The sequence below is a fragment of the Psychrobacillus sp. OK028 genome (assembly GCF_900103605.1).
Lineage (GTDB): Bacteria > Bacillota > Bacilli > Bacillales_A > Planococcaceae > Psychrobacillus.
On sequence record NZ_FNHY01000003.1, the window covers coordinates 173015 to 229979 of the forward strand.

At 35.0% G+C, this 56965-nt stretch carries 64 protein-coding genes (2 of these 64 cut by a window edge); 48 read left to right on the forward strand and 16 right to left on the reverse strand.

Annotated features, from left to right (window positions below):
• From coaW to BLR36_RS06725, 4 genes are all read left to right on the forward strand, one after another.
• Nucleotides 1-220, forward strand: the end of a protein-coding gene (gene coaW, locus BLR36_RS06710) for a type II pantothenate kinase (protein WP_093060963.1). 611 nt of this gene lie to the left of the window's left edge; only the last 220 of its 831 coding nucleotides appear in the window; the start codon falls outside the window, past its left edge; it ends in the stop codon at nt 218-220.
• 154 nt (nt 221-374) lie between these two features.
• The gene (locus tag BLR36_RS06715) at nt 375-575 is read left to right on the forward strand and encodes a cold-shock protein (protein WP_053589685.1); all 201 of its coding nucleotides are present in this window, start codon (nt 375-377) and stop codon (nt 573-575) included.
• Nucleotides 576-869: 294 nt separating this feature from the next.
• The gene (locus BLR36_RS06720) at nt 870-1511 is read left to right on the forward strand and encodes an MOSC domain-containing protein (RefSeq protein ID WP_254771356.1); all 642 of its coding nucleotides are present in this window, start codon (nt 870-872) and stop codon (nt 1509-1511) included.
• Nucleotides 1512-1522: 11 nt separating this feature from the next.
• Nucleotides 1523-1999: an SRPBCC family protein gene (locus tag BLR36_RS06725; RefSeq protein ID WP_093060965.1), complete on the forward strand. Its 477-nt coding sequence runs from the start codon at nt 1523-1525 to the stop codon at nt 1997-1999.
• Between the two features lie 35 nt (nt 2000-2034).
• Here the strand turns inward: BLR36_RS06725 and BLR36_RS06730 are convergent, their stop codons facing one another.
• Nucleotides 2035-2433, reverse strand: coding sequence for a reverse transcriptase-like protein (locus BLR36_RS06730; RefSeq protein ID WP_093060966.1), 399 nt, complete (start codon nt 2431-2433; stop codon nt 2035-2037).
• Between the two features lie 114 nt (nt 2434-2547).
• On the opposite strand from BLR36_RS06730, the gene BLR36_RS06735 reads away from it, so the two are divergent.
• On the forward strand, nt 2548-2733 hold the full coding sequence (locus BLR36_RS06735) for a zinc-finger domain-containing protein (RefSeq protein ID WP_093060967.1): 186 nt from the start codon (nt 2548-2550) through the stop codon (nt 2731-2733).
• 39 nt (nt 2734-2772) lie between these two features.
• Here the strand turns inward: BLR36_RS06735 and BLR36_RS06740 are convergent, their stop codons facing one another.
• From BLR36_RS06740 to BLR36_RS06755, 4 genes are all read right to left on the reverse strand, one after another.
• Entirely contained in the window at nt 2773-2976 is a 204-nt protein-coding gene (locus tag BLR36_RS06740; protein WP_093060968.1) for a cold-shock protein, read from the reverse strand.
• A 396-nt stretch (nt 2977-3372) separates the two neighbouring features.
• Nucleotides 3373-3579, reverse strand: a complete 207-nt coding sequence (locus BLR36_RS06745) for a spore coat protein (protein ID WP_093060969.1) — start codon at nt 3577-3579, stop codon at nt 3373-3375.
• A 197-nt stretch (nt 3580-3776) separates the two neighbouring features.
• On the reverse strand, nt 3777-4205 hold the full coding sequence (locus tag BLR36_RS06750; RefSeq protein ID WP_093060970.1) for a spore coat protein: 429 nt from the start codon (nt 4203-4205) through the stop codon (nt 3777-3779).
• Nucleotides 4206-4233: 28 nt separating this feature from the next.
• Nucleotides 4234-4740 carry a spore coat protein gene (locus tag BLR36_RS06755; RefSeq protein WP_093060971.1) on the reverse strand — a complete coding sequence of 169 codons (507 nt, stop codon included), beginning with the start codon at nt 4738-4740 and terminating at the stop codon, nt 4234-4236.
• Nucleotides 4741-5001: 261 nt separating this feature from the next.
• Between BLR36_RS06755 and BLR36_RS06760 the strand changes: the two genes are divergently transcribed.
• From BLR36_RS06760 to BLR36_RS06775, 4 genes are all read left to right on the forward strand, one after another.
• Complete coding sequence (locus BLR36_RS06760; RefSeq protein WP_093060972.1) at nt 5002-5634, forward strand: HD domain-containing protein; 633 nt, start codon at nt 5002-5004, stop codon at nt 5632-5634.
• Complete coding sequence (locus BLR36_RS06765) at nt 5631-7511, forward strand: ABC-F family ATP-binding cassette domain-containing protein (RefSeq protein ID WP_093060973.1); 1881 nt, start codon at nt 5631-5633, stop codon at nt 7509-7511. The genes BLR36_RS06760 and BLR36_RS06765 overlap by 4 nt, the downstream gene beginning before the upstream one ends.
• Nucleotides 7512-7531: 20 nt before the next feature.
• Nucleotides 7532-8647, forward strand: a complete 1116-nt coding sequence (locus BLR36_RS06770; RefSeq protein WP_093060974.1) for a conserved virulence factor C family protein — start codon at nt 7532-7534, stop codon at nt 8645-8647.
• A 141-nt stretch (nt 8648-8788) separates the two neighbouring features.
• A complete protein-coding gene (locus tag BLR36_RS06775) occupies nt 8789-9205 on the forward strand; it encodes a GNAT family N-acetyltransferase (protein WP_093060975.1) in 417 nt (138 codons plus the stop codon).
• Between the two features lie 14 nt (nt 9206-9219).
• Here the strand turns inward: BLR36_RS06775 and BLR36_RS06780 are convergent, their stop codons facing one another.
• On the reverse strand, nt 9220-10095 hold the full coding sequence (locus BLR36_RS06780) for a LysR family transcriptional regulator (protein WP_093060976.1): 876 nt from the start codon (nt 10093-10095) through the stop codon (nt 9220-9222).
• A 137-nt stretch (nt 10096-10232) separates the two neighbouring features.
• Here BLR36_RS06780 and BLR36_RS06785 point away from each other — a divergent pair, with 137 nt between their 5' ends.
• The 13 genes from BLR36_RS06785 to msrB all read left to right on the forward strand — a co-directional run bounded on the left by BLR36_RS06785 (nt 10233) and on the right by msrB (nt 19915).
• Complete coding sequence (locus BLR36_RS06785; RefSeq protein WP_093060977.1) at nt 10233-10982, forward strand: alpha/beta hydrolase; 750 nt, start codon at nt 10233-10235, stop codon at nt 10980-10982.
• Nucleotides 10983-11097: 115 nt separating this feature from the next.
• Nucleotides 11098-11523, forward strand: coding sequence for a hypothetical protein (locus BLR36_RS06790; RefSeq protein WP_093060978.1), 426 nt, complete (start codon nt 11098-11100; stop codon nt 11521-11523).
• 25 nt (nt 11524-11548) lie between these two features.
• On the forward strand, nt 11549-12040 hold the full coding sequence (locus tag BLR36_RS06795) for a GNAT family N-acetyltransferase (RefSeq protein ID WP_093060979.1): 492 nt from the start codon (nt 11549-11551) through the stop codon (nt 12038-12040).
• Between the two features lie 928 nt (nt 12041-12968).
• Nucleotides 12969-13406 carry a BrxA/BrxB family bacilliredoxin gene (locus BLR36_RS06805; protein WP_093060981.1) on the forward strand — a complete coding sequence of 146 codons (438 nt, stop codon included), beginning with the start codon at nt 12969-12971 and terminating at the stop codon, nt 13404-13406.
• On the forward strand, nt 13403-14185 hold the full coding sequence (locus BLR36_RS06810) for a class I SAM-dependent methyltransferase (RefSeq protein WP_093060982.1): 783 nt from the start codon (nt 13403-13405) through the stop codon (nt 14183-14185). Before BLR36_RS06805 ends, BLR36_RS06810 begins: the two co-directional genes overlap by 4 nt.
• 296 nt (nt 14186-14481) lie before the next feature.
• Nucleotides 14482-15051, forward strand: a complete 570-nt coding sequence (locus tag BLR36_RS06815) for a YpjP family protein (protein ID WP_093060983.1) — start codon at nt 14482-14484, stop codon at nt 15049-15051.
• A gap of 41 nt (nt 15052-15092) precedes the next feature.
• Entirely contained in the window at nt 15093-16037 is a 945-nt protein-coding gene (locus BLR36_RS06820; RefSeq protein WP_093060984.1) for a thymidylate synthase, read from the forward strand.
• A gap of 19 nt (nt 16038-16056) precedes the next feature.
• Nucleotides 16057-16545: a dihydrofolate reductase gene (locus tag BLR36_RS06825; protein ID WP_093060985.1), complete on the forward strand. Its 489-nt coding sequence runs from the start codon at nt 16057-16059 to the stop codon at nt 16543-16545.
• Nucleotides 16546-16681: 136 nt separating this feature from the next.
• Nucleotides 16682-17521 carry a DegV family protein gene (locus BLR36_RS06830; RefSeq protein WP_093060986.1) on the forward strand — a complete coding sequence of 280 codons (840 nt, stop codon included), beginning with the start codon at nt 16682-16684 and terminating at the stop codon, nt 17519-17521.
• Between the two features lie 58 nt (nt 17522-17579).
• Nucleotides 17580-18386 (forward strand): GDSL-type esterase/lipase family protein, encoded by an 807-nt coding sequence (locus tag BLR36_RS06835; protein ID WP_093060987.1) that lies wholly within the window; start codon nt 17580-17582, stop codon nt 18384-18386.
• Nucleotides 18387-18398: 12 nt separating this feature from the next.
• A complete protein-coding gene (locus BLR36_RS06840; RefSeq protein ID WP_093060988.1) occupies nt 18399-18971 on the forward strand; it encodes a YpmS family protein in 573 nt (190 codons plus the stop codon).
• An 11-nt stretch (nt 18972-18982) separates the two neighbouring features.
• Nucleotides 18983-19504: a peptide-methionine (S)-S-oxide reductase MsrA gene (gene msrA / locus BLR36_RS06845; RefSeq protein WP_093060989.1), complete on the forward strand. Its 522-nt coding sequence runs from the start codon at nt 18983-18985 to the stop codon at nt 19502-19504.
• A complete protein-coding gene (gene msrB, locus BLR36_RS06850; protein ID WP_093060990.1) occupies nt 19505-19915 on the forward strand; it encodes a peptide-methionine (R)-S-oxide reductase MsrB in 411 nt (136 codons plus the stop codon).
• A 762-nt stretch (nt 19916-20677) separates the two neighbouring features.
• Here the strand turns inward: msrB and BLR36_RS06855 are convergent.
• Nucleotides 20678-22543, reverse strand: a complete 1866-nt coding sequence (locus BLR36_RS06855) for a methyl-accepting chemotaxis protein (protein WP_254771345.1) — start codon at nt 22541-22543, stop codon at nt 20678-20680.
• Nucleotides 22544-22663: 120 nt separating this feature from the next.
• Between BLR36_RS06855 and BLR36_RS06860 the strand changes: the two genes are divergently transcribed.
• The 6 genes from BLR36_RS06860 to BLR36_RS18910 all read left to right on the forward strand — a co-directional run bounded on the left by BLR36_RS06860 (nt 22664) and on the right by BLR36_RS18910 (nt 27512).
• Nucleotides 22664-22888, forward strand: coding sequence for a YozE family protein (locus tag BLR36_RS06860; RefSeq protein WP_093060991.1), 225 nt, complete (start codon nt 22664-22666; stop codon nt 22886-22888).
• A 68-nt stretch (nt 22889-22956) separates the two neighbouring features.
• On the forward strand, nt 22957-23661 hold the full coding sequence (gene deoD / locus BLR36_RS06865) for a purine-nucleoside phosphorylase (protein WP_093060992.1): 705 nt from the start codon (nt 22957-22959) through the stop codon (nt 23659-23661).
• Between the two features lie 146 nt (nt 23662-23807).
• On the forward strand, nt 23808-25289 hold the full coding sequence (locus BLR36_RS06870; protein WP_371326704.1) for a lmo1851 family serine protease: 1482 nt from the start codon (nt 23808-23810) through the stop codon (nt 25287-25289).
• A 65-nt stretch (nt 25290-25354) separates the two neighbouring features.
• Nucleotides 25355-26260, forward strand: coding sequence for a CobW family GTP-binding protein (locus BLR36_RS06875; RefSeq protein WP_093060993.1), 906 nt, complete (start codon nt 25355-25357; stop codon nt 26258-26260).
• Nucleotides 26253-26513, forward strand: a complete 261-nt coding sequence (locus BLR36_RS06880) for a hypothetical protein (protein WP_093060994.1) — start codon at nt 26253-26255, stop codon at nt 26511-26513. The genes BLR36_RS06875 and BLR36_RS06880 overlap by 8 nt, the downstream gene beginning before the upstream one ends.
• Before the next feature lie 159 nt (nt 26514-26672).
• Nucleotides 26673-27512: a CAP domain-containing protein gene (locus BLR36_RS18910; RefSeq protein ID WP_093060995.1), complete on the forward strand. Its 840-nt coding sequence runs from the start codon at nt 26673-26675 to the stop codon at nt 27510-27512.
• 242 nt (nt 27513-27754) lie between these two features.
• Here BLR36_RS18910 and BLR36_RS06890 read toward each other — a convergent pair whose 3' ends face one another.
• Nucleotides 27755-29101 (reverse strand): MATE family efflux transporter, encoded by a 1347-nt coding sequence (locus BLR36_RS06890; RefSeq protein WP_093060996.1) that lies wholly within the window; start codon nt 29099-29101, stop codon nt 27755-27757.
• Nucleotides 29102-29148: 47 nt separating this feature from the next.
• On the opposite strand from BLR36_RS06890, the gene BLR36_RS06895 reads away from it, so the two are divergent.
• Nucleotides 29149-30225: an undecaprenyldiphospho-muramoylpentapeptide beta-N-acetylglucosaminyltransferase gene (locus BLR36_RS06895; RefSeq protein WP_093060997.1), complete on the forward strand. Its 1077-nt coding sequence runs from the start codon at nt 29149-29151 to the stop codon at nt 30223-30225.
• A gap of 39 nt (nt 30226-30264) precedes the next feature.
• Here the strand turns inward: BLR36_RS06895 and BLR36_RS06900 are convergent, their stop codons facing one another.
• Complete coding sequence (locus tag BLR36_RS06900) at nt 30265-30810, reverse strand: GNAT family N-acetyltransferase (protein ID WP_093060998.1); 546 nt, start codon at nt 30808-30810, stop codon at nt 30265-30267.
• Between the two features lie 357 nt (nt 30811-31167).
• Here BLR36_RS06900 and BLR36_RS06905 point away from each other — a divergent pair, with 357 nt between their 5' ends.
• From BLR36_RS06905 to BLR36_RS06930, 6 genes are all read left to right on the forward strand, one after another.
• Nucleotides 31168-32820, forward strand: a complete 1653-nt coding sequence (locus BLR36_RS06905; RefSeq protein ID WP_093060999.1) for a sensor domain-containing protein — start codon at nt 31168-31170, stop codon at nt 32818-32820.
• Between the two features lie 53 nt (nt 32821-32873).
• Nucleotides 32874-33548: a response regulator transcription factor gene (locus BLR36_RS06910; RefSeq protein WP_093061000.1), complete on the forward strand. Its 675-nt coding sequence runs from the start codon at nt 32874-32876 to the stop codon at nt 33546-33548.
• The gene (locus BLR36_RS06915) at nt 33545-34921 is read left to right on the forward strand and encodes a HAMP domain-containing sensor histidine kinase (protein WP_093061001.1); all 1377 of its coding nucleotides are present in this window, start codon (nt 33545-33547) and stop codon (nt 34919-34921) included. Before BLR36_RS06910 ends, BLR36_RS06915 begins: the two co-directional genes overlap by 4 nt.
• A gap of 264 nt (nt 34922-35185) precedes the next feature.
• Complete coding sequence (locus BLR36_RS06920) at nt 35186-37987, forward strand: 2-oxoglutarate dehydrogenase E1 component (RefSeq protein ID WP_093061002.1); 2802 nt, start codon at nt 35186-35188, stop codon at nt 37985-37987.
• A 31-nt stretch (nt 37988-38018) separates the two neighbouring features.
• Nucleotides 38019-39248 carry a 2-oxoglutarate dehydrogenase complex dihydrolipoyllysine-residue succinyltransferase gene (gene odhB / locus BLR36_RS06925; protein ID WP_093061003.1) on the forward strand — a complete coding sequence of 410 codons (1230 nt, stop codon included), beginning with the start codon at nt 38019-38021 and terminating at the stop codon, nt 39246-39248.
• A gap of 235 nt (nt 39249-39483) precedes the next feature.
• Entirely contained in the window at nt 39484-39897 is a 414-nt protein-coding gene (locus tag BLR36_RS06930) for a DUF4181 domain-containing protein (protein ID WP_093061004.1), read from the forward strand.
• On the opposite strand, the gene BLR36_RS06935 is transcribed toward BLR36_RS06930, so the two are convergent.
• Complete coding sequence (locus tag BLR36_RS06935; protein WP_093061005.1) at nt 39894-40340, reverse strand: hypothetical protein; 447 nt, start codon at nt 40338-40340, stop codon at nt 39894-39896. The genes BLR36_RS06930 and BLR36_RS06935 overlap by 4 nt on opposite strands.
• Nucleotides 40341-40657: 317 nt before the next feature.
• The gene (locus BLR36_RS06940; RefSeq protein WP_093061006.1) at nt 40658-41485 is read right to left on the reverse strand and encodes a non-homologous end joining protein Ku; all 828 of its coding nucleotides are present in this window, start codon (nt 41483-41485) and stop codon (nt 40658-40660) included.
• A 112-nt stretch (nt 41486-41597) separates the two neighbouring features.
• Between BLR36_RS06940 and BLR36_RS06945 the strand changes: the two genes are divergently transcribed.
• From BLR36_RS06945 to BLR36_RS06965, 5 genes are all read left to right on the forward strand, one after another.
• Nucleotides 41598-43433, forward strand: coding sequence for a DNA ligase D (locus BLR36_RS06945; protein ID WP_093061007.1), 1836 nt, complete (start codon nt 41598-41600; stop codon nt 43431-43433).
• A gap of 54 nt (nt 43434-43487) precedes the next feature.
• Nucleotides 43488-43685: a DUF6501 family protein gene (locus tag BLR36_RS06950; RefSeq protein WP_093061008.1), complete on the forward strand. Its 198-nt coding sequence runs from the start codon at nt 43488-43490 to the stop codon at nt 43683-43685.
• 51 nt (nt 43686-43736) lie between these two features.
• A complete protein-coding gene (locus BLR36_RS06955; protein WP_093061009.1) occupies nt 43737-44600 on the forward strand; it encodes an AAA family ATPase in 864 nt (287 codons plus the stop codon).
• Nucleotides 44601-44609: 9 nt separating this feature from the next.
• Complete coding sequence (locus tag BLR36_RS06960) at nt 44610-46493, forward strand: vWA domain-containing protein (protein WP_093061010.1); 1884 nt, start codon at nt 44610-44612, stop codon at nt 46491-46493.
• 152 nt (nt 46494-46645) lie between these two features.
• Nucleotides 46646-47218 carry a GNAT family N-acetyltransferase gene (locus BLR36_RS06965; RefSeq protein WP_093061011.1) on the forward strand — a complete coding sequence of 191 codons (573 nt, stop codon included), beginning with the start codon at nt 46646-46648 and terminating at the stop codon, nt 47216-47218.
• 107 nt (nt 47219-47325) lie between these two features.
• Here BLR36_RS06965 and BLR36_RS06970 read toward each other — a convergent pair whose 3' ends face one another.
• From BLR36_RS06970 to BLR36_RS06980, 3 genes are all read right to left on the reverse strand, one after another.
• The gene (locus tag BLR36_RS06970; RefSeq protein ID WP_093061012.1) at nt 47326-48513 is read right to left on the reverse strand and encodes a toxic anion resistance protein; all 1188 of its coding nucleotides are present in this window, start codon (nt 48511-48513) and stop codon (nt 47326-47328) included.
• On the reverse strand, nt 48485-49162 hold the full coding sequence (locus BLR36_RS06975) for a 5-bromo-4-chloroindolyl phosphate hydrolysis family protein (RefSeq protein ID WP_093061013.1): 678 nt from the start codon (nt 49160-49162) through the stop codon (nt 48485-48487). The genes BLR36_RS06970 and BLR36_RS06975 overlap by 29 nt, the downstream gene beginning before the upstream one ends.
• 68 nt (nt 49163-49230) lie before the next feature.
• Nucleotides 49231-49512 carry an acylphosphatase gene (locus BLR36_RS06980; RefSeq protein ID WP_093061014.1) on the reverse strand — a complete coding sequence of 94 codons (282 nt, stop codon included), beginning with the start codon at nt 49510-49512 and terminating at the stop codon, nt 49231-49233.
• Between the two features lie 154 nt (nt 49513-49666).
• Here BLR36_RS06980 and BLR36_RS06985 point away from each other — a divergent pair, with 154 nt between their 5' ends.
• From BLR36_RS06985 to BLR36_RS06995, 3 genes are all read left to right on the forward strand, one after another.
• A complete protein-coding gene (locus BLR36_RS06985) occupies nt 49667-49942 on the forward strand; it encodes a DUF1033 family protein (RefSeq protein WP_093061015.1) in 276 nt (91 codons plus the stop codon).
• 187 nt (nt 49943-50129) lie between these two features.
• Nucleotides 50130-50330 (forward strand): cold-shock protein, encoded by a 201-nt coding sequence (locus BLR36_RS06990; RefSeq protein ID WP_093061016.1) that lies wholly within the window; start codon nt 50130-50132, stop codon nt 50328-50330.
• 108 nt (nt 50331-50438) lie between these two features.
• A complete protein-coding gene (locus BLR36_RS06995; RefSeq protein ID WP_093061017.1) occupies nt 50439-51266 on the forward strand; it encodes an STAS domain-containing protein in 828 nt (275 codons plus the stop codon).
• A 56-nt stretch (nt 51267-51322) separates the two neighbouring features.
• On the opposite strand, the gene BLR36_RS07000 is transcribed toward BLR36_RS06995, so the two are convergent.
• Nucleotides 51323-51964, reverse strand: coding sequence for a hypothetical protein (locus tag BLR36_RS07000; protein WP_093061018.1), 642 nt, complete (start codon nt 51962-51964; stop codon nt 51323-51325).
• Nucleotides 51965-52060: 96 nt separating this feature from the next.
• Between BLR36_RS07000 and BLR36_RS07005 the strand changes: the two genes are divergently transcribed.
• From BLR36_RS07005 to BLR36_RS07030, 5 genes are all read left to right on the forward strand, one after another.
• Entirely contained in the window at nt 52061-52570 is a 510-nt protein-coding gene (locus tag BLR36_RS07005; RefSeq protein ID WP_093061019.1) for a YkvA family protein, read from the forward strand.
• 687 nt (nt 52571-53257) lie between these two features.
• Nucleotides 53258-55093, forward strand: coding sequence for a M3 family oligoendopeptidase (locus BLR36_RS07015; protein WP_093061021.1), 1836 nt, complete (start codon nt 53258-53260; stop codon nt 55091-55093).
• Between the two features lie 308 nt (nt 55094-55401).
• Complete coding sequence (locus BLR36_RS07020; RefSeq protein ID WP_093061022.1) at nt 55402-55848, forward strand: hypothetical protein; 447 nt, start codon at nt 55402-55404, stop codon at nt 55846-55848.
• Nucleotide 55849: 1 nt separating this feature from the next.
• Nucleotides 55850-56095: a helix-turn-helix transcriptional regulator gene (locus tag BLR36_RS07025; RefSeq protein WP_093061023.1), complete on the forward strand. Its 246-nt coding sequence runs from the start codon at nt 55850-55852 to the stop codon at nt 56093-56095.
• 11 nt (nt 56096-56106) lie between these two features.
• Complete coding sequence (locus BLR36_RS07030) at nt 56107-56802, forward strand: DUF4386 domain-containing protein (RefSeq protein WP_093061024.1); 696 nt, start codon at nt 56107-56109, stop codon at nt 56800-56802.
• Nucleotides 56803-56848: 46 nt separating this feature from the next.
• On the opposite strand, the gene BLR36_RS07035 is transcribed toward BLR36_RS07030, so the two are convergent.
• Nucleotides 56849-56965 carry the 3' portion of an ABC-F family ATP-binding cassette domain-containing protein gene (locus BLR36_RS07035; protein ID WP_093061025.1) on the reverse strand. Its footprint extends 1485 nt past the window's final position, so only the last 117 of its 1602 coding nucleotides appear in the window; the start codon falls outside the window, past its right edge — the gene reads right to left on this strand; its stop codon occupies nt 56849-56851.

Below are 56965 nucleotides of genomic sequence, written 5' to 3' on the forward strand. Positions count from 1 at the left end.
AATAATTGGCGAAGTAGTTGCATCACTTTGTATTCAAGTGGCGGATGCACATCATGTAGAAGATATTATATACATAGGTACAACACTGGAGGACAATGAATTACTCCAGCAAATTATTGAATCGTATACGATTTTAAAACAGAAAAATCCAATCTTTTTAGACTATCATGGCTATAGTGGCGCTATAGGTGCATTATTAGAAAACACTAAAAAATATTAAGTATAATTGTTGCATTATTAGTAAACGCGTGTTATATTTAAAGAGGATTATTTTTGTTCGGTTAGTTAGTAGGTGGCAACACTTTTACTTAACAGTGTTGAGCAAGGATAGTAACACAATGTGTGCAACTGCTGCATACGAGGAGGATATTCACATGGAACAAGGTAAAGTAAAATGGTTTAACTCAGAAAAAGGATTCGGATTTATCGAACGCGAAGGCGGAGACGATGTATTCGTACATTTCTCAGCTATTCAAAGCGAAGGTTTCAAATCTCTTGACGAAGGTCAAGAAGTAACTTTTGAAATCGAGCAAGGTCAACGTGGCCTTCAAGCTACTAACGTAGTTAAAGCTTAATTTTAAACTTAAAACTAAACTTTAACAGACTCTCATCAGAGAGTCTGTTTTTTTGTTGATTGAGAAATTATATAATTCTGGACGACGCGATGCTGGTCAGTCAGTCGTTGCGACAGTTGTCTTGAAATTCAGACTGACCCCCACTAGGCTAAGGACGCCTCACTTGCAATTCTTCCAGCGATTTTCAGGGCTAACATAGACACTTGCGCATTTGTTCAGTAGAAAACAACCGAATAATTCAAAAAATATGCTATGATAATAGTAATATTTGGGGGTGTTTGAAAATTGGAAGAAATGAAACTAATGGCAATTTCAGTAGGTAAACCTAAAACTGTAAAGAACGAAATAGGAGAAGAGCTTCGATCTGGAATATTCAAAAGCCAGGTGACAGAAGCTTATTTGACAAAGGATGGCTTTGAAAACGACGGAGTTGCGGATTTAAAGCATCATGGCGGTTTAGATAGAGCTGTTTGTATATATAGTGTGGAGCATTACAGAAGCTGGTCTAAGGAATTTCATATGAATTTTCCGGTAAGTGCCATAGGAGAAAACTTACTAGTGGAAAATATGTTAGAGGAAAACATACATATAGGAGATCGCTTTTCAATAGGAGAGGCGATTATTGAAGTAACGCAAGGTAGAATTCCGTGTAATACAATAAATAAAAGAACTGGATTAAAACCGCTTATGAAACGAATGATTGAAACGGGACATACTGGTTATTTATGTCGTGTAATTAAAGAAGGACGAATAACAAATACGGATCGCATCACACGAATTCTTGAACACCCAGAAAGAGTTACGGTTTCCTATGCTCATTCTATTTATTTTTATCAGAAAGACTCAAAAGAAGGAATTGAAAATATATTGAAAGTAAATGAGCTGGCAGAGGAATGGAAAGTAAAGCTTCAAAAAATGTTGTTGAAGGCAGAATAGGGTGAATACTAATGAAAAAATGGAAAAAGGAAATTTTACTGGATGTTCCAATAGAATTTGCATGGTGCTACTTTTATGGTGATATCACAAAAAAGAAAAGAATATTTCCTAAAGTAGTAGATGAGGAATTCATTAAACAAACCGAACCTATTGTAGGTAGTATTATTAAACAAAGCTATCAAAATGGATCTGTGACAATGCAATATGAAACTACGATAAAAAAGTATACGAACGAACCAAACTATAAAGCGATTCAAGAAAACTTTTTACTAAATAATCGTTTTAATATGACAACAGAGTATGAGTTAGAAAGTCAAAATGATAATAAGACAAAATTCACCTATACTTCAATAAACAAACCGAAAAACCCACTGCTGTCTATATTTCAATTGTTTGGTAGCGATGAGATCATTGTTAACTTTTTGAACAAAGCAAAAATAGCAATCGAAAAGGATTATGAGCAAGAGCAAGAAAATACGATAATTTAGCAAGTCCAGCTTAATATAGATAAAAACAACTGCCTTTATTTTTTAGGCAGTTGTTTTGCTACAGCCTCTCGTGCAAGTGCGTGAGCTGCTTTGTTTTGATCATCTGGAATCCATTTGATAAAAAATAAATCAAAGGTATCTACAATGGCTAAAATATTTTCTAGTATAGCCGCAAATTCAGCGTTCTTTGCATATCTTTTTTCTACAGCTGCAAATACAATTTGTGAATCGGTGCGAGCAGAGACAATGGTCGGTGAAAGTTTTTTTGCTTCCTCTAAACCCCTTTGTAACGCAATGAATTCGGTCGTATGATTGGAATATTCTCCGATGAACTCACTTACCCTTACTTGATGTCCTTCTCCTTTTATAAATACACCAATCCCACTTGGTCCAGGATTCCCAGTAGTCGACCCGTCAATATATACTTCTAACATATGATCACCTTTTTGAAAAATTAATGGATATATCTAGTTTGAATGATTAGATGGATAGTTGCAAACAAAAGAAACATAATAGTACAATTATGAAACAGTAAGGAGAAGAGATGCATGAAGAATATAAAGCTCATAAATGAAATTGATTATTTATCAGATACTTATTGTGATGGCTGCTTCGTTCGTAAACAATTGCGTAAAGAAAGTGGCAAAACGATTGCGTACAGATTTTGTATAGAAAAATGTACGGTTGGAGAAAGTATTAAACAAATTGGCAGTAGGCTAAAGGGCTCCAAATAAAAAAGTCCCACGACTTATATGCCGCAGGAAGAAGCGTTTCTATTCGTTTTTTATAACGTTTGCAGCTTGAGGTCCACGGTTTCCTTCAACAATCTCGAACGTAACTTGTTGTCCTTCATCCAATGCTCGAAATCCTTCACCCTGAATTCCTGTAAAATGGACAAAAACATCTTCGCCATCGTTGTATTCGATGAAACCATAGCCTTTTTCATTATTAAACCATTTTACTTTCCCCTGTTGCATGAACGTTCCTCCCTTAAATCCACTGAAATTTCTATAAATGGATACATAAACTATACTTGAATTGTCAGTCTTCGTCAATAATATGTCGAATTTTAGCTTTCTTTACAGAAATTATTCATGTTGCTAGTGTAACATCTGCAAGAAGTTAACTATATAAATATGGAGAAAAAAAGTCCAGTATAAAATATCCCTTTTTAATCCTTTAAACTAGTTTTTAGTTGTAAGTGAAACTAATTTGGTTATTTAACTTTGCATTATCCTGCAACTACTTTGGGTGTCAGGGCTAGTGTAAAAGAAATTTCATATCCATACAGCCAAATATAAAAGACTAGGAATGAGATTAATCTTTTATCCTAGCCTTTCATCTTTGACTTGTATCTATCATTTATTTGAATTCTACTTATCTGTAGAAGATTGGTTATTAAATTTGTTTACTTGCGTTGTCAAATCCTCAACTAATTCTTTTAATTGTTTCTTTTGTTGATCTGATAATTTTTTTTTAATGTTGTCCGGATCAATACCATTTCTTCTAAGTGTATCATCCACTAGTAGATCAATTACTTTGTTTGAAATAGCATTTGGTTTTTCTGGTAAATTGCTCAAATTATTCACTCCTTCACTTAGTTTCCGCTCAATAGTAACATATGCAACTTTTAGGAAAATGAGCAGTATAAATGAATATCTATTTCATTAAAGTAACGGATTAGTATCTCTGTTTTTTGGTCAAAGTAACCTTTCCTCTGATACACAGAAATAATCCCTTTAAATGTTCAACTGTTTTGTATTTATTGCCGTTAAAACTATAGGATATCTAATTTTGCGACGATTGCTACTAGGATTTGTAGCATAGCTTGAATATTAACAGCCAAATCGGTATCCGTAGTTGTCACTGAAATATTTCTAGATCCCTCGACTATAGTTGTTTGTACGTTTCTCTGTTTTGTTTTAATAAATTGGTTTAGTTCTTGAGTTACTGCTTTACCTTGTTCAGAATCACCAATAGTAATACTTATTACAGCTGCAATAGCTGCTTGTATTCCTAGTTGTAGCGATATAGCAGCTTGTGTATCAGTAGAATGTATCTCTACACCTTCTGAATCCTTTACGATAATTCGTTCAAAGGATTGTTGTTTAGTAGACACGGATTGTTTTCCGTCCTGAAGCACGTCGCTGTCATTTCCACAAGGATCATCACAATGATCTAAAGCTCTCCATTTTCTTTTTTCCATTATATTTATTCACCTCTCTTATTTTTGATTAAAGGATGTCTAACTTTGCAACTAATGCTACTAATACTTGTAACATTGCTTCGATATTTACAGATAAGTCCGTATCTGTAGTAACAATATTGACGTCTTTTGAATTATCTACATAAATTTTCTGTTTGTTCGTTTGCTCATCATTAAACTGTTGGAATAACTCTTGTGATACAGCTTGACCTTGAACAGTATCGCCAATCGCTATGCTAATAACTAGCGCTATAGCAAGTTGTAAGCCTACTTGCAGGGAGACAGCAGCTTGTGTATCTGTAGATTGAACCGTTACGTTACAAGAGTCTTTAATCCAGATTAATTCGTCAGACTCTTGGTCGACAGATGAAAACTGGCCACCACCTTGAAAAACTGTTTCATCCCCGCTATTTCCAGTGAAAGACCAACTGTTATTTTCTTCCTCCTGCTCCCAACGATGATTATTGCATCGTTTGCATTTTTTTGGAGGATCTTCACATGTATACCTACAATGTGTGCATTTCCAATGACTCATTATATAATCTCCTTTCTCATATTTTTCCGGTCGCAATAGTTTTACGACCGGTTTTATATAACATATGAGCTTATAAAAGAAGGATATAGTTTATTTGACTAGATTAAAAAACTATTATAAATAATGGTTAGAATGTCTTGGTTCCGGAAAAATATTTTCAATATGGGTTTTCAATTCACTTAAAATAAATGCAAATATTACAGTCATTGTGCTTTATTGTATATAATAGAGAGAATGAACCTAAGTTAGGAGAATTAAAGGATGAATCCGATTGAGAAATGTGAGAATTTAGTCAAGGAAGTGTATATGCATTTCGATGCTAGTCACGACTTTCAACATATAGAAAGAGTTCGAAAAAATGCATTTGAAATTGCAGATACAGTGCCTACTGCTAACAGAGAGATTATCGAACTTGCGGTATTACTTCATGATGTCAGTGATCCAAAATACTCAACTGAAGAAAAGCAAGAAGAGGATAGAATAATTCAACAATTAAACTTATCAGAAGAAAAAATAGTACGTGTAAAAGCAGTGATTAAAGCAATTTCCTTCAATGGAGGTCATGAAGTAGAGGCGGATACGATTGAAGCAAAAATTGTTCGAGATGCAGATCGATTAGATGCAATTGGTGCGGTTGGTATCGCAAGAACATTCGCATATGGTGGGGCTAAAGGAAGACGCCTATACAATGCAGAAGAAACACCAAGAGAAAATATGACGGTGGAAGAATATCGCTCGAAGGAAACAGCCTCCGTTACACACTTCTATGAAAAATTGTTGAAATTATCTGATGGAATGCAAACAAAAAAGGGTGAAGAACTTGCAGTAGAGCGACATGCCTTCATGGAATTATTTTTAGAAAACTTACGTAAAGAAACAGGTGAACAGCTATGAGTCATTTAATCATTTCGAACTTAACAAAGACAGTTGGTGAAAAAACTTTATTTGAAAATATATCTTTTACAATAAATAACCAAAATAGAGCAGGCTTAATTGGTATAAATGGAACAGGTAAATCTACCTTTCTATCCATTATTGCAGGTGAATTAGAAGCAGATTCAATTGATCGTGATCATCCAAACAAATATCGCATTGCGTATTTAGAGCAGCAACCAGCTTTTGAAAAAGACGAAACAGTTATTCAAACTGTCTTCGCTGGAGATTCTCCTATATTAAAGATTAACCGAGAATACGAGGAAGCTTTACTAGCGTTAATGGAAAACTCAGATTCAACGGAACTTCAAAATAGATTGATGGACCTGCAGCAGAAAATGGATGATTTACAAGCGTGGGACGTAAATTCATTGGCTAAAACTGCTTTAACTAAATTGGGTATCACTCAATTCGAGGAATCTATTCTTCATCTTTCTGGTGGACAGCAAAAAAGAGTGGCACTAGCGAAAGTGCTTATCGAACCAGCAGACCTTTTACTATTAGATGAGCCGACTAACCATTTAGACAAAGAATCAACGGATTGGCTACAGGATATGCTTCAAAGAGTAGAAGGTTCTATCATTTTTGTAACACATGATCGATACTTTTTAGATACAGTTGCGACACATATTTATGAGCTTGCGGATAAGACACTATATACGCATACTGGAAATTATGCAGATTATTTAGAGTCAAAAGCATTGCGTGAAGAAATGAATGCTGCCTCACAACAAAAGTTGCAAAATTTATATCGCAATGAATTAAAGTGGATTCGTAGAGGAGCAAAAGCAAGGTCGACCAAACAAAAAGCGAGAAAAGACCGATTTGAAGAAATAGATGCAAGTATAGACCGTGACAACTCTTCCTTAAATCTTGAGTTGGAAATGGTTACAACGAGACTTGGAAAACAAGTGTTAGAAGGAAAAGGAATCTCCAAAAGATTTGGCACTAAAAACATTGTGGAGGATTTTTCGTTCTTATTACAAGCTGGAGACCGGATTGGCATAGTAGGTCCAAATGGCGTGGGGAAAAGTACGCTTCTTAAAATGCTTGCAGGGGAAATCACGATGGATTCTGGTGAAATAATAAAAGGATCTACCGTTAAGTTAATGCACTTTACTCAACAGTTACCTGAGTTGAACCCTCAAACAAGAATGATTGAATATGTTCGTGAGTCCTCCGATTTAATAGAAACAGGTTCAGGAGAAAAATTCTCCGCTGCACAAATGTTAGAGAGGTTTTTGTTCCCATTAAATACACATGGTACACAAATTGGAAAACTTTCAGGTGGGGAAAAGAAACGCCTAGTGCTTTTAAAAATGTTAATGGAGCAGCCCAATGTTCTTTTCTTAGATGAGCCTACAAATGATTTAGATATTCAAACATTATCCGTTCTAGAAGATTTCATGGAATCGTTTCCTGGTGTAATTATTACCATTTCGCATGATCGTTTCTTCTTGGACCGAATTGCCAAAAAGCTATGGCTATTAAATGGTGATGGTACAGTAACTGAATGGCTTGGTGTATATTCCGATATGCTTGAAGCACCAAAAGATACTCCAAAAGAAGTACTGGAGCAAAAAAAAGTCGAGACACCTGAAAAAGTAGTAAAAGAAAAGAAAAAGTTTTCATACAAAGAACAAAGAGAATGGGAAACTATAGGTCAAGAAATTGAACAAACAGAACAGTTAATAGAGCAATTAGAGGAAAAAATGCAAACAGCTGGATCTGATTTTACTTTATTGCAAGATATAACGAATAAGTTAGCAGATGCTAACGACAAATATGAACAACTTATTGAAAGATGGTCCTATTTGGAAGAAATAGCATCTTCTTAATTTACAGGAGGTATTAATGCATGAAAATTATAACGATTGAGCCAACCCCTAGTCCAAACACGATGAAAGTGGTAATTGACCAAGAGCTTCCTTTTGGCAAAAGCCATAACTATAAAAAAGACAATATTGCAGATGCTCCAAAGGAAATCCAAGCTATCTTTGCAATTGAAGGTGTTAAAGGCATTTACCATGTGGCAGATTTCCTGGCAATCGAGCGTATCGCAAAGTTTACATGGGAAACAATTTTAGCAAATGTGGAAAATGTGTTTGGAGCTAATAATTCGGAAGTAAGCGAAGAGGAAAAACCATTAGAACATTATGGAGAAGTATACGTACATGTTCAGCAATATAAAGGAATCCCTCTTCAAGTGAAGGTATTCGATAGCGAGTCTGAGTCGAGATATGGGCTATCTTCACGCTTTTTAAATGCATTAGATGAAGCGATGGAAGGCGATCAAGAAAACTATCTACTGCTGCGTAAATGGGTAGATTATGGCGTTCGTTACGGCGATCAGAAGGAAATAGGGGAACAGTTAGTAAAAGAGTTAGAAGCAACTTTTCCAGAAAGCAAACTCGCACAGCTTATTGCAGATAAGGATATAAAGGAAGAAGATAAAAAGCCGATTAGAGCACCATTTACATTAGACCAATTTGAAGTTAGTGAATGGGAGGTGCGTTTTCAATTACTAAATAACTTGATTAATCCAGAGTTAGAAGATCTACCGATTCTGGAAAGAGCAGTGCAAGATGAGCAAGTATCCATTAGAAGATTGGCTACTGTTTACCTTGGATTAATAGAAGATGAAGCAGTTGTACCTTATTTAGAAATGGCTCTTAAGGACAAGAGTTCAGCAGTTAGAAGAACAGCTGGTGATGCAATGAGTGACTTAGGCTTTGAACAATTTGCAGACGCGATGAAAATTTCTCTATTTGATAAAAACAAACTAGTTCGCTGGAGAGCAGCAATGTATTTTTATGAAGTAGGTAATACCGATGCGCTTCCAGCACTTAAAGAAGCAATGAATGATAAAGAATACGAAGTTAAGCTTCAAGTGCTAATGGCTATTGCTCGTATTGAAGGTGGCGAGGAAGCTAAAGGGTCTGTATGGAAACAAATGAGTGAAGCAAGAAAATAGAGGTTATTTGAGACGCAAGAAAGTTGTTCGCTATTTTGAATAACATTCTTGCGTTTTTGTGTTGTTCCGCAAGTAACTGATATTCAAGTAATATATATCTTTTGAACAGTGGTATATTAATAGGAATCGGAGGTAGGAAGAATGAGATTGATTGATTCAAATATGATCTCACCTCAAATAGAGGAATTGTTGAGTTTTGCCACATCCAAAGAGAAGGTGGAAATGGAGTATCTTTCTTACTTATCAGCAACTAATAAATTGTTATATGGAATGATTATTGAAAATGAAATTGTTGGTTGTATCGGTATAGAGTTTATATCTTCGAGTAAATGTGAAATAAGGCATATCGCTGTAAGCCCCAAAAGTAGAAAACAGCAAATTGGTAGCGATATGATTTATTATATTATCGAGAAATTCCAAATAGATACTCTCTTTGCTGAAACAGATAAAGAAGCGGTGGATTTCTATTCATCTATCGGATTTTCTATAACAAGTATAGGAGAAAAATATTCAGGGGTAGAGAGGTTTCATTGTATACTAGAATTTGCGAATATATAAAAATAATCTTACTACTACCTTGCCAAAAAATAATCCAAAACGAATTGATGAAATAATTTAGCGGCGGGGGAAAGGTATCGATCTCTTACTACTGCCATCCCTATCACCCGTTCGTATGTAGCATCTTCAATTCTCAATTTGGTCATCCTATCCATTTCTCCGACGTAAGGTAAAATGGAATATCCTAGCCCGGAAGCTATAAAACCGGCAACAGTTGCGACTTCATCCCCTTCAAAAGAAATTATGGGCTCTAAACCTTCAGCTTTGAAAATTTCATCTGTTGTTTTTCGAAGTGCATACCCTTTTTTCAGACCTATAAATGATTCTTTGACTATTTCCTTTAGCTGAATGCTCTGACGTGATGCTAGAGGATGGTTTGCTTCCACTATGACAAATAATTCATCTCTCCAAAGTTCTGTCCACTCAATTGGTTTTTCGTTTTCCATAGATGCAAGTAGACATAAATCTAAGTTGCCATGTTTTAGTTCTTTCAGCTGCGTATGTGTATGATTTTGTTGAAATTTAAATGTGATATGGGGATACTCTTTATGAAAAGCGCGGATAATATTAGGAACAGTACTAGTACCTAATGTATGTAAAAATCCAAGAGATACTTCGCCATACTCAGGGTTCACAATATGCTGGATTTCCTCTAAACCTTGCTCCATTTCTTTCATAATATTATTGACTCTTAATAAAAATAGCTGCCCGTATTTGTTCAAGAGGATAGAGCGTCCTTGTCGATCAAATAAAGGAACGCCAATTTCTTGCTCCAAACTTGCGATTGATCTACTTAAAGCAGGTTGAGAAATAGATAGAATTTCTGCGGCTTTCGTCATATGTTGAATCTTTGCGAGAGTTTGAAAATATTCTAATCGTTGCCATTCCATAAAATCATCCCTCTTCAGTTTTATCATACCTAAAAGGTATCGTATTAATAAGAATAATAAATTATACATTATGAATAGTCAATGCTACTATTAATTCAACAGATTAATACTTTAATGAAATAAAGGGGATATTCAAGATGAAAGTTGTAGCACCTAAAGCTTTTACATTAGAAGGCGGGAAACGAGCAGTATTATTGCTTCATGGATTTACAGGGAGTACGAAGGATGTAAAAAAATTAGGGCAATATTTACATAAAAGAGGCTATACTTGCCATGCACCAATGTACAGAGGTCATGGTGTTACACCAGAAGAATTATTATTAACTAGTCCAAATGAGTGGTGGCAAGATGTGGTTGATGGATACAACCATTTAAAAAAACTGGGCTATGAAGAAATTGCAGTAGCTGGAATTTCCCTAGGAGGAGTATTCTCTCTGAAAGTGGCTGAAGAGTTCCCTGTAAAAGCTGTTGTATCAATGTGTGCTCCTATAAAACGAAATAACACAGATGGGTTATTTGATCGACTTTACAATTATGCTAAAATCTATAAGTCATTTGAAGGAAAAACAAAAGAAGAAATAGTAGAGGAATTAGAGATATTAAAAAATACTAACAGTGAATCCTTTAATGGTGTTCATGAAATAACAGAGATGACTTGTGATGGATTACAACTTATCAATTCACCAACTCTTGTATTACAAGGCTCATTAGATGATGATATTTATCAAAAAAGTGCTTCCTTTATTCACGAATCAGTAGTGACCGATGAAAAAGATATTATTTGGTATAAAGAATCTGGTCATATAATTACCGTTGGAAAAGAGAAGGACAAAGTATGTGAAGATGTATATGAATTTCTTAATCAAGTGGATTGGATTGCTTCCTAGGATTATTTATAAACCTTTTACTTTAGAGCGCATATAAGTGCTTCATTGGTAAAAGGTTTTTTCTTAGTGTATTTGTAGTATGATATGTAGTAATTATAGTCTGGGAGGAATACTAGTGAAGTTAATCAAAGTACTTTTTAGCATTATCATTGTTTTAGGTATTATCGTAGTAGCCGCTTATTATTTCGTACCAACGCTAGTTGCCGATCAAGTGATGGAAAAGGTATCTAGAGAATTGCAGGACAGTGGGCACTTGGAAACGGTAAAAAATGAAATCGAAAACGACCCAGAGCTACAAGCATTCATAGCAGAGGGTAAGAATGTAGATAGCAGTAAACTACCTTTTCAAACGAAAGAAGAAGCCACAAGAGCACTGGTAACAAAGTTTGGCATAAGCGAAATTCAAGAAATCCAATCAAAAGCCCAAAATGGATTGACAGCAGAAGAAAAACAGGAAATTTTTAATAAACTAGAAAGCAACTTGACTGAAGAAGAAATGCTTGCTTTAAAAGTCTTAGCATATAAGGAATTATCAAAGTAAATCATTAAAGAGGAGCGAGATAAAAATGTCACTTATTCTGCGGGAAGTATTAGAAGAAGAAAAAATTATTTTAAAAAACCTCTTTTCTTTGTATCTACACGACCTTTCAAAATATACTGCTGAAATAGAAATTGGGGAAGATGGTAGCTTTGAATATGATGGTTTAGATGTATTTTGGGAAACAGAAGGTCTTTCCCCATTTTTCATCATGTTAGATAAAAGCATAATTGGTTTTATCCTACTTGTAGAACGGCCATTCTTAAAGAATGAGTATGACTTTGGGTTAAATGACCTATTTATACTCAATAAATACAAAGGTAAGGGGTTAGGAATACAAGCGGTAAAGAAATTATTCCAAGATAAAAAAGGTAAATATTTTGTCATTGAATTAGTTGAAAATAGCCCTGCTGTTTCTTTTTGGAAAAAAGTCTATAGTAAATTGACTATTAACTTTGAAGAAAGGCAAGATGTAGTGGACGGTGAACAATGTTTGATTCAGACATTTACCATTAAGTAGAATTTGAATGTGTATCCATTTGAGTGGAAATTTAAAAAAATGATCCGTTATTGCTATGTTCAGTAATAGAAAAAGCAAATGGGGATTACCCACTTGCTCAATGGTTTACTAATTGTTTAGAAACATTCCAATGCATGGATGGAATTATATTTTGATTTAACCGTTTCGCAAACTTTAATGCGGTATCTATATCTGAAAAAATTTTATCCACTTGGCTGTTTGATGACTTTAAAACCTCTGTTGTTCCGTCAATGTTTCGTGTAATTACGAACATATACAACTCCTGGTTGTGACTTCAGCAAATAAATTGCTGTAAGCTTATTATCTCATGAGAAAGTAAGGGCGTATACATTAATTGGAAATGGTAATCTAAATGAAATTATTCAACCATATTTTAGGAGGAATAATTCGACTAAATTGGCCATCAAATAAAAAAGACCTTTTCAAGGTCTAATTGATTTTATTTCACTGTTAACATATTCTTTTAGGATTAATAATTCCAAAACGTCTTGCATTGAATATTTATTAGTATCATGCCCAGAGATAAGTTCGTTGTATTGGTTAACTAAATCATTAAGCGTCTCAAAGTAAAAATTATTTAGTGTTATTTCAAATCTAGTAATCGTATTCACCTTCTTCTTTTCTAGAAGCATGAACCATTACTGTTTTTTTTATTCAAATACTCGGGATTATTAGATATTTTCGTAGAAAAAATATTCTTTAGTGAAATTATAATCCAACAATCTGTTCGAATACTGATTTATTTGTAGTCCTATTCCAGAATCATTACTGATATTTTCTAAATAACATGAATGAAAAATGAAAGTTTAAAGTTAAAAAAGGTGAATAAATAGAATAACTTGAGTAGAATGAGATTAGAAATCCCTTTGTATAAAGGGAAATAGAACCTAAGAAAGTGGGCGAAATCATGAATGCATACGATGAGTATATGAAAGGCATTGTAGGGCCGATGCGAAGTGAATTAACGGAGGCTGGATTTAAAGAGCTTACTACACCTGAGGAAGTACAAGAACATATGTCTACAGCAAATGGAGTTTCCTTAATAGTCATAAATTCGGTGTGTGGCTGTGCTGCTGGACTCGCAAGACCTGCAGTTGTTCATGCATTAAATGAGTTAGAAATTAAACCGGAAAACTTAGTTACAGTATTTGCTGGACAAGACCAGGAAGCTACCGCGACAATGCGTGGTTATTTTGAGGAGATTCCTCCAAGTTCACCTTCTATTGCTATATGGAAAGATAATCAGTTAGCATATTTCATCCCTCGTGAGCAAATAGAAAGTAATTCAATGGAGACGATTAAAGATCATTTATCTGGTGTTCTTTCACAAGTTGTTTCTTCATGAACACCGTAGTAACAACAGCTGGTAGAACGAATAAAGAATTTATATTAAAAGCAAAAGAGATTTCTATAAATTTAAACCTTCCGTACTATGAACGTAAAAAGAAATCCGTTTCTACGATACAAAATGAGCAGCAGGCAAATGTGCTCGTTGTGAATAAAGAGAGATTGGAACTGTATACATACGGTTCCACTTCTCCTTTTTTCTTTCATCCAAATTCAGCAGCTTTTCGAATAAAGAGACTATTACAAGGAGAGCAGGATTCATTTTTAGAATCTGTACGATTAGAAAAGGGAGATTGCTTTTTAGATACTACTGCTGGTCTATGCTCCGATAGTATAATCGCTTCATATGCGGTTGGAGATTTAGGGGTTGTACATGCATGTGAAAAAGAACGCATGATTGCATATATGGTAGATGAGGGGTTAAGAAATTACGAAACGAGAAATGAAGCATTATTAAAAAGTATGCGACATATTGATCTAATCCATCAAAATGCAGTTGACTATATGAAAACAGTAGCTTCCAATTTCTATGATGTTGTTTATCTAGATCCAATGTTTGAAGAAGTAATTGAGGAATCATCCAACTTTCAAGTATTAAGAGCAGTTGGAGCTCATGATTCTTTGACTGATGAATGGGTGGAAGAGGCAAAGCGACTTGCAAGAAAGAGAGTGGTCTTAAAAGCGCATTTTCGTTCAAATCTATTTGATAAATTCGGTTTTGAACGAGAAATAAGGTTATCCTCTAAATTTCATTATGGCATTATTGAATTATTGTAAAACACTCTATAAAACAAATAGAAAAGAGAGCCACGGCGGCAGCCAAGACTCTCCTGGAAACTTCATATCAATCCGTAAAGTTAAGTGATGTCAAATATGCTAATAAAAATAAAAATCCGATACCAATTACTAATCCTGCGTCCATCGTGATTTTCCTCCTTTGTTCAAAAAGCTCTGTGGTATGTTTACACATTTTATTGTACAATGAATAGTGAGAAGATGAAACCTTTAGTTCGTCAAAACGTTTAATAGAATGAAGAGTTTACTAAAATTGTTCAATATTGAAGGTGAATAGCATGAAAAAATGGTTCCAGAAGTCAATAATTATAACTGTTGCATTGCTAACATTTGGTCTAATATCTCCTAGTCATTTCATATGGGAGCAAATATTAGATAGTAAAAGTCCTTCAAGGACTATAGCTTCTAATGCAAATGATTATGAACAAGTAACAATAACAGATGAATCCTATGTTTACAAAAACATGGCACATGCTGCCAGGGAACAAGCATACATAAAGTTTGGTAATCGAATAGGGCCAGTTATTCAACATGAGTTTGACGATGTAATATTTCCTAAGATGCAGGAAGCAATTGATATGACTATTGCCAAAGCTTCCGCTCAAGAGATAACTCGTTTATCTATCTCTGAGCAGCCATCTGGAGATCATCACGAAAAGATCTTTAATATTTATAATGATTCAACTAAAAAAGACCTAATCCGTTTTCATGTCAGAACGGATAAGAAACCTCAAGAGGGTTATTATTTCAATTTCCATTATCACTTGGCGGAAGATAAGTATTCTAAACATTATGTGCTGGGTGACATATATTGGTCAAAAAACACACCACCAAAATGGCTCTCTTAGTGAGAGCTTTTTTTGCATGAAAATGAAAAGAGGGATAAGTTATGGAGCAGTACCTTACTTTGTGTAAACATATTATGAATAGTGGAGTTGAAAAAGGTGATCGTACAGGAACTGGTACGAAAAGTGTCTTTGGCTATCAAATGCGATTTGACCTATCAGAAGGCTTCCCACTTCTTACAACCAAAAAGACGGCATTTCGACTAGTGGCAACCGAGCTACTTTGGTTTTTAAAGGGTGATACAAATGTGAAAACACTAATTCAGGCGAATAATCATATTTGGGATGAGTGGGCATTTGAAAAGTGGGTGAGCAGTGATAATTATACTGGGCCTGACATGACAAACTTTGGCGTTCGAGCAGCAAAAGACCCTGAATTTAACGCTATTTTGCAACAGCAAATGGATTTATTTTGTGAAAAAATCTTAAGTGATGATGCTTTTTCGGAAGAATTTGGTGATTTAGGTCCCGTATATGGTCGTCAATGGAGATCGTGGCCTTCTAAGGATGGACAAACGATAGATCAATTGCGAAATGTCATTGAGCAAATTAAGAAAAATCCAGACTCAAGAAGACATATTATTACTGCATGGAATCCAGCAGAGGTAGATGATATGGCTTTACCTCCATGTCACGCCTTCATGCAATTTTATGTGGCAAATGGTAAATTATCTTGTCAACTTTATCAGCGTAGTGCTGATGTGTTTTTAGGAGTGCCCTTTAATATTGCATCTTATGCATTATTAACCCATCTAATAGCAAAAGAATGCAAGTTAGAAGTCGGCGAATTTGTCCATACTTTAGGTGACGCTCATTTATATTTAAATCACATGGAGCAGGTCACTACGCAATTGGAAAGAGAGCCACGAGCATTACCAAAGCTTTTATTGAACGACGAAAAAGAATCTGTATTTGATTTTGAAATAGAAGATATTAAATTAGAGGGGTATGACCCGCACCCACGGATTAAAGCACCAATCGCCGTATAAAATTTGAAGGGGGAAGCTAATGATTTCACTAATAGTTGCACATGACCCTAATAGAGTAATTGGATTTGAAAACAAAATGCCTTGGCATATCCCGGGCGACCTTGCTTACTTTAAAAAAGTGACGATGGATAAAGCGATGGTAATGGGAAGAAAGACGTTTGAATCCATAGGGCGAGTACTACCAGGACGTAAAAATATAATTGTCACAAGAAATCCCGATTATCGCGTTGAAGGTGCTGAGGTAGTAACTGACTTGGTTAAAGCTATTGAACTGGCTTCAGTTCATCATGAAGAAGTAATGGTTATTGGTGGAGAACAAATTTTTCGAGCAATTTTACCTAAAGCAGATAGGCTTTATATTACATTAATACAACAAACTTTCGAAGGAGATACTTATTTCCCAACATACGGTGATGAATGGATGTTGGTAGAAACAACAGAAGATATGACAACTCCTGAGGGAATTGTGTATGTTTACCTCGTTTATGAAAGAAGAGTTAGTGAATAAGTTGTAGTTACTATTAATGCTACATACACTATAGTGGGAGTATGTAGCTTTAATATTATATATGGGGTAAGTAAAAGTTTACAGAACACCGATATTCTTCTTATAATAGTACTAGGTAGGAAGGAAGGGATAGCATATGCCGAAAGTTCACATAGTAACTGATTCCACAGCGGATTTAACAACAGAATTAGTTAAGCAATACAATATACATATTGTGCCTTTGACAATTCAAATTGATGGTGAATCATATATTGATGGAGTAGATATAAATTCAGAAGAATTTTTAGAAAAAATGGCGAAATCTAAACAATTACCGAAATCATCACAACCATCATCAGGCATCTTTAAAGAATTATACGATGAACTTGGTAAAGATGGTGATCACGTTATCTCTATACATATGACTGGCGGCATGAGTGGTACTGTAAAATCGGCACAGGCAGCTGCGGAAATGACAGAATCAGATATTACAGTAATTGATTCGAAATTCATTTCCTTTGCATTATCATTTCAAGTCGTAGAAGCCGCAAAAATGGCATTAAATGGTGAAACAAAACAAGCAATCATTCAAAAAGTGGAAGAAATTCGTAGCAAGTCTGATTTGTTTGTAGTTGTAGATACGTTGGATAACCTTGTTAAAGGTGGTAGAATTGGTAAGGGTAGGGCAATGCTTGGCTCTTTACTGTCTATAAAGCCAATCGCAAGTTTAGCAGGAGGAGAGTATACACCAATTGCTAAGGTTAGAAGCCATAAACAAGTTGTCAATTATTTATTTGACCGATTTCTTTCCGATACGAAAGGAAAAGTCGTTAAAGCAGTGGGTATTTCACATGCAAATGGGTTTTCGATGGCTACACCTTTGATCAAACTCATAAAAGAATCCGGCTTCCAAGATATCCAGGTTTCCATTACTTCACCTGTTATTAGTACGCATACCGGACCTGGTGCTATTGGATTTATGTATATGACTGAATAGCAAAAAGGCAGGGAGGAACACTTTTCCCTGCTTTTGTTTTAGAAAAAAGGAGTTTTTAATGAAATATTTAATAATAATTTTTAGTGTTATTTTTCTAATAGGATGCAATTCCAATGAAATGGTAGAGGTTAGTTTTTCAGAAAAGCAGGATGTTCTTTTTGAGGAATATGTTATCCCCTTTCAATTTTTCCCTAGAACGATAGAAGTAGTTGGGCTTGGTGATTCCCTTACACAGGGTGTAGGGGATGAATTAAAGCAAGAAGGATATTTAGGGCGTCTACAACAACATTTTTCACAATATAAAGGAATAGAAGACGTTTCATTAACCAATACTGCAAAAAGGGGTCGTCGTAGCGATCAACTTTTAAAGATATTAAAGGATGGAGAAATTGACCACCAAATCCGAAAAGCCAATTTAATCACAATAACTATTGGTGGCAATGACATTATGAAGGTTGTTAAGAAAGACTTGTTTAATCTTAAGGTAGAGGCATTTGAAAAGGAACTAGGAAAGTTTGAACGGAATTATAAAAAAATTATTCAGGAAATTCGAGAGGTTAATAGTACAGCTCCGATTATTGTGGTAGGTTTATATAATCCTATAACGATAGTCACAGATGAAAAAAGTGAATTTGATCACATTTTAAACGATTGGAATACTGTCATAGAAGAGACCGCTTCCAATGATCGGAATGCTTGTTTTGTACCAATCGATCAGCTTTTCATGACAAACAGTAATTTAGTTTATCATACGGATTTCTTTCATCCCAATAGTAAAGGCTATAAACTCGTAATTGAAGAAATAGTCGAGTCGATGCAAGATTGTGGTTTAATAGATGCAGATAAGAGGGAATTGTTGTTTTAAGGAGTTGATGGGATGAATAAATGGAAAATAGCATTTATACTGTTAGTAATCATTATTATTGGTAGTATTGGCACGTTGTTTTATTGGATAACAACTCCTGCTGAACCTATTGTAATTGAGGAAACTAGTCCTTCAGCTGAAGGGAATGTGTTAACTGTTAATGCGACAAAAGAGGATTTTCAAGCTATTGCTAATACGTATTTGAAAAAAGCAATCGGAGGAAAACCTCTTCCGCTGCAGTTGTCTGTTGAGGATCAAATAATTCTTTCAACAGAATTTCAAGCTTTTTCAATTAATTTACCAGTCAGAATGATTTTTGAACCTTATGTTGAAGAGAACGGTAATATTCGTCTAGAACAATCATCTGTTGAAATTGGTAAATTACCACTAGATCCTGAACAAATTTTGAAGCTATTGAGAGATTCAGTCGAGCTTCCGGAGTGGATGGTAGTGAATCCTGCAGAAGAAGAGGTACTTATCCAATTGACCGATATACCGATGACCTCAGGTGTTCATGTCCGAGCAAAAGAGTTTAATTTGGCTGAGGATATTATTACGCTTGAGATTGTAATACCAGCAGAATAGGGGGCGAAACAATGGAAAAAGCAACTTTTGCAGGCGGCTGTTTTTGGTGTATGGTAAAGCCTTTTGACTCGTACGATGGAATAGAGCAAGTGGTATCTGGATATACGGGTGGTCATGTACCTAACCCAACATACGAACAAGTTTGTTCCAACGCAACTGGACATTATGAAGCAGTGCAAATCACTTTTGACCCGGCTTTATTTTCATATGATCGTTTATTAGAAATTTTTTGGCTCAACATTGATCCTACGGATGATAATGGTCAATTTTTCGACCGTGGCTCGTCCTATCAAACAGCGATTTTTTATCATTCAGAAGAGCAAAAAGAAAAAGCAATTGCTTCCAAGGATGCATTGGATGCTAGTGGTAAATTTAATAAGAAAATTGCTGTGAAGATAATTCCAGCTTCTGAGTTTTACCCAGCTGAAGAATATCATCAAGATTATTATAAGAAAAATCCTGCTCACTATAATCGATACTTTACAGGATCAGGACGAGCAGCTTTTGTGGAAAAATTGAAGGAGGGATATTAGATGAAAGACAACTTAACTGAAATGCAATATTATGTAACCCAACAAAATGGTACAGAGCCTCCGTTCCAAGGGGAGTATGATAAGCATTTTGATGAGGGTATTTATGTAGATATAGTATCTGGTAAACCTTTATTCCATTCAAAGGATAAATATGATGCAGGTTGTGGTTGGCCGAGCTTTACTCGTCCAATTGAAGAGCATGAGGTTGTAGAGAAATTTGATGATAGCCATGGTATGAGACGTGTAGAAGTTCGAAGCAAAACAGCTGACTCTCACCTAGGACATGTATTCCCGGATGGTCCTAAAGAGGAAACAGGCTTACGCTATTGTATCAATTCAGCGGCACTTCGTTTTGTACCAAAAGATAAGTTGGCTGAAGAAGGCTATGAAGAATATAGTAAGTTATTTTAATTAGTTTAAGTGAACGATAAAAAATGGTTGTTTATGACGAGAGTCTAAAACAACCATTTTTTTATTTTAAGAGTTAGTAAATAATATAGTCTGTGAACACTGGGTTTATGAGACTTGTAAGAATGAATGAACGTGAATGAACCTATGATTTCCGTTTCAGGTGGACGCTTTCCGCGGGCACGGCTTCAGCCTCCTCGTCGTCTCACTCCTGCGGGGTCTTCAGCTCGCGCTTTCTCGCTGGAGTCGCCACCTTGCACTTCAATCAATGAAGGTGTGGTACTACACAAAGAGATTAGGTATAGCGTATCGCCTGAGATAATTAAATTAGTTAAAGTATATGTAAGGATAAAAACATATTTGGAGTAGTTGCATTATTCTTCCGAAGGTGAAAAGTGTAGATTGCATTTCTACTAGTGGAAATAAAAAGAAATAGTAAGTATGCATTAAATAAAGAAGTGAAAGAACGAACGAAATTGCATCTTCGTGAGCTTCCTTTATGTATCAGAAAAGTATCATTTCTTTCGTTAAACAAAAAGCCCTAACCTGTTTCTCAGAGTTGTGGAACGGCGACGGATAGACAAACACCATAAGATTACCGGAAAAAAGAGATTCTAGTTGGTTGTGACGGACGTCACAACCAACTAGAATCTCTATATAAAATTATTCGGTAATCATATAGTGAAATGTCTGTCCAAAGCAATTCAGAAACGATAGAAACATGTTTTTTTCTTAAAGGATCGGTCATCTTTTGCTCAATCTGTCTTATAACTTGAATTCATTAACGACTTTACTCAATTCGTCAGCTTGGTGTGATAATTCTACAGCGGAAGCATTGATCTCTTGCATCGCAGCAGAACCTTGTTCAGCAGCAGCAGCGGAAGTCTCCGTGTTAGATGCCGTATTCTCAGCAATTTGCGTTACTTCTATAAACGATGCTGCCACCTCTTGACTGAAGTTAAGCGTTTCTTCGATTTGTTTCACCATTTTATCAATAATAGAAATTGTTTCATTTGTTTGTTTTATAATTTCGTCTAGTGAAGTATTAGTTTCATTTGCAACTTCAACGCCTCGAATGACACTTTCTACACCTTCATGATTTTGTTTAACAATAGATGTAACTTCCGATTGAATAGAAGTGACGATACCAGTAACTTCTTTAGCAGCTTTTTGGGATTGCTCTGCAAGCTTTCTTACCTCATCGGCTACTACGGCAAATCCTCTACCATGTTCACCAGCGCGAGCAGCTTCAATTGCAGCATTTAAAGCTAGTAAATTCGTTTGCTCTGCAATAGTCGTAATCGTTTTGATAATGGATGTAATTTCATTGGATTTAGTACCAAGTGATTCTACTGTTTGTGTAGTATTGGCCATTGTTTCTTCGATACTCATCATTACATTGGACGAATGCTGAACGGATTCTCCGCCTTTTTGAGCAGCCTGAATCATTTGGTCAGTTGCTGCTTTGACTGATTGTGCATCATTATTTAAATATCTCGTTGCTTCCTCTAATGAATTCATTTTTTGAATTGCTTCTGTCATGCTTCTTAATGTTTGATCACTACCAGCAGCGATTTCATTTGTAGAATCAGCGATAGATTGAATAGTTAAAGCAGTTTCATCGGAAGAGGCCATCAATTCCTGTCCACTAGCCGAAACATTCACTGTAAGCTCTCTAACTCTTCTAACAAGGTCGGCTATTGATGCTATTAACACATTTGTACTATTTGCTATCTCAGAAAATTCATCTTTGGATCTAACTTTAACTCTCCTTGTTAAGTCTCCTCCAGCTTGTGCGATATCCAAAATAGAGCGGTTAATAGCATTTGTATTGCGTTTAATAGAATAGAAAAGCAAAATACCAAAAGATAAAGTAAGGATAACAGAGAAAATAGTTAATGCGATAAATATAATTAGTGAAGTCGTGTTTTCTTTTTTCAGCAAGGCAATCTGATCAGTATTATTTTTTTCAAGTAGTTCGTTCATAGCTGCGATATGTACATCTACATAACTCATAGCGGTTTTACCATTTCCGGTATTGACTAGTTTTTGAGCAGATTCTAACCCTTTTTCATCACGAATTTTGATAACACGATCGGAGTATTGTAAGTATGTTGTAAAAAACTGATCGATTGACTGGATTTTTTGTAATTCATCTGGTCGATTTTCGTACGTTTTATAAAGTGCTTTGATATTTGTAGTAGTTGAATCTTTATATTTTCTATAGCTTGCCATATAATTATTCTTACCAGTAATGATGTAGCTTTGCTCAGCATTCGCGAGTTGGGCGATATCCGTTGCAATTTGGTTTACCATCATCTGTTCTTTTACATCGACATTTGTAAATTTCTCTAACGCCTGTTGAGCGGAAAACATTTTGGTAGATGTAAGGACAAGCATTGATATTAAGACTAAAATAAGCACTGTGAAAATTATAAGTACTCGACCTCGGATGGAATGAAGAAAGCTAGCCTTAGTTGAATGGTTTAATTTGAGTTGTTTATCTTTGTTCTTAGATTTTTTGAATAACGATGTAACTTTATTCCTCTGAGGATTTCCAAGATTCTTTTTAGGAGTCTTTATTTTAGGGAATTTCATTGATTTTAACTTGTTAGAAATGCTATTTCTCAATCATATCAATCCTTTCAATCTGTCGAACTATTAACATTTTTAAGTTTACTTGTTTTAGTTGGAATTATCTACATTTTTTTTGCGTTTATAAGACTTCATGACTAAAGGAGGAAAAATATTATGCGACAATCGTTTTATTTATTTGCATTAAAATATCGCGGGGGTCAAAAGGATGATAAAAAGGCAAAATTTGCTAATAGCATGTTTGACCAACATGATTTTCCTAAAGCTGAAACTTCATTTCATAAACTTTCGTTATATATTGAAGAGCTTGCTGATGCGAGTATGCCTGCAGCCGTCTTTGATGAATTATGGGAATATTATGTCGAAGATTCAAAGTTGTAAGTTCATTGCAATTGAAGGGAAAAAACGGTATCATTAAGCCGAAACGTATTAGAAATGAGGTTATATAATTGAGTATTCATATTAGTGCTAAAAAAGGTGAAATTGCAGACACAATCTTACTTCCAGGCGACCCACTACGCGCAAAGTATATTGCCGAAACATTCTTAGAGGATGTTGTTCAATATAACGAAGTTCGTAATATGTTCGGATATACTGGAACATACAAAGGAAAAAGAATTTCTGTGCAAGGTACAGGAATGGGAGTACCATCGATCTCTATTTATATTAATGAATTGATGAATGAATATGATGTTCAAAAGCTTATCCGAGTTGGAACATGTGGAGCTATCCAAAAAGATGTGAAAGTACGTGACGTAATTCTTGCACAAAGTGCTTCTACAGATTCAACTTTGAACAAAGTTCTACTTGATGATATCAGCTTTGCACCTACAGCTGACTTTGACTTGTTATACAAAGCGTATAATGCAGGGAAAGAAGCTGGACTAAACTTAAAAGTAGGGAATGTATTTACAGCTGATCTATTCTATAATGATAATGCTCAAAATGAGAAGTGGGCTGAATATGGGGTTCTTGCTGTAGAAATGGAATCAGCAGCGCTTTATACACTAGCAGCTAAATTTGGACGTCAAGCATTGTCGGTTTTGACTGTTAGTGATCATATAATAACAGGAGAAGCAACTTCTTCTGAGGAACGTCAAACAACGTTTAATGAAATGATTGTTGTAGCATTAGAAGCGGCTATTCAAGACTAATATATATTTTGGCTTTGGATTAACCAATCAATCATAAATAGACTGTCATTTATATGACAGTCTATTTTTAAAATAATGCGATGACTTAAAGTAATTAATACTACATATAATTTAATGGTAGTTTTTTCTGAAAAGGGTGAAAGAATTTGGACGAACATAATCAAAATAATGATGAACAGACAACAGAAGTTAAACCAGCTTCAAAATATATTAAAATGAAACCTTTTGTTTTACTTTTAAGTACTTTTGCTTTAATTGTGGTAACAGCTGCAGTCACTATGATCGCGTTAACATGGGGTGACGAAAAAGTTGTAAACGTAAATCCGATAAGTCAGAATGAGCGTTCGGAATTCGCTAAATTGTATATGGCCTATGATAAATTGGAGGAAGAATACTATAAAGAGGTAGACGAAGAAGCAGTGATAAATGGTGCTATAAACGGAATGATTGATGCATTAGAGGATCCATATTCTGATTATATGAACCAGGATGAGGCTTCACAATTCAACGAAAATATTTCCTCTAGTTTTCAAGGTATTGGTGCAGAAATCCAAGAAAGAGATGGCGTTATAAATATTGTCTCGCCTATTAAAAATTCACCAGCAGAAAAAGCTGGGCTTATGCCGAATGATAAAATCATTGCTGTAGATGGTAAAGATATTAAAGGGTATAGTGCTTCCGAAGCAGTATTACTTATTCGTGGTAGTAAAGGGACAGAAGTGACTTTGTCCATACAGCGTGGAAATAATGCATTAATGGAAGTAACTATTGTACGTGACGATATTCCGATTGAAACGGTTTATGCTGAAATGTTAGATGACCAAGTTGCTCATATTATTATATCTAGTTTTTCGACTAACACGTATGATGAATTGCTAACAGCAATCGATGCAATGGAAAAAGAGGGCATGAAAGCACTTATACTTGATGTTCGTCAAAATCCTGGTGGTTTGTTATCTTCTGCAATTGATATTTCTAATCTCTTTGTTGAGGAAGGGAAAAACATTCTGCAAATTGACATTCAAGGCAAAAAAGATATTACAGTTGCTACTCCTGGCACTCGTGTTAATGTTCCTGTAACCCTTGTAATTGATGAAGGTAGTGCATCAGCCTCTGAAATTTTAGCTGGCGCATTAAGTGAATCTGCAAAAGTTCCATTAGTAGGTTTAAAATCTTTTGGTAAAGGGACTGTCCAAACAGTAAATGATCTGCCAGACGGTTCAAATATTAAAATTACTACTGCTAAATGGTTAACTCCTGATGGGAACTGGATTCATGAAAAAGGGATTAAACCCGATTATGCAGTTGAATATCCATCGTATGCGATGCTGCCACCTTTAGACACTTCTGTAACTTTAAAGATCAATCAGTCATCGGATGCAGTTAAAACAGCAGAAGAAATGTTAAAAGCAGTAGGCTATGATGTAGGTGTAGTTGATGGTAATTTTGATGAGCAGATGAATAATGCTGTGAAAAAATTCCAAGCCGACAACAAACTTGCTGTTTCAGGAGATATTGATGGAGAAACCTCTTATCAATTGATGGATAAACTAAGAACGAAAATTTTAGAGGAAGATCCACAACTATTAAAAGCACAAGAAATCGTGACAGATTTGTTGAAAAAATAAAGAGTTTAAGGAGAGCTGGCCTTTATGGTCAGCTTTTTCAACGACCTATGTAAGGAGCGTACAAGATGAAGGATGTCTATTTACTAAGTGGATTTTTAGGAAGTGGGAAAACTTCTTTATTATCTCATTTAATCGAACAACTGAAAACAGAGGGTTTGAAGCCAGCAGTTATTATGAACGAATTAGGGAAATTGCCTTTCGATAGCAAATCAGTGGACGAGGATGTTCCGATTAAGGAAATGCTTGAAGGATGTATTTGTTGCACAGGTGCTGAAAAGATGGAAGCACAGCTTCAAATGTTATTAGAGGGTGAAGAATTCGATGTTCTTTTAATTGAAACAACTGGTGCAGCTCATCCTGTTGAAGCAATGGATGCTGTTTTATCTCCTTTTTTTGCAAGTAGATTAAATATGAAAGGTATTATAACGGTTGCAGATTGTAAACGGTGGCTGGATCGAGACAAAATGTCTCCTCAAACACGAATGTTATTTTTAGAGCAGATTAAACATGCTCATTTAATAGTAGCAAATAAAGTAGATTTACTATCTGATGATGAAGTAGCTGCGGTAACAATGCAAATCCATGGATTAAATAGCCATGCACCTATTATTCAGACATCCAATGCAAAATTGCCGTTTAAAATGATAACCAATCTAGAGGCTACTTTTCACGGTCAAGAGGTTAAGCAAGCGGCAATAGGGAAACAGCTAACTTTATCTTCCCGTTTACACACCTTCACAGAGTCTGTTGAGCAGGAAGAGTTTGAACAGTGGGTTAAAGGTCTTCCAGACACCATTTATCGTATGAAAGGATATGTTCCATTAAAAGGCTATAAAAACCCTTATTTGTTTCAATATGCTTATGGAATGGTGCAGTGGCTTCCAGAATACATTAAAATGGAGCCTCAGATCGTTATTATTGGTGAAAATGTGGAAACAATTGCTGTGATAGGACATACTCTAAATGATTAAAGCATTTCAGGTACTTTATCAAAATCGGCAATCAGTTAGGAATATCCAAACCGAAGACGAGGTTAGAGCAATAATTCATTCGGAGCTATTAGATGAATTTACTCACCCTAGAGCTAGGTTATCTATACAAAAAAAGTATAGTTTAGCAATGGATCGGATTAAAAATAGCGAGCTATCTGAAACTGAGCAGATAATGATGATTAATCTTTATAAAGAAGAATTTATAAATCTGTCAACAGTAGATCATAGCTAATATTTTAGTAAAGTGGTTAAGTTATCCAAAAATCTTAGCTAGAATAGTAGATTTGAAGGTATAAAAGTTTCGATTGGTTTCAATGGAATATTTTATGTGAAAATTTCCGTCTATTTTGTGTTTACAATAAGGGAGCACAAAAGAAGGAGGAAATGAAACATGAATAAAAAACATACGATTATGGCTGGAATTTTAGCGAGTGGATTATTACTCTCTGCCAATACTGCTAGCGCATCTATGAATACTGGGTTTTCACCAACTGCTTCCGAGGCAAAGGCAACGGTTATATATAAATGGGGAGCTACAAATAATGTTTCCTCTCAAGTAAACTTGGATGAAATTATGCAATTATCATTTGCACAGCTTCTAAATCTTCAAAATGTAAATAAGATTAATATAAATGAAGTAGAGAAAAAACCGGAAGTCGTTACTCCAGCTAAGCCAGTTGAAGAAAAACCAGAAGTGGTTACTCCAGCTAAGCCGGTTGAAGAAAAACCAGAAGTAAAAGCGCCAGTAGCGCCAATTAAAGAAAAACCAGAAGTAAAAGCACCAGTTGAACAAAAAGTAGAACAAACACCAGTAGTACAAAAGCAGACTCCTGAAGTAAAAGATGAGGTAAAAGTTACTTCTGAAATTCAACAGGTTGTTGATTTAACTAACCAAGAACGTGCTAAAGCTGGATTAAAAGCACTTCAAATTGATACAAAACTTACGCAGTCAGCGCAAGCAAAATCACAAGATATGAAAAATAAAAACTATTTTTCTCATACAAGCCCAACTTACGGATCACCATTTGATCAAATGAAGTCAATGGGAATTACGTATAAATCTGCAGCAGAAAATATTGCAATGGGTCAACGTAGTCCTCAGGAAGTAGTAGATGCTTGGATGAAATCTCCAGGACATAAAGCGAACATAATGAACGCTTCTTTCACACATATTGGTGTAGGTTTATCGGATAGTGGTTATTATTGGACACAACAATTCATTGGTAAATAATTAATACACCCAAAAAGCGACGCATAATGCGTCGCTTTTTTTTATAGAGGTTGAGCGAACTGATTATCCAAGCAAAGGGATAATCGCTTTAAAAAGATCGAATACTCTCGTTTATATTGGATTTACTCTCGTTCAGGTGCTTTTTACTCTCGCAGCTGCTTGCGTTACTCTCGTTTGAAAAAAATACTCTCGACCAGCGTTCATTTACTCTCACAGCGGAATTTTTAACCATTTTAAGATCGCTACTCTTTCATTTTCTTCTGTAAATAAATTAGCCTTGCGGTCAGGGTGATCGCCCCTATAGACAGCCCTACGATTAATCCAATCCAATATCCAAAGCGCTCAAATGATGTGTAATTGGCTAATATATAACCGGTAGGTAAACCAATTATCCAATAAGAAATGATGGCCATAATAAATGTCATTGTCACATCTTTATAGCCACGCAATGCTCCTTGGACTGGTGCTTGAATTGCGTCTGATAGCTGGAACAGTGCAGCAAAGAAGAAAAATTGAACTGTCAATTCAATTACATAACGATCGTCCGTATACACCGAAGCTATTTGCTCTCTAAATAACAGTAAAATTGAAATAGAAACTAAACTAAAACAGATGGCAGTTACAACACTAAGCCAGCTAAATGTTTTTGCGTCTTCGAATCGTTTCGCACCAATTTCATGTCCTACTAATATTGTTGCTCCCATTGCTATGCTCAGCGGCACCATATACAGCAACGAGGTGAAATTCATCGCTATTTGGTGAGCAGATATTACCTCCGTAGAATATACACTCATAAGAATAGTGACAGCCGAAAAGATAGTCGTTTCTGCAAAAAGAGATATTCCTATAGGAACTCCAATTTTCATTAATGCTCGTATTTTACCTAAAGAAGGTTTAGTCCAACCTTGGAGAATTTTTAATTGTGCAAATGGACTGATGCGTATAACAATTATTATAGCAATCAGTAATATTAACCAATATGTAATAGCAGAGGCTAGACCTGCTCCGACACCACCAAGCTCTGGAAAGCCGAATTTCCCATATATAAATAAGTAATTTAAAGCAATGTTAATGGGAGCTGATAGTAATGTGATGAACATGGAAACTCTGGTTTTTCCTAAAGCGTCAATAAAAGACCGCAACACACTATATAAAAATAAAGGAATTAGTCCGATACTTAGCATGAACAAATATTTCTTTGCTACGATGCGTACACTGTCTTCAAGAGGTATTAAGTTTAGTACTGGATCAATGAGCAGGAAAATACCGAGAAAAACGATAATAGCTAGTACTATTGCAATATAAAATGCTTGTTGAACAAAGGTACGGACATCTTTCTTCTTTTTTGCTCCTATCAATTGTGCTACAATTGGCGTAATGCCTATTAATATACCAGTTAAGGCGGTGTACACAGGCAACCATAAGGATGAACCGATAGAAACACCAGCTAAATGCTTAATACTATATTTACTTGTCATTAAAATATCAAAAAACGTCATTAAATAGAGTGCAACTTGTGTGATTAATATCGGCAAGACTATTTTAATCATATATTTACTTTTTTCTGGTAGAGTTTTCATTTCGTGCATGTTGGCAGACATCCTTTAAAGTTATAAAATTAGTTAGGAGATTATTGATGAATAATAACACAATCGTATTAACGGGTGGTGGAACGGCTGGTCATGTTTCGTTAAATGAAGCCATTATACCCGAGTTAATAAAGAAAAGATATAATGTCCATTATATTGGTTCATATAATGGGATTGAAAAAACAATAATTGGGGAGAAATTTCCGGAAATACCTTATCATTCAATTTCAAATGGAAAGTTAAGAAGGTATTTTTCGCTAAAAAACTTCTCTGATCCATTTAAAGTACTTTATGGAACATTACAGGCACTAACGGTATTGAAAAAAGTGAAACCATCTCTCATATTTTCAAAAGGGGGCTTTGTTTCTGTTCCTGTAGTACTTGCAGCAAAACTTGCGAACATACCAGTTGTCATTCATGAATCTGATTTAACCCCAGGGCTAGCCAACAAAATAGCTTCATCATTTGCTGAACATATTTTCACGGTATTTGACGATACGGTAAAGCATTTGCCTGATAGTAAAGCTTCATCGATAGGGGCAATACTGCGTCCTGATTTATTTCATGGGGATGAGAAAATTGCCGAACAACTAACAGGCTTTGATGCAACGAAACAAACAATTATTATTATGGGCGGTAGTCAGGGCTCCGCGAAGATTAATGATGTTATTAAGCAAAATGTTGAGCAGTTAACTAGTAAATTTCAACTTATTCATTTATGTGGAAAAGGTAACCTAGATGAATCTTTAATTGGAAAAACGAACTATATAGCATTCGAATATGTTACAAATGAACTGCCTCATCTGATGAAAATGGCTGATTTTGTCATTAGCCGTGCTGGTTCCAACTCTATTTTTGAGTTTCTAGAACTAAAAAAACCGATGCTACTCATTCCATTATCTATCCACGCGAGTAGAGGAGATCAAGTATTGAATGCCAAATACTTTGAGAAACAAGGATATGCTTATGTACTAGAAGAGGAAGAGCTTACTGCAAGCACGTTTATCGATTCATTCCACCGCATGGTGGGCGAGAAAGAAGAAATGATTGATCGGATGTTCGAGGTAAACCCATCTAAAACACCGGAGCAATTTGTTGAGTTATTACTAACTTATCAAAAATAAAATACTCCCGTCACTATTATTAAGTGACGGGAGTTTTCTTTACATTGCTTGTTCCTCTTCGTTTTCTTGTTGCATTAGTACTAAATGGAACAGGTCTTTTGGAATATAATATAGATCAAATACTTCTCCATTTGAATTAATCTCTGCATATATGGAAGGATGTGATTCGTTCGCATTTAGTGCATAGCCTAATTTTTGAGTAGCGCGAATACTTTTGCTATTTTTTTTGCGAATTCGCAAAAATACAGTATGGATATCTAATTCAAAGAAAAGCTCCTGCAAAAATGATTCTTTTGCTTTCTTGTTATAGCCAAGACCTTGAAAAGGGCAACCTATCCAAGTACCTAAAAATCCTGCACCATCTTCCACATCGAAAAGATTAATCGTGCCGATTGGCTGACCAAAATCGCTTATAATTGTCCGAGAAATAACGGTTCCTTTTTCTTCTTCTTCCATTAACTGTTTCGTAATAAACCAGTATTCATCCGCCGAATTTGCTTTTTGACGTACGAAAGGCAAAATGGTTGGATCTGACATAAGTTCATAAAGAGATGTACATTCGAATAAATCTCGTTTTTTTATCAAAAAAAGCGCCCCCTAAAAGAACCAATAAATGAGCAGAGTCATCCTAGGTCCCCTGAAATTTTTCACTTCATCGTGCATAAAAAATTTCGGGGTAGGAATCGAACCTACTAGGACCAGCTCAATACCGGTGGCGCACCATTTGCCTTCCCTCGGCAAAGTGAACTTTGCCTTATAAAATTATTTGCATTAATAATATACTTTGTTTTTTCGTTTTTGCATAGTAGAAAGTGTTTTAAAAATAATTTAATTTTTGTAAAAAATATTTCAATAAATAAATCTAATTCACTTGTAACTTTCACCTTAAATACATATGATTAAACTAACTTAGTATAGAACTTGATAGGAGTTATTAAATAGATGTCACAGTCCTTCTTAAACCATTCTCAATTCCACTTATTATATGATTTAGCTGATGATTATGTGTTTTTTATGCGTAAAGTAGATTCTACTTATGTTTATGAGTTTATCAACAAAAAGGCCGAGGAATTATTCTCAGAAAGTCCTATAGGAAAGTCACTAGATGAATGTTTTGATGAATTTCACAACAAAACTATTGTGCAGCATTATGATCGTGCATGGATGCAAAAAAAATCAGTTTGCTACCAGGATCATTATTGCGTAACAACTGAATCTTATATTAATGAAACGACAGCGGTTCCAATTTTTGAAAATGGTTTTACTTATATTTTAGCTACTACTAAAGAAGTTTCACGTACTGCTCATCTACAAGAATCTACGTATGTTTTAGAAACTTTCCGTAAAGCTATTAATGAGGTAGCACTAGTTGCCATGACCAATGAAGATGGAGTAATAGAAGTAGTCAATGAATTATTCGAAACAACATCGAAGTTTAGCAAGGAAGAGTTAGTTGGAAATACTTTTCATATGATAAATTCTAACTATCATGACGAATCCTTCTTCGACAATATGTGGAAAGTTGTGAAGAATGGAGATATTTGGCACGGTCAAATAAGAAACCGTACAAAGTTTGGATCATTTTATTGGGTGAATGCTATCGTCGTACCAATAAAAAATGATTTAGGGCAAATTGAGAAATTTTTGACCATCCAATTTGATAACACAGAAAAGAAACGTATGATGAGCGAACTACGAAATATTGAGCGCTCCTTCAAATTGATAACCGAGCATTCCAATGATTTAATAGCTATAACGGATGCAGAAGGTTATTTACTTTACTCCTCCCCAAGTCATGAAACAATCTTGAAATATGATAAAGAAGAATTACTAGGTAGTTATTATTTTAATCTGATTACAGATCAATCCGAATTAATAAATTACTCCAAGTTAGAACTGGTAGAAAAGTACCGAGTAGAGCTACTTCTACAAACGAAGGATGGAAATTCTATTTGGACGGATACATCTATTACGACAGTAGAAAGTACAGTTGATGATGAGGAGGAAAAATGGTTCGTTATTGTATCACGTGAAATTACAGAGAAACGAGCTTTGGAAGATCAACTGATGTTTATGGCATTTCATGATAGTTTAACTAGCCTGCCTAATCGACGTTCTTTTTATGAGGATTTTCCAGTTTCGATTTCGTCTGCAAGTGTTGAATTTCCAAATGTTGCATTACTCTATATAGATGGAGATAATTTTAAAGGCATTAATGATATGTATGGACATGATGTGGGCGATCAGTTTTTAACACATTTTGCGGAAAATCTACAGATTAGTTTAAACAATAAATACAATGTCTATCGCATTGGTGGCGATGAGTTTGTTGTCATTATTGATCGAATTGCAGATTATGTGAATGGTAGGAGTCAGACTGTCGATGAAATTGTTCAGGTAATTCAGCAAAACTTACGCAGAGGCTGGATAATAGAGGACATTAATTTTTCGCCAACGTCTTCAATCGGTATCGCTATTTTCCCAAATGATGGATCTTCTACCGACGAACTATTAGATAATGCTGACCAAGCACTATATACTGCGAAGAAAAACGGGAAGAACAATTATATTTACACCAATGCCGTTCATAGCTAATGGAACGGCTTTTTCTTCATGTAAAGTAATACAATAATGAGGAGGGTGAAATAATGACTCAACATATTCTTTTAATAGAAGATGAAGTAAATATTGCGAAGTTTGTGGAGCTAGAATTACAGCATGAAAATTTTCAAGTCACTGTTTCACATGATGGTCGGGAAGGCGCAGATTTAGCTTTAAATCAAGACTTTGACCTTATGTTAATTGATGTCATGCTGCCAAATCTCAATGGGTTGGAGATTTGTAGAAGGGTACGCAAAAAGAAAAATACACCTATTATTTTAATCACTGCAAGAGATGCTATTATCGATCGCGTATCAGGTTTAGAGGCAGGGGCTGACGATTATGTAGTGAAACCATTTGCTATTGAGGAGCTATTAGCTAGAATTCGTGCAGTTTTTAGAAGAGTTGAGCCTACTTTAGAAAGCAAAAAAAGTGACTTGACTGTCAAAGGATTAGTAGTGGAACAAAAAGCACATCAGGTTTTCTATAAAGGTAAGGAAGTTGAACTAACTAAAACAGAATACGATATGCTCGTATATTTAATGGAGAATTTTAATATGGTGTTGTCTAGAGACGCCATTTTGGAAAAAGTATGGGGATATGATGTAGAGGTAGAAACAAATGTTGTAGATGTATACATAAGGCATTTGCGAAAAAAACTTCCACCTGAAATTGCAGCCACTATTGAGACAGTAAGAGGCGTAGGGTATGTTATGAGATGAAAAAACCATGGACATTACAACGGAAATGGACATATGCATCAGCGATTTCCATCTTTTTAAGTTTCCTGATGATGTGTATTATACTATATTTTTCTCTCTTTAATTGGCTGCAAATTTCGGAGGAAAAAATTGCCCAAAACACATTGGATGAAGTTACGCACTTTTTTAAAGCGATTGGTCCCATTATCTCCATTCAGGATATTCAAAAAAACAGAACATTACTCAATCAATTGGTCAATCAGAAGCAATCGATTCGTGTATTGAATGAAGATGGTATCGAAATTCTACGTATTAATGATGCTAGCGATTTTCCGAAATCTACTTCACTCCAATCCGAGGAATTTGTAAGAGAAGAAATCAATGGTAATGAAGTTTTTCATAAAGTATCTGAAATAGACTTCGGTTTGTTTAAAGGATACGTACAAATCTCTCATAGTTTAGAAAGCTTCTCTCAACTGATGAATTATATACTAATTGCGATGGGGATATTCGCATTGATTACACTCGTATTATCTGCACTAATCGGTTATATGTTATCCTCCGTTTTGTTAAAACCTATGAAGGAACTTCGGGATGAAATGCAACTGGCAAAACAAACGAAGTTTTCAAAAATAGTTAGCTTTCAATATGAAAAAGAAGATGAAATTGGAGAGCTGCTTAAAATTTACAAGGAATTGATGGATGAAGTATCCAAAACGATTACGAGGCAGGATGAGTTTATTCACAATGTCTCGCATGAATTGCGTACCCCGGTACAAGTGGTGGAGGGACATTTATCATTATTAAATCGCTGGGGAAAAGAGGATCGATCTATCTTAGATGAGTCTCTAGAAATCTCTTTGAACGAAATACAAAAAATGAAGCTTTTAATCGAAGAAATGTTAAAGTTAGCGAAAAATGAGTTTAGTAATAAGAAGGAAACTACTTCTGTCGTTTCTGTACTGCAACAGCTTCAACAATATTATTTGCCATTGTCACCAGAGGCAATAATCGATATTAAAGGACAGGAACAAGTAAAAGTAATGGTTCCTGCAACCGCACTAGAGCAAATATTGCGAAATTTAATTGAAAATGCGCTAAAATATAACGATAATCGGCCTTATATAAAAGCGGCCGTCCAAAATATCAGAGACCAGGTGCAAATAACGGTGGAAGATAATGGTGTTGGTATCCCAGAAGATGCATTGTCTAAAATTTTCGAACGCTTTTACACGGTTGAGGAAGCAAGGACTAAAAATAATGGAGGCTCTGGATTAGGTTTAAGCATAGTTAAAAGCTTGGTAATTGAATACGCTGGTACTATTTCTGTTGCTAGCGAGGAGGGAAAAGGGACAAAATTTTACATTTTATTCCCTAAATTTACAAGTGAATAATCATTCAGTGAAAAAGTATAAATAATGAGACGAATTTATGAATTTTTTTTAAAAAAACCATTGTATTTTTTCCCGATAGTAGTAAGATTGAGATGGAAAAATTGTTCTTATATAAGGATAGTTTGAGACTATATAAAAGAGTGGTAAACTATATAGAGGTATTTATATGTATTTTGTTCATGTATGTACCCTAGAACTTTTTATCCACTTATATGTATTTATGATAAATGCCTAGAAGGCACAAAATGTTGGAGGTTTTTCTAAATGTCGAACAATCAAACACCTTGGTCAGCTTTTTCTGGTCCGAACCTTGGTTATGTGATGGAGCAGTATGATTTGTTTTTACAGTCTCCGGACGATGTGGATCCTGAATTAGTAGAGTTATTTCAGCAGTATGGTGCACCAAAGATTCCGACTTCAATATCAGTTAGCAGCTCTGGGACACAAGAAGTAGAGCCGAATAATATAGAAAAAGTGATTAAGGCAATTCAGCTTGCAGATGCAATACGCACACATGGTCACTTAACGGCTAATATCTATCCATTAAATGATGGACCAAAAGAAGATTCGAAAATCAATCTAAGTACTTATGGTTTATCGGAACAAGATTTACGAGAAGTACCCGTTTCTTTCTTAATAAATAATGCACCAGCAAATATTACAAATGGTTTCCAAGCAATTGAATATTTGCGTTCTATGTATACGGATAAAATTGCATTTGAAATTGCGCATATTGTCAATTCTGATGAACGTGCTTGGTTACAAGAAAAGATTGAAAAAGGTGCTGTTAAAGAAAAACTTTCAACAGAAGAAAAAAAACAATTACTTAAACGCTTAACACAGGTTGAAGGGTTTGAGAAATTTATTCATCGTACATTTGTAGGAGCAAAACGCTTCTCAATTGAAGGTTTAGATTCTTTAGTTGTATTAATGGATGAGTTAGTCCGCCAATCAGATAAAACAAAAACTAAACAAGTTAATATTGGGATGGCTCACCGTGGTCGTTTAAATGTATTAACTCATGTTCTAAACAAGCCATACGAAATGATGTTTGCAGAATTTGCACATGTTCCTACTGAATCTTTTTTGCCAAAGGATGGCTCGCTGAAGCTTTCTGAGGGTTGGTTTGGAGATGTAAAATATCATAAAGGAGCAAGTTATCTTTCACAATCAGGTTTAAAAGTGAAACTTGCGTATAATCCTTCGCATTTAGAAGTTGTAAGTCCAATTGTAACGGGTCAAACCCGTGCTGCACAAGAAACAACTGACGCACCTGGACATCCTGTTCAGGACAAAAACGCTGCTTTTGCTATTCTTGTACATGGCGATGCTGCTTTCCCTGGACAAGGAGTAGTAACCGAAGTATTGAACTATAGTAGAGTTCGTGGATTCCAAACAGGGGGATCAATCCATATTATTGCGAATAATATGATTGGTTTCACTACAGAGCATTATGATTCTCGTTCAACTAACTATTCTTCTGATCCTGCAAAAGGTTATGAAGTACCTGTTATTCATGTGAATGCAGATGATCCAGAAGCAGTAATTGGTGTTGCGAAATTTGCACATGAATACCGCCAAAAGTTTGGAAAAGATATTGTTATCGACTTGTTAGGTTATCGACGCTATGGTCATAACGAAATGGATGAACCATTAGTTACAAATCCAACTATGTATCATGCGATTCATAAGCATCCAACTGTTCGTGAAATATACGGTCAGCAATTAGTGGAAGAGAGCTTAATTGAATCTTCAGAAGTAAAAACATTAGACGAATCTATTTTCGCTGAAATGCAACAAGCTTATGACCGTGTGAAAGAGCTTCCGCCATCCACTGTGCATGATATCGTTATACCACAAGTAGTTTTAGATGGTATGCCAGAAATTCAAACTGGTGTAGAAGAGGGCAAACTTGCTAAAATCAATGAAGAGCTACTTACTTGGCCACCTGAATTTAGTGCATTTAAAAAGCTTGAAAAAATATTAAAACGTCGGGAAGAGCCATTCAAAGGTAAAGGCAAAGTAGATTGGGGTCATGCAGAAACTCTAGCATTTGCAACAATTTTACAAGAAGGTAATTCTATTCGTTTGACTGGTCAGGATGCACAACGTGGGACATTCTCACATAGACATCTAGTTCTTCATGATGAGAAAACTGGAGCAGAATTAACACCGATTCACGCTATTAGTGGAGGAAAAGCATCTTTTGTCGTGCATAACAGCCCACTTACTGAAGCTGCTATTTTGGGGTATGAATTCGGCTATAACTTGGAAGACAATAACTCACTAACTATTTGGGAAGCTCAATATGGTGACTTCGCTAATATGGCGCAGGTTATGTTTGATAACTTTATCAGTTCTGCGAGAGCTAAATGGGGTCTTAAATCTGGCTTAGTTATGCTATTGCCACATGCTGCTGAAGGTCAAGGTTCCGAGCATTCAAGTGCACGTTTAGAGCGCTACTTACAATTGGCAGCTGAAAATAACTGGACTGTTGCCAATCTGTCAAGTGCAGCTAACTATTTCCATATCTTGCGCAGACAAGCAAAAATGTTAAAGGAAGATGCAATTCGTCCATTAATCATTGTTTCACCTAAATCACTATTACGTCATCCACTAGTTGGAGCTGACGTAGCAGATTTGACTTCTGGTCAATTTGAAACAGTAGTTGAACAACCAGGTTTAGGACAACAAGCAGACAAAGTAGAGAAAATTATCTTTGTTAGTGGTAAACTTGCTATAGACTTAGCAGATAAAGTAAAAGATGGAGAAGGTTTCGATCATCTTCACATTGTCCGTATTGAACAGCTGTATCCATTCCCACAAGAAAAGATTCAAGAAATTGTGGCACGTTTCCCAAATGCGAAGCAATTAGTTTGGGCTCAAGAAGAACCACAAAATATGGGTTCGTGGAACTTTGCTTTACCATATCTATTGGAAGTAGCAAAAGATCAAGAAATTACTTATGTAGGTCGTGTGCATAGAGCAAGTCCTGCAGAAGGTGATGGAGATACGTATAAAGTAGAACAAGCACGTATTATTGAAGAAGCTCTAAAAGACTTATAAGGTAGGATTAGACATAGAGGAGGAAATTCAAGTGGCAGACATTATAGTTCCAGAATTAGCAGAATCGATTACAGAAGGTACCATTGCGCAATGGTTAAAACAACCAGGCGATACAGTTGAAAAAGGTGAGTTCATCGTAGAACTTGAAACTGATAAAGTAAATGTGGAAGTAATTTCGGAAGAAGCTGGGGTAGTAAGTGAACTTCTAGCTGCAGAAGGAGATACAGTTCAAGTAGGTCAAGTAATCGCGGTAGTTGGCGCGGGTTCAGGTGCATCTTCATCAGCTCCAGCGGCACAATCGGAAGCAAAAGAAGAGGTTAAAGCTCCTGAGGCGTCTAAGGCAGCACCAGTTGCAGAAGAAACTTCAACTGAGCAAGACCGTACAATCGCTAGTCCTGCAGCGCGCAAACTAGCTCGTGAAAAAGGCATTAACTTAAGCGAAATCTCACCAGTAGATCCAATGGGCCGCGTACGTGTTCAAGATGTTTCGGCACATGGTTCTGCTAAAGCACCAGCAAAAGCAGCACCGGCTCCAGCGGCAAGTGCAGCTAAAGAAGATGATGGTCGCACAACTCGTGAGAAAATGTCTCGTCGTCGTCAAACAATCGCTTCTCGTTTATTAGAAGTAAGACAAAATACTGCAATGCTTACAACTTTCAATGAAATTGATATGACGAATGTGATGGCACTACGCTCACGTAAAAAAGATCAATTCTTTGAAGAAAATGATGTAAGACTTGGATTTATGTCATTCTTCACAAAAGCTGTAGTAGCTGCACTTAAAAAATATCCTTATGTAAACTCTCAAATTGATGGAACAGATATCGTGAAAAATAACTTCTTTGATATTGGTATCGCAGTTTCTACAGAAGGTGGTCTAGTAGTTCCGATTGTTCGTGATGCAGACCGTAAAAACTTCGCAGAAATCGAAGCTAATATTGGAGAACTTGCTAAAAAAGCTCGTGATAACAAATTAGCACTATCTGATATGTCTGGTGGTTCTTTCACTATTACTAATGGTGGGGTATTTGGGTCATTGATGTCTACTCCTATCTTAAACGGTACACAAGTAGGTATCTTGGGGATGCACACAATCCAAAAACGTCCAATCGCTGTTGGAAATGAAGTTGAAATCCGTCCAATGATGTATATTGCATTATCTTATGACCACCGTGTTATCGATGGTAAAGATTCAGTAGGTTTCTTGAAAACAGTTAAAGAATTACTGGAAAACCCAGAAGACTTATTACTAAATAGTTAAACAAAAAAAGACTCCCACAAAGGGAGTTTTTTTATGCTTTAGAAACAATTGGATATGTTGATAATTTTCTACAAGTGATTTAACCTCCAGACTCCAGATCCTAGCCAGGTTGAGCAGATCCAGACTGGCGAATAAAGGAAAAGAGAATCCTTATTGCAAATTAATGAAACTTAACTCATTTTAGAACGTACCATTATATGTAATTGTTCTTTCTACTTAAGGCAGAATGTTTAATATGGGGGGGGGTCATCTGATTTGGGTAAACTTTGCATTTATTGTGTTAGTTGTGCTTGTTTTAAATACTTTTTTTAAGTTGCTTTTCAGAAAATCATTTAATATTGAGAAAGAACAAGGGTCTTTTTTTTCTAACAAACATTTTAACGAGTGGCATAGAAAAATCGATTGGGGTATCAGATTTACTTCTTTCATTGCATTTATATTTACTACGAACTTGATCTTTATCGAAGGTTATTCGATAAACGTTTTACTAATAACATCTTTTTGCTACATTGGAATAGATTATGTTGTAAGGGCATTTTTTGAACGTAAATTTGCGAGGAACACCAAACAATATATTCTAACGATTAGTGAAGGGGTTATAATAATGCTTGCCCTATTAATAGTCTTTAAGTTTGATTTACTAGTTTAATGACCATTTATATTCATATCAAAAACATAAGTTGATTTTCCTTGTTTCCATTCTGCGATAATTTCGTAAACATAATAACCTTCTTTCGATGGAATTCTTACTTCATCATCTATAAGTTCAACTTTGTCACTTGTCCCATCTTCATTCCATCGATTTATAATTATTGAATATGGATATTGTTCAATCTCAATTTTTAAGTTCTCACCCTTTTTGACATCTAATGTAGAAAATTCTCCAGCTAATTCATATTTATCGGAAATACTAATTTTTCTAGCTTCAAAGTCACGTTCTTTCCATTCGTAATCCCCTATTATCATTGTATATTCTTGATGATCTAAAATTACTTTGCCTAGTGGTTGGTTATAGTGATTGTTTTTTAAAGAAACGCTATTACAGGCGGATATTAAAAAAACTATTAACATTACTAATACTATTTTTTTCATTGCACTATTCCCCTTTTAATCTATCAAATTATATAGTTGTAAGCTTCCGAACAGGTCTGGAGTAACCTGTTAATTTTTATAATACAACTCTAACATATTTTGGTAATTATCTCTCGTAATATTTTTGAGTTTTCGGATAATGGTAACTTAAAAACTACAACAGGATTTCTGAAAACAATAAAGGGTTGTGATTTGGCACAACCCTTCAATAAAGCTTCTATAGGTAGCTTATGTTTATCCGAGATAAGAACGCATAGGCGCTTTCGTTTTTCCTGTGTAACATTGGAGTTGCATTAATGTACACATGCTTAGAAGCATTAAGACGTTTTTGCTTTCGGTGCTCTTTTTCTTGTAGTTGGTTTTTTCTGTTTTGTTTTATCAAGAGAAGCTTGAAGTGCAGACATAAGATCGGTCACATTTGATGGTAATTCTGTCTGTTTTTCGCTTGTCGTTACTACATTATTTCCTGCCTTTTTCTCTTCAATAAGCTCCATTAAGGCAGTTCGATATTCATCCGTGTATTTCTCTGGATCGAACGCAGTAGTTAATTGGTCAACTAACATAAGTGCCGTATCGAGTTCTTTTTTTACGACCGTTTGTTCAGTAGGAATATTCGGAACATCTGCGGTACTACGAACTTCATCGGGGAAGTGAATAGTTTCCATGATTAACGTTTCCTTATAAACGCGTACAATTGCTAATTGCTCCTTTGATCGTATCATAATTTTCGCAACGCCTATTTTACCTGATTCCTGTAATGCTTCTCTTAAAAGAGAGTATGCTTTACTACCACCACTATCAGGGGCCATAAAGTAACTGCGCTCAAAGTAAATCGGGTCGATTTCTTCTAATTTTACAAAATCTATTATTTCTACAGCCTTATCCTCGTTTTCTTTTTTCAGTTTTTCCAATTCTTCTGCATCTAAAATAACAAATTTGTTTTTAGAGTATTCATAAGCCTTGACGATATCCTCATTTTTCACCTCTTGTTTGCAGCCCTCACAAACCTTCGCATAGCTTATCGGGGTATGACAGTCTTTATGAAGCTGACGTAATTTAATATCCTTATTTTCTGTTGCTGCATGAAGCTTTATGGGGATATTAACTAGACCAAAACTAATACTTCCTTTCCAAACTGTATGCATAAGCTCACCACTTTTTCTTTTTCTTCTTACTATGCAGTCTTTTCTTTTTTTTATGTATCAAACGTACATTTTATATGAAAACTAAAGAATAAAAGTGGAAGTAGGGAGAAAAATGTTGCCAATGCTTTTAACTGCTTCAGCGGAAATCCCTGTAGGAAAAGAGTGGCTGTATGAAACAAAATATGATGGATTCCGATGCATTTTATATTGGGACAATGAGCCGTTACTTAAAAGTAGAAACGGTAAATTACTAAATGATATATTTCCGGAGATTATTAGCTACTGTCATGAAATTTATAGCCAAATCAAATCCTTTTTGCCACTTACAATGGATGGTGAGTTAGTCTATTTAATAAATAACTTTCAAAGTGACTTTTCTAAAGTGCAGGTAAGAGGTCGTATGCGAAATAAAGAGAGCATTAGTAAAAATGCGCAAACATTTACCTGTCATTATATAGTGTTTGATTTGTTGCAATATAAAGGTAAGGACTTAACTAACCTTTCTTTAACTAAGCGAAAGCAGCAAATGGGGCGACTTTTTAATAAACTTCAGCTTCCCGTTTCTATAAATTATCAGGATACAGATAGATTGCAGGCTATTGATGTTTTTGAAGATAATACTGAATTATGGGAAAAAATAATCGCAAATAATGGGGAAGGGTTAATCGCTAAAAAAAAGGATAGTACATGGAACAGCGCCCAGCGTACTTCCAAGTGGTTAAAAATAAAAAATTGGAGATATATTAGTGTCATATTAACGATATATGATAAAAGTAATGGTTTTTTTCACGGCGCAGTTTATAAGAATGATCTTTTAGTAGAAGTCGTCACTTTTCGTAACGGATTAACCGAAATGGAGCAAAATACATTAATAGCGATATTTCAAAAAAATGGGACAAAACTATCCAATAATATTTGGGAAATAGAACCTTCTATTTGCGTGGATATTGCTTGTATTGATTTTGATGGCAAAAAATTAAGGGAACCAAGGTTTCATTCGTTTAATTTGGATAAAGAAATACAAGATTGTAATTGGCGGCAACTATATAAACAGTTGTATCCTTTACCAGCAAGTACAAAGGTGACTCATCCAGACAAACCTATTTGGCCTGATTTAGGGATACAAAAAGATGATTACCTTTTATATCTGCAACGAATATCTCCTTACATGTTACCTTTTCTAAAGGATAGGATTCTGACAATTATTCGGTTTCCACATGGGGTAACAGGAGAAAGTTTCTATCAGAAAAACAGTCCGGATTATATTCCTGATTTTGTTAAGACAAAGCAAATCGACGATATTAGCTATATAATGTGTAATGATTTAAAAACCTTGCTATGGTTAGGAAACCAGCTAGCACTGGAATTTCACATTCCTTTTCAAACAGTAAATACGGAACATCCAACCGAAATTGTATTCGACTTGGATCCGCCTTCAGTTGATGAATTTTCACTCGCTGTTGAAGCTGCTCTTCGAATGAAAGTAATATTTGATCAGTTTCAGCTGAAATCTTTTTTGAAAACTTCAGGAGGAAAAGGCATTCAACTTTATATACCACTAGTGGAAAATAGCTTTTCATATGAAGAGACGGGTATTTTCACTAAATTTGTATGCGAGTTTTTAGTGGAGCAGGATCCAAAATGGTTTACTATGGAAAGGTTGAAAAAGAATCGAGGGAATAAATTGTATTTAGATTATGTTCAACATAAAGAAGGTAAAACAATAATTGCACCATTTTCACCAAGGGGTAATAAGTTGGGGCTGATCGCAACTCCTCTTAAATGGGAGGAGGTTACAACGTCTATAAAGCCAGATATATTCTCGATTCCATACGTGTTAGATCGAATTAAAAACGAAGGGAATCCATTTCAAGCTTTTCGAGAAGATTTAGAACAAGAGAATTTTGCGATTGTATTAAAGCAATTGAAAGAACTAATAAAAAAATGATTAATTGAAAAAAGTTGGCTTGAATCGTATACTAGTTATAAAGGACGTGGTTAAATGATACATACGAATTGGGCTACAAAGCCAACTATAAAAACAGTGACTTGTACACAAACAGATGCTAAAAAATTTCTTGTGAGCAATGTCCTTACCGTTGGAAAATCATATGAAGTAAAAAATGAAACAGAAGAATTCATTTTTGTAATTGACAACACAGGAAAAGTGGGCGGCTACTACAAAGAATATTTTCAATAAAAACCGATGATGATTTCATCGGTTTTTTTCATAAGGAGACAAGAGCATAATATGAAAGACATCGTAATGGAAGAACAACAAATCAGATTAAAACGAGTACATATCGAACAAGACAAAGCACTGATTGGTGCAGGTGGATATCTTTCACCAGAAGAACATTTACTTGAGGATGTTCTTATTGCTGTTTCATTAAAAAAACCGGTATTGTTGAAAGGTCCAACAGGCGCAGGGAAAACAAAACTTGCCGAAACAGTTTCTGCGTTTTTTTCGCAGCCTGTTCAAAGTATAAACTGCTCGGTTGACTTAGATGCAGAGGCTTTGCTAGGTTTTAAAACAATCGTGACAAATGATGGAGTAAGTAGTATTGATTTTGTAGATGGACCGGTAGTGGAAGCAATGAAAAAAGGTCATATTTTATATATCGATGAGATAAATATGGCGAAATCAGAGACGCTTCCCATTTTGCATAGTGTTCTCGATTATAGAAGAATGCTAACAAACCCTTTTACTGGAGAGGTAATAAAAGCGCATGCCGATTTTTCTGTTATTGCAGCGATCAATGAAGGTTATATCGGGACCACTCCTATGAATGAAGCATTGAAAAATCGTTTCGTTTCGTTTGCAATTCCCTATATATCTGGTGAGCATCTTGAAAAACTATGGGAAGAAATGTTTCCTGAAGCACCGAAGGCTCTACATACACTTATGCTGAATCTAGCGGGTGATTTAATGGAACAAGTGAAACAAGGATTGCTATCAGAGGAAGCCGCATCCATTAGAAGTTTGCTTTATGCTACTGAATTGGCGCAATATATGGAGCCAATCAGAGCCATTACGTATGCGATTGCTGAAAAGCTAGAGGATGACCAAGAAAAACAGCTTGTCTTAGCATTGGCCTCTTCTTGGATAAAGTGAGGGAGATAAATGGGTTCAGTTGACCGTTTTATACAGTTCAATAATGAAACGATAGACGCAAGACAATTAATGCATTATGAAAATGTAGCCAAAGCTTTAACTAAAAATACATTATTAGCGATCAATGAGCGTAAACTAATGGAATTTCAACCAGCGGAGCAGACGATTTCCTTAAGTGTGTTTTGGAGACATCGTGAGGAAAATGTGATGCATGCTGGTAGAATGTCAGATATATTTCTTATGTCGGAAGGATTTTGGAAGTTTTTCGATGTCCTAAAATGGCAGGAGTTTCAGCAGGAGAGGTCAATAAATCTAGGGAAATTTCAGGATCAGCTATTGTTTTGTATAGAAGAATTTCGAATGGTTGAAATGATACAGAAAAAAAGAGTAGGTACGCAGAAAATATTTAACAAACGTATCCAAACCTATTTAGATTTTCATAAACAACAGCTTCGCGTAAATACACAAAAAGGTTTTTTAGCGGATGCCTTTATTAGTTATTTATATATATCCCTTTATGAGGGTACGATGTTCGTACAAGGACCAGATTCCTTTAAGCTAGCTAATAGCATTATTCAAAAAGTTTATGAATCTTCAAACACGCAGCATACTATCGATATAGTTTATCAGCTTTATTTTCTTCTCAATGAATATGTGAAAGAAGATAGTTTGTTGCAATATTACGCAATTATTTCTTACTCCAGTTTACCTAAAAAGGATTTTCATTATCATAGAGGGGTAAAAAATGCGGAATTTGGTGAAGAAGAAAAGAAGGATACAATTGAAGAAGTATTTAGATCCTGGCATCGAGAAAATGAGCAGGAAAATGGTGTGCACCTCCAATATGAATTGGAGCATGGAAGAGATGGTAAAGCCGAGCAAGCTATCGATGCGGAAGAAGGGCAAGAGGGTCATGAAATTACGATGACTGGAAAGGGTCAGTCAAGTGGGAATACTAGAGAAGGACAAGTTAATCAAACGGATGAAGAGCAATCCAGTGATTTAAAGAAAGCTGGCAAATCCTTTGGTAAAGAACATACAAACGTCGTTTACAAGGAACAGCGCATTGTAACTACTAGTCTATCTGACAATAAGCAACAACTATACAAGTATCGACAGGAGCATGCACCTTATCTTAAGGCGTTTATACAAGAGATGAAGAAGCGACTGGAACAAAAACGTTTAGATAAACGAACAAACTTAACAAAAGGTAGGTTATCTCCCAAATTGACAGCGCTTTGGACTGAGGATAGACCCAAACCTTTTTATAAAAAGAATGCTCCAAGCATACAGTTAAATGCTGTTTTTGGGTTATTAGTGGATGGTTCAGCTTCCATGCAAGACAAGATGGAGGAAACGAAAAAAGCTGTGCTACTGTTTCACGATGTATTAACGCAACTTAAAATCACGCATGAAATTGTCCTTCACTATGAAGATGCTTACGAAGCAACGGAATCCTCCCAACCGAATGCATTTGAATGGATCCACAAGCTGGAAGACGGTCAAAAGGATAGTGGTTTAAATATTCTTTCGATGACCGCTCATGAAGATAACAGAGATGGCTTTGCGATTAGATGGATGGGGCAACGGTTAGCGAATCGACAGGAGACGCACAAGTTCCTCCTTGTATTTTCGGACGGAGAACCGTCTGCATTTGGATATGCCCAAAATGGTGTTATGGATACAGCGGAGGCAGTATTGGAACAGGAGCAGCATGGTATAACTGTTTTACATCTGTTTTTAAATGATCAGGAAGCTACAGAGGAGCAGTTGAATCTATTTCGTTTAATCTTTGATAAAAAATCAGCTACGGCTTCTTCATTAGAAAAATTTTCAGAAGAAACACTTCGATTATTACGCAAAATGCTTCATCTTGTTGTGCAAAGTTCTTAAGAGAAGTGTACTTTTTTATTAACCTAATTTGTTTAAGAGGTACAAACGAGGGAATAAATATAAGCGAGGATTTTTCTTCGTAATTTTGTTCCTCTTATAAATGTTCTCAAACAAAATTGTCGAGACTACAATTTTGGAAGGAGAATTTTTTTATGAATTGGTATGAAAAGTTAAATCAATACTTTCCAATCGATGAAATGAAATCACAAGTTCACATGGAAACACTTTTGGTGGAAAAAGAAAATGTGTATATCAAAGATGAAGGACCAAAGCATGTATTGATGTACGTAGAATTTGAAAACTTTATATTTGTGGATTATTTATTTGTTTCAAAGGAAGCTCGAGGAGAAGGTCTTGGTCGGAAATTATTGAGTCGATTAAAAGAGAAGAATAAAGTCATATTATTAGAAGTCGAACCTATTGATTATGAAGATACTGATTCTGAAAAACGTCTTAAATTTTATGCTCGGGAAGAATTTAAACATGCCACTCGTATTGGATATTCACGTCGATCGCTTGCAACCGGTGAAAATACCATTTTGGAAATTTTATATTGGTCTCCATCAGAGGAAGATGAATATGCAATTTATGAAGCTATGAAGTGGACATATGAAAATATACACACGTATAAAGATGAACATTTTTATGGAGATTCTTATGACTCTTCTCATGAAGTATTGGTGTTTAATGATGAAAATAAGAAAAATATGTTGAGATCATTTTGAAGTGTTGCTCAACTAAAGTAAGACCCATAAACAAACATAACGTTTATAGAAAAAGCGCTCGAAGAATATAATATATCTTCGAGCGCTTCTTTTCTGTATTTAGTGTATTAGGAAGATCGGTTTTTAGATTGATCTGCAATGAGAAGCAGGCGTTGCTTTAATTCTTCCTCCATGCGACCAATTTCTATTTCTGCAGCTTTTCGTTTCACACGACCATCTGCTTGAATGCGCATCGTTTCTTCAATTGTTTGTAGAAGGTTTTCTTGTGTTTTCTTCAATGTATCAATTTCTACAATACCACGTTCATTTTCTTTTGCGGTTTCTATGCTGTTAACTTTAAGCATCTCTGAATTTTTTAACAGTAGGTCATTGGTTGTTTGAGTTACTTGTTTTTGTGCAGCTACCGCTTTTTGTTGACGATTTAATGTTAAAGCAATGGCGATTTGATTCTTCCAAAGTGGGATAGATGTCATAATGGATGACTGAATTTTTTCAGCAAGTGTTTGATTGGTTTGCTGGATCATGCGAATTTGTGGTGCACTTTGAATCGTAATTTGTCGCGATAACTGTAAATCATATACTCTTTTTTCTAAACGATCGACAAATTGGGCCATATCATTCACTTCTTGATATGCCATTTGGTCATTTGATAATTCTGCTTTACGTCTTAACTCTGGGATCGTTACATTTACGATTTCGTCTCGCTTTAACTCTGCTGCAGCAATATAGACGTTTAGCGCTTGGAAATAGGTTTTATTTTGGTCGTATAGTTTGTTGAGCATTTGAACGTCCTCTACTAGTCCGCGTTTAGAATGCTCTAGCTGAATACCAATACGGTCTATTTGTGTGCTTAGCTTTTGATACTTCGTCATAAGCTCCTGAACAGAACGATTTACACGACTAAATAACTTTTTAATACCAGATTTTTTTTGTGTAGATAATTCCTCTGGGTTAATCTCGGATAGTTTGTTCATCAAATCACTTAAAATGTCTCCCACAGGTCCGATATCCTTCTTTTGAACATGATCTAGCATTTGGTGTGAAAAACGGGTAAGCTCTGCTTGGGCATTAGCTCCGTAGGTTAGTATTGCTTCATAGTTGCCAGCGGGTATTTGTTCTGCCAATTGCCGGGCTTTTTGCTGCTCTGCTTCTGATAAACGATCCAATAATTTTGTAGGGGCAGCTTCTGCATCAGTTGAAACGGCTTGCGGTTTAGCTGTATCCAAAGTAAATGGGCTTGATAATAATTCGTCCATTAATATATCATCATTTGTATTCGATAACTTTTCGCTCATCTTCTGATTCTCCTTTTAGATATAAAGGTTTTTCTGATTGTTTCACAGATAGTTTGGCAAAATCCAATTCCATTTTAAGAAGCTCCACGTCTGAGGCTAGTACACTGTGTAAATCCTCTTCCATTACAGTACTGATGGATTCAAGTGTATCTCGAGTGTCCTGAAGAGCAAGCTTCATATCCTTGTTTTTCACCGGCTGTGAAACTAATAAAGTATATTTGGAAGTTAGTTCGACGGCAGAATCTAAATGTGCATAAAAGAAGTTTTCCGCCTGATAGAATTTTTTGGGATTCGATTTAACAATAGAAATAATGCGTTTTGCTAAACGATTCATCTCGAATAATTGTTTAAATGAACTGATAGAACGCACTTTCAAATATTGACTATTTAAAGCTTTAATCTTTTTATTTGCTTCTTTTAACTGTTGCTGTATATGGAAATACTCGGATAGAGTCATTTGGTGTTTTTTCATAATTCGTTTTTGTTGTATTTTCTTTATCGTAAAATTAGAAACTATATAGACTCCAATAGCTAAAGCGGAGCTCCAGAAAAATCCACTTTGTGTGGAGAAAAAGAAAACAAACCAAGAAGTAATCATGATCGGTATATTTAAGCAATGACGTATAAAGGTTTGAACTACTTCACTCATGATGTTACCTCCTTTTGATACTATTATATACGATTCAACTAGAATAAGGTTTCATTTTACACTTAATATTAAACGATATCTGATTGCATGGACGTATAGCCCTTTAAATCATCAAAAAATTCAATTTCAAAGGCATTTGTTGCCGATAAAGGAGATACCCCCTTTTGAATATATTCTACTAGCTCCTCTAAATCATTCAGAGCACCCTCTATATCAATGACAATGTGTTTATTTTCCTTTTTTTTGCAGTAGCCTTTTAAACCAAGTGATTGTGCTTTTTGTTTTACTAAAAATCGAAAACCTACTCCGTCCACATCACCATGCATTTTTATATGAGCTCTTTTATTCATTACAAAGTCTCCTAATCTGTATAGTTATTGGCTTTACTATAACTTAACTGAAAAAGTAGGAATTTTCAATTTATATATTTCAAGCCTTTTAAGTAGACTTTTTAAATACAAACAGTAAAATATGTATTAATAAAAAATGTTAGAGGCGATAAAAATGTTCGAAATTATTTATATGAAGGCAGACTATGAGCCGTGGTGGCAGTTTGAAGGCTGGGAGCAGCATATTATAGAAAAGCATTCTTTTGAAAATGAAGCGGAAGCACAATCCTATCTTGAAGGTAAACTAGCAGAATTGCGGGATAAATTTCCGAAAGAAAAAAGGAAGCACGATAAATATTGGGCTTTTTGGTCTGAGAAGGAACAATGCTTTTGTGAATCGTGTGATGACGATTTACAAATATACCATGGATTAATATGGAGCTTTCGGTAAACTATTTAGAATTATAAAAAAACTCGTTGACTAAAATGTTCCAGCTGATATAATTTAAGTAACAATTCAATGTGAAAAATACCGTATTAATGATTCACATATCCTATGAAGTGATCGATGTGAAATCGGTACTTCATGGAATATGTGAATTTTTTCACGTATTGATTAATTTTTTGGAGGTAATAGAATGAAACAAGGTACAGTAAAATGGTTTAATGCAGAAAAAGGGTTTGGCTTTATCGAAGTAGAAGGTGAAAATGATGTATTCGTACACTTCTCAGCAATTCAAGGAGAAGGCTTCAAATCACTAGAAGAAGGTCAAAAAGTTGAGTTTGAAGTAGTAGAAGGCAACCGCGGACCACAAGCGGCAAGCGTTACAAAATTATAAGAGGACAAAGAAGCACATCGTTTGGTTGTGCTTCTTTTTTTTGTAAATAGGTTTAATGTTCTGTAAAGAGGGTAAAAATGTTAAAGCATTGTTTTTATAGGGGGAAAAATTTTGGAAGATATATTACTAGAACATAACCTGAAGGAATTTTTAGAGGCAAACAAACAAAATTTTGAATCATACTTATTAAACCAAGCCGTAAATGTCAGAGAAAAGATAAATGATATTTTAAGAGTTGGAGATATTGATTTAATCAATAATGCTCATAAATTAACTAGTTACATAATTAATGGCAATGAGCAGGAAAAGCTAAGAGCTTTTGCTAAACAAGAAGGTGTTGCATGGGCGACCTTTTCTTTAACATTATCCTTTAAATTAGAATGGGTTCAAGCTATTAGAAGAACATTGTGGCATTTCATTCAAAAATATAATGATGAGTTGAAATCAATTTCTATTGAATCATTTTTTCAATTAGAAAAACAAATTAACAATCAAATAGACTACTTTTTAAATGAATTTTTCATAAATTATTCGACTTATAAGGATGCACTTATTTCTTCTCAACGGAAAGTAGTGGAAGCCCTTTCAGTTCCTATAATTCCTATTACACCAACCATTTGTATTTTACCGTTAATCGGATCTGTAGATACTTATAGAACAAGTATATTAGAAGAAAAGGTACTTACAGAGATTGGACGTTTGCACATCCATACATTAATAATGGATCTTTCTGGAATTTCAGATATGGAAACAGAGGTCATTGATCATTTAATGAAAGTTATTTATGGCACGTCTATGATGGGCTGTAGCACTGTTATTACTGGTCTTAGACCGGATGTTGTTCGTCAGATGATTCAACTAGGCGTTCAATTTGGTCATGAAACGAAAACGTATGCTACTTTGCAACAAGCTCTTAACCAATATTTGATTAATTAAAAGAAAGGTGACTCGTGAGGTAAAACGCGAATCACCTTTTTTAGTGTTGTGTTGTGCTATTCTATTTTTTCTATAATGGAGGATATCGTAAATGGTTCTTCTTCATTTGTGGACATATATTCACGTTTTATCTCGCCAAATCCTTTCGCAAAGTATTTGCGCATCAGATTTCCTTGATCATCTATTTTCTCCAAAACCAAAACGTTTGCAAAAGTTTGCAAATCTGTTTCAACAGTTGTTGTGGAAGAAGTTATTTTCCATCCATCAAATTCTGTTCCGACTTCTAATGGCGTTTTTAAATAGACGGAGATAGTTTCCATTGCCTGAAGTTCCTGAAGGGTAGGATTTGCTACTTCGTATGCTTCACCTTGTTCATCGATAAGCGTGATTTCGGTAGGTGAAATTTTATAATATCTTCTCATAACTGTCCCACCATTGTCTTCATAGGTAGCTACATAGTTATCGAATAGGTGGTAGGTTTTTAATGTGAAAGCTGCATATTCATTGCCTTCTCCTCTAAACTTCGCTGTAGAATTATCATTTAAAAAATATTGCATTAAATCTGTTGATTCTTCTGTAACTACATCAGGCTCTGTTATCGGTGTTTCCGTTTGTTCAAGAGTCGACTGCCCTGCCTGTTCACTTGTACAGGCAAAAAGAAAAACGATAGGTATCAATACTACCAACATATTTTTCATCGTATTTCCTCCTTTTTAATTTTAGTATTAGACGTCGGTTAGCTTATTATGTTTCAAATATTCTTTTTTTTGGTATAGTGAAAAGAGGAAGGGGATATGACCATGAATGTAGAACTGAAAAAAGATTTACCAACTTACGAAGAGCAACAAGACTTCTATATTAAGTTACGTTCTAAAATTACAGACTATGTAGAAAGTAAATCGGGTAAGGCCGGGAAGTTTACTCCATATCTTCTGTTCGCACCGGATTTATTTCACTTATTGGTGAAGTCGATGTTTGATGACCGTTTAGATGCTAAGAGTAAAACACTTGTAGGTAGTGGGATTTTGTATTTCATCACTCCCTTAGATGTATTACCCGAAGGATTAGTTGGACCGGGTGGTTTTATTGATGATATTATTGTAGCTACTTTTGTAGTGAATATGTTACTAAATAAGTTTTCGCCTGAGGTGATTGAAGAACATTGGGCTGGAGACGACAAATTGTTGAATGTCTTGAAAAAGGTATCGGAAACTAGTGATTCATTTCTAGGTAAGTTACCGAGTAGGTCTCTACTTGGACGTTTTATTAAAACTTCCAAAAAGGATACGATCCAGAAGAGCTAAACTTCTCGAAAAAATAGTAGGGAAATATAATATATTGTAAATCTAAAAAAGTATTGCTTTTGCAATGCTTTTTTATTTTAGCTCTTTACCAATTATTTTGAAGAAGTAGAAATATATTAAGCAAACTAGAAATAAGAACTACATAATAATTAAAAGGAGATTAATACAAAATATGGAAACATATGATACAATCAGATTATCTAAGTTCGCGTATGAAATAATTTACTTTTTCGTCTAGTGAGTCGTTGCTAGTTGAATAAATTTGAATGATGGGGTGAGTATATTGGGGAAATATATAAGTATCGTTATATTAATTATTATGGGTAGTTTTTTCCTCTTTTTGGCTTTAGGAAGTTTTTTTACAAGTGATATTCATTATGAACCGCTACTTTATATTTTCGGATCTATATTCGTTATTTTGCTTTCGATTTTAATCTCCATACTAGTTTATATAGCAGACTTGTTAAAAGAAAAGTTGTAAAGTTGCAACTCTCCAAATAAGTAAAATTAAAGGGTTAGCTATACACCTACATGTTCAATTTTGGGGATTCATAAAGTAATTTAACGAACTTCCTTAAGATTGGAAGTTCGTTTTTGATATTTTTTCACCTCTTTTAATCCGAAATGTGTTAAGGTGGGAATGTACGTTCGGTTTATAGTTAGTATATTTCCTATAGGAGGAAAAGGATGGAGAAAATGGTTCATCAAAAAGTTTGGAATTTGGATAATATTTTTTATGGTGGAAGCAAATCATTACAATTCTTAGATTATATTAAAGATTTGGAAGTTCTTGTTTGTGATCTAAAAACATGTGTAAAATCAGTTGCTCCTCCATTCACAACAAATGAATCAGCTAAGTTGGAAACAATAGTGGAATACATAGGAGAAATTTATGTCAATTTATCTCAAGCTAATTCTTTTATCACTTGTCTTCTTTCGCAAAACACAAAGGATCAAGATGCTGCATCTTTACGAGGAAAGGTAGCTCAAATAGAATCTCATTTTGAAAAAGAATTATCAAATGTGAAAACATTATTAGCAGATACAAAACAAGATTTATGGGAAAGTTTAATTGAAACAAAAGAATTAAAAAATTATAAATTTGTTCTTAATGAATGGCGAGAAAATACAGTTAAGGATTTATCGAATGAAGAGCAAAATTTAATAACTGATTTAATGGCTGATGGATATCATGCGTGGGGTCATTTTTATAAAGCATTAGTAAGCAGTATTAAAGTAAATGTTCAAGTTGATGGAGAAGTACAGATACTTTCAGTTGGCCAAGCAATTAACTTACGGGCTTACCCTAATGAGGAAGTGCGAAAGAATTCTCATAATGCTTTAGAATCCATATGGGAAGAAAAAGAAGAGCTATTTGCAAAAATACTTAATCACATTGCTGGCTTTCGTTTAGAAGTATACAAAAAGACTGGTGTAAAAAGTGTATTAGAAGTACCTTTGAAAGAGAATCGAATGAAGGAAGAAACAATAAATGCAATGTGGTCAGTAATCAATAAAAATAAAAAACCTTTCTCAAAGTATTTGAATCGAAAAGCTGAAATCATCGGTAATTCTAGCATGAAAGCTTATAACTTTTGGGCTCCCGTTAACAATAGTATTCAAAATATACAATACGACGAAGCAGTTGAATTAATTACGGAACATTTTAGTCAGTTTGGAACTGAATTAAAAGGTTTCGTAAAGCAAGCTTTCGATGAAGCTTGGATAGAAGCCGAAGATCGTGCCAATAAGGCTGCAATTCCGTTTTGTGCTAGTTTTCCTCTTACTGGTGAATCAAGAGTTTTTACTACCTTTGGAGGGACTTTTTTAAATGTGTTAACTCTTGTTCATGAATTGGGTCATGCTTTCCATAATTATGCTATGAAGTCTGTTAATGGGGTGAATAAACGTTATCCTATGAGCGTTGCTGAAACTGCTTCAACATTTTCAGAAATGATTATTTTTGAATCCGCTATGAAGAAAGCAGTATCAAAATCAGATAAATTGATGATATTGGATGAAAAATTAAAGCGTAGTGTCATGAACTTTATGAATATTCATTCGCGATTTTTATTTGAGCAGAGATTTTATGAAGAGCGCAAAGTAGGGTTTGTTTCAGCAAATCGTTTAACTGAGTTAATGGGAGAAGCGATAAATGAAGCTTATGATGGATCGCTAGACCATCCCTCTACTTACTCTTGGGTATGGACACCACATTATTATATTACGCATTCTCCTTTTTATAATTTTCCATATACTTTTGGCTATTTATTTTCTTTAAGTATTTTTGCAAAGGCGAAGGAGAAAGGTGATGAGTTTGAAAAAGATTATTTGAACTTACTGCGTGACTCAGGAAGTATGACCGTAGAAGATTTAGTAATGAAACATTTAGGGGTAGACATCACTTCGGAGGAATTCTGGGAAAAAGGAATGGAAATTTGTGTGAAAGATGCTGAGGAATATATAAAATTAACATCTACAGTGGATATTGAACAAACAAAGGATGGTTTTCTTAGTAAATAAGTTAATCTAAGTAGAAAATGAACTGCTGGGCTTTATATTTGGCTTAGAAATAAGAATGAGTTAAGTAAAGTTCTTCGATATTTCATAAAAAAATTCATATAATTTACTAAAAAGCATTTAGTTGAATGAGAATGTTATAAAAAGGACCAATTTGGTCCTTTTTGTTTTGGATGGAATGAAACAAGAGTTATTTTCCTAGAATAAAAAATATTTTGATGTCTAGTAAACTTTACACAAAGTACAGCATAGTATACAACATGTAAAAAGTAATTTACTAATTTTCACACTAATTCGAAAGGAGGTATAGCATGACCTATCAAGAAAAGAAGAGTATCGTCTCCTTATTTAGCGCTATTTTCATTTTTATATCCTTCTGCTTGTATATGTATCCACAGTTACCAGAAGGTGCGTCAAACACACCAGAAACCTTACGTTATTGGGGTTTCTTCGTAATAAGCTTAACAGTCGTTTCTATAATAGCACACATAGTAATTAGTATTGTTTTTAACATTTTGTTTAATATTACGACAAAAGAAAAAGTCCCAACATTTGAAGATGAGTTGGATAAATTAATTGATTTAAAAGCAAACAGAATTTCTTTTATTGTTTTTATTCTTGGGTTTATTATTGCAATGGGAACATTAGTGCTTAATCAAGGATTACAGTTGATGTTTATAATTCTTATTATTTCGGGATTCACTTCAGATGTGATCGGCTCTATCTCAAAGCTATATTACTATAGGAGAGGGGTCTAATATGAGCAAGAATCTTGTCGGCAATCATATACGAAAATTAAGGTTTAACCATGATGAAATGACCCAGCAGCAATTAGCTGACAAGGCAGGTGTTACAAGACAAACAATCGTAGCTCTGGAAAAAGGAAACTACTCGCCATCACTAGAGCTGGCATTTCGCATTGCTTTAGTCTTTAAATTATCATTGGAAGAAGTATTTTTTTATGGGGACACTGTCAACCTGAACGATCAAGTAAATGATAATTAAGGGGAGAAAAAATGGATTCAAATCAGAAATCGGCAAAGATTGTGGGTGTACTGTTTTTCGTAGCGGCAATATCGGCTGTAATCGGGTTGTTGCTATACGATCCAATTCTAAACGGATCCGATTATTTAGTGCAGGGTTCCGAATATTCCACTCAGATTGCTCTAGGAGCATTAATGGAGTTAATCCTTGTCGTATCTGTAATTGGAACTGCAACCACAATGTTTCCGATTTTAAAAAAGTACAATGAAACATTAGCTCTTTGGCATGTGTCCTTCCGATTTCTTGAAGCGGTTATTATTGCTTTTGGTATTATAAGCGTACTTTCACTATTAACATTAAGTCAGAATTTTGTAGCAGAGGGGCCAGTGGACTCTTCGTCTTATCAAGCCTCCAGTATATTATTAATAGCTATTCACGATTGGACGTTTATGCTTGGACCACTATTTATGTTAGGAATTAATACGATTGTGTATAGTTATATATTTTATAAAACGAATTTAGTGCCAAGACCATTAGCAATTTTAGGTATGTCGGGGGCTATGTTTGTATTTGTGAATGCAGTGTTAGTATTGTTTGGTGTAGTTGAACAACTTTCGGCGTGGGGGATTTTAGCACTTCCTGTAGCGGCATTTGAAATGATTTTAGCAGGCTGGCTGCTCATTAAAGGGTTCAATGAATCTGTACTCTCTCAATTATCAAAAGTTTAAAATACAAAAAGTACAGGATCATAACAATCCTGTACTTTTTGTATGCTTATAAGTTTTGAGCTTCTTTCCACTCTAGGAACTCATCGTAAGTTAATTGTTTATCTAAGATTGATCCATCTTCACGAATTTCGATTACACGATTAGCGATAGTTTGGATGAACTG

What these genes read in the sequence shown, in the direction of transcription:
- BLR36_RS06750 (WP_093060970.1), bottom strand. Translation starts at nt 4,205, where the DNA reads ATGGAAAAAAGAAAATGGAGAGCTTTAGATCATTGTGATGATCCTTGT.
- BLR36_RS06915 (WP_093061001.1), top strand. Translation starts at nt 33,545, where the DNA reads ATGAAAAAACCATGGACATTACAACGGAAATGGACATATGCATCAGCG.
- BLR36_RS06810 (WP_093060982.1), top strand. Translation starts at nt 13,403, where the DNA reads ATGAACACCGTAGTAACAACAGCTGGTAGAACGAATAAAGAATTTATA.
- BLR36_RS06715 (WP_053589685.1), top strand. Translation starts at nt 375, where the DNA reads ATGGAACAAGGTAAAGTAAAATGGTTTAACTCAGAAAAAGGATTCGGA.
- BLR36_RS06975 (WP_093061013.1), bottom strand. Translation starts at nt 49,162, where the DNA reads ATGAGTGAAGTAGTTCAAACCTTTATACGTCATTGCTTAAATATACCG.
- BLR36_RS06735 (WP_093060967.1), top strand. Translation starts at nt 2,548, where the DNA reads ATGAAGAATATAAAGCTCATAAATGAAATTGATTATTTATCAGATACT.
- BLR36_RS06820 (WP_093060984.1), top strand. Translation starts at nt 15,093, where the DNA reads ATGGAGCAGTACCTTACTTTGTGTAAACATATTATGAATAGTGGAGTT.
- BLR36_RS07005 (WP_093061019.1), top strand. Translation starts at nt 52,061, where the DNA reads ATGACCATGAATGTAGAACTGAAAAAAGATTTACCAACTTACGAAGAG.
- BLR36_RS07015 (WP_093061021.1), top strand. Translation starts at nt 53,258, where the DNA reads ATGGAGAAAATGGTTCATCAAAAAGTTTGGAATTTGGATAATATTTTT.
- BLR36_RS06815 (WP_093060983.1), top strand. Translation starts at nt 14,482, where the DNA reads ATGAAAAAATGGTTCCAGAAGTCAATAATTATAACTGTTGCATTGCTA.
- BLR36_RS07030 (WP_093061024.1), top strand. Translation starts at nt 56,107, where the DNA reads ATGGATTCAAATCAGAAATCGGCAAAGATTGTGGGTGTACTGTTTTTC.
- BLR36_RS06725 (WP_093060965.1), top strand. Translation starts at nt 1,523, where the DNA reads ATGAAAAAATGGAAAAAGGAAATTTTACTGGATGTTCCAATAGAATTT.
- BLR36_RS06830 (WP_093060986.1), top strand. Translation starts at nt 16,682, where the DNA reads ATGCCGAAAGTTCACATAGTAACTGATTCCACAGCGGATTTAACAACA.
- BLR36_RS06795 (WP_093060979.1), top strand. Translation starts at nt 11,549, where the DNA reads ATGTCACTTATTCTGCGGGAAGTATTAGAAGAAGAAAAAATTATTTTA.
- BLR36_RS06965 (WP_093061011.1), top strand. Translation starts at nt 46,646, where the DNA reads ATGAATTGGTATGAAAAGTTAAATCAATACTTTCCAATCGATGAAATG.
- BLR36_RS06955 (WP_093061009.1), top strand. Translation starts at nt 43,737, where the DNA reads ATGAAAGACATCGTAATGGAAGAACAACAAATCAGATTAAAACGAGTA.
- BLR36_RS07000 (WP_093061018.1), bottom strand. Translation starts at nt 51,964, where the DNA reads ATGAAAAATATGTTGGTAGTATTGATACCTATCGTTTTTCTTTTTGCC.
- BLR36_RS06985 (WP_093061015.1), top strand. Translation starts at nt 49,667, where the DNA reads ATGTTCGAAATTATTTATATGAAGGCAGACTATGAGCCGTGGTGGCAG.
- BLR36_RS06825 (WP_093060985.1), top strand. Translation starts at nt 16,057, where the DNA reads ATGATTTCACTAATAGTTGCACATGACCCTAATAGAGTAATTGGATTT.
- BLR36_RS06880 (WP_093060994.1), top strand. Translation starts at nt 26,253, where the DNA reads ATGATTAAAGCATTTCAGGTACTTTATCAAAATCGGCAATCAGTTAGG.
- BLR36_RS18910 (WP_093060995.1), top strand. Translation starts at nt 26,673, where the DNA reads ATGAATAAAAAACATACGATTATGGCTGGAATTTTAGCGAGTGGATTA.
- BLR36_RS06875 (WP_093060993.1), top strand. Translation starts at nt 25,355, where the DNA reads ATGAAGGATGTCTATTTACTAAGTGGATTTTTAGGAAGTGGGAAAACT.
- BLR36_RS06730 (WP_093060966.1), bottom strand. Translation starts at nt 2,433, where the DNA reads ATGTTAGAAGTATATATTGACGGGTCGACTACTGGGAATCCTGGACCA.
- BLR36_RS06785 (WP_093060977.1), top strand. Translation starts at nt 10,233, where the DNA reads ATGAAAGTTGTAGCACCTAAAGCTTTTACATTAGAAGGCGGGAAACGA.
- BLR36_RS06940 (WP_093061006.1), bottom strand. Translation starts at nt 41,485, where the DNA reads ATGCATACAGTTTGGAAAGGAAGTATTAGTTTTGGTCTAGTTAATATC.
- BLR36_RS06860 (WP_093060991.1), top strand. Translation starts at nt 22,664, where the DNA reads ATGCGACAATCGTTTTATTTATTTGCATTAAAATATCGCGGGGGTCAA.
- BLR36_RS06980 (WP_093061014.1), bottom strand. Translation starts at nt 49,512, where the DNA reads ATGAATAAAAGAGCTCATATAAAAATGCATGGTGATGTGGACGGAGTA.
- msrB (WP_093060990.1), top strand. Translation starts at nt 19,505, where the DNA reads ATGAAAGACAACTTAACTGAAATGCAATATTATGTAACCCAACAAAAT.
- BLR36_RS06960 (WP_093061010.1), top strand. Translation starts at nt 44,610, where the DNA reads ATGGGTTCAGTTGACCGTTTTATACAGTTCAATAATGAAACGATAGAC.
- BLR36_RS07020 (WP_093061022.1), top strand. Translation starts at nt 55,402, where the DNA reads ATGACCTATCAAGAAAAGAAGAGTATCGTCTCCTTATTTAGCGCTATT.
- BLR36_RS07025 (WP_093061023.1), top strand. Translation starts at nt 55,850, where the DNA reads ATGAGCAAGAATCTTGTCGGCAATCATATACGAAAATTAAGGTTTAAC.
- BLR36_RS06905 (WP_093060999.1), top strand. Translation starts at nt 31,168, where the DNA reads ATGTCACAGTCCTTCTTAAACCATTCTCAATTCCACTTATTATATGAT.
- BLR36_RS06910 (WP_093061000.1), top strand. Translation starts at nt 32,874, where the DNA reads ATGACTCAACATATTCTTTTAATAGAAGATGAAGTAAATATTGCGAAG.
- BLR36_RS06740 (WP_093060968.1), bottom strand. Translation starts at nt 2,976, where the DNA reads ATGCAACAGGGGAAAGTAAAATGGTTTAATAATGAAAAAGGCTATGGT.
- BLR36_RS06770 (WP_093060974.1), top strand. Translation starts at nt 7,532, where the DNA reads ATGAAAATTATAACGATTGAGCCAACCCCTAGTCCAAACACGATGAAA.
- BLR36_RS06930 (WP_093061004.1), top strand. Translation starts at nt 39,484, where the DNA reads ATGGGGGGGGGTCATCTGATTTGGGTAAACTTTGCATTTATTGTGTTA.
- BLR36_RS06890 (WP_093060996.1), bottom strand. Translation starts at nt 29,101, where the DNA reads ATGCACGAAATGAAAACTCTACCAGAAAAAAGTAAATATATGATTAAA.
- BLR36_RS06950 (WP_093061008.1), top strand. Translation starts at nt 43,488, where the DNA reads ATGATACATACGAATTGGGCTACAAAGCCAACTATAAAAACAGTGACT.
- BLR36_RS06920 (WP_093061002.1), top strand. Translation starts at nt 35,186, where the DNA reads ATGTCGAACAATCAAACACCTTGGTCAGCTTTTTCTGGTCCGAACCTT.
- msrA (WP_093060989.1), top strand. Translation starts at nt 18,983, where the DNA reads ATGGAAAAAGCAACTTTTGCAGGCGGCTGTTTTTGGTGTATGGTAAAG.
- BLR36_RS06970 (WP_093061012.1), bottom strand. Translation starts at nt 48,513, where the DNA reads ATGAGCGAAAAGTTATCGAATACAAATGATGATATATTAATGGACGAA.
- BLR36_RS06765 (WP_093060973.1), top strand. Translation starts at nt 5,631, where the DNA reads ATGAGTCATTTAATCATTTCGAACTTAACAAAGACAGTTGGTGAAAAA.
- BLR36_RS06760 (WP_093060972.1), top strand. Translation starts at nt 5,002, where the DNA reads ATGAATCCGATTGAGAAATGTGAGAATTTAGTCAAGGAAGTGTATATG.
- BLR36_RS06990 (WP_093061016.1), top strand. Translation starts at nt 50,130, where the DNA reads ATGAAACAAGGTACAGTAAAATGGTTTAATGCAGAAAAAGGGTTTGGC.
- BLR36_RS06840 (WP_093060988.1), top strand. Translation starts at nt 18,399, where the DNA reads ATGAATAAATGGAAAATAGCATTTATACTGTTAGTAATCATTATTATT.
- BLR36_RS06935 (WP_093061005.1), bottom strand. Translation starts at nt 40,340, where the DNA reads ATGAAAAAAATAGTATTAGTAATGTTAATAGTTTTTTTAATATCCGCC.
- BLR36_RS06755 (WP_093060971.1), bottom strand. Translation starts at nt 4,740, where the DNA reads ATGAGTCATTGGAAATGCACACATTGTAGGTATACATGTGAAGATCCT.
- BLR36_RS06780 (WP_093060976.1), bottom strand. Translation starts at nt 10,095, where the DNA reads ATGGAATGGCAACGATTAGAATATTTTCAAACTCTCGCAAAGATTCAA.
- BLR36_RS06835 (WP_093060987.1), top strand. Translation starts at nt 17,580, where the DNA reads ATGAAATATTTAATAATAATTTTTAGTGTTATTTTTCTAATAGGATGC.
- BLR36_RS06775 (WP_093060975.1), top strand. Translation starts at nt 8,789, where the DNA reads ATGAGATTGATTGATTCAAATATGATCTCACCTCAAATAGAGGAATTG.
- BLR36_RS06805 (WP_093060981.1), top strand. Translation starts at nt 12,969, where the DNA reads ATGAATGCATACGATGAGTATATGAAAGGCATTGTAGGGCCGATGCGA.
- BLR36_RS06895 (WP_093060997.1), top strand. Translation starts at nt 29,149, where the DNA reads ATGAATAATAACACAATCGTATTAACGGGTGGTGGAACGGCTGGTCAT.
- BLR36_RS06945 (WP_093061007.1), top strand. Translation starts at nt 41,598, where the DNA reads ATGTTGCCAATGCTTTTAACTGCTTCAGCGGAAATCCCTGTAGGAAAA.
- BLR36_RS06720 (WP_254771356.1), top strand. Translation starts at nt 870, where the DNA reads ATGAAACTAATGGCAATTTCAGTAGGTAAACCTAAAACTGTAAAGAAC.